49 protein-coding genes and 1 tRNA gene (1 of these 50 cut by a window edge) are annotated in these 47,619 nt (G+C 68.4%); 31 read left to right on the top strand and 19 right to left on the bottom strand.

Going from position 1 to position 47,619, the window contains the following annotated elements; translation table 11 throughout:
* Positions 1-456: 456 nt before the first annotated feature.
* The 3 genes from ACIRGA_RS24335 to ACIRGA_RS24325 are packed head-to-tail and all read right to left on the bottom strand — an operon-like array spanning position 457 to position 3,330.
* On the bottom strand, positions 457-1,335 hold the full coding sequence (locus ACIRGA_RS24335; protein ID WP_400944748.1) for a VOC family protein: 879 nt from the start codon (positions 1,333-1,335) through the stop codon (positions 457-459).
* On the bottom strand, positions 1,328-1,846 hold the full coding sequence (locus ACIRGA_RS24330) for an RNA polymerase sigma factor (RefSeq protein WP_400944746.1): 519 nt from the start codon (positions 1,844-1,846) through the stop codon (positions 1,328-1,330). The genes ACIRGA_RS24335 and ACIRGA_RS24330 overlap by 8 nt, the downstream gene beginning before the upstream one ends.
* Before the next feature lie 53 nt (positions 1,847-1,899).
* Positions 1,900-3,330 (bottom strand): MFS transporter, encoded by a 1,431-nt coding sequence (locus tag ACIRGA_RS24325; RefSeq protein WP_400944744.1) that lies wholly within the window; start codon positions 3,328-3,330, stop codon positions 1,900-1,902.
* Positions 3,331-3,438: 108 nt separating this feature from the next.
* On the opposite strand from ACIRGA_RS24325, the gene ACIRGA_RS24320 reads away from it, so the two are divergent.
* Both ACIRGA_RS24320 and ACIRGA_RS24315 read left to right on the top strand, forming a co-directional pair.
* Positions 3,439-4,272: a helix-turn-helix transcriptional regulator gene (locus tag ACIRGA_RS24320; RefSeq protein ID WP_400944742.1), complete on the top strand. Its 834-nt coding sequence runs from the start codon at positions 3,439-3,441 to the stop codon at positions 4,270-4,272.
* A gap of 63 nt (positions 4,273-4,335) precedes the next feature.
* Complete coding sequence (locus ACIRGA_RS24315; protein ID WP_400944740.1) at positions 4,336-5,193, top strand: hypothetical protein; 858 nt, start codon at positions 4,336-4,338, stop codon at positions 5,191-5,193.
* Here ACIRGA_RS24315 and ACIRGA_RS24310 read toward each other — a convergent pair.
* Together ACIRGA_RS24310 and ACIRGA_RS24305 are read right to left on the bottom strand one after the other, a co-directional pair.
* A complete protein-coding gene (locus ACIRGA_RS24310) occupies positions 5,167-5,724 on the bottom strand; it encodes a PIN domain-containing protein (RefSeq protein WP_400944738.1) in 558 nt (185 codons plus the stop codon). The two genes, ACIRGA_RS24315 and ACIRGA_RS24310, sit on opposite strands and share 27 nt — an antisense overlap.
* Before the next feature lie 2 nt (positions 5,725-5,726).
* Positions 5,727-6,212 carry a helix-turn-helix domain-containing protein gene (locus ACIRGA_RS24305; protein ID WP_400944736.1) on the bottom strand — a complete coding sequence of 162 codons (486 nt, stop codon included), beginning with the start codon at positions 6,210-6,212 and terminating at the stop codon, positions 5,727-5,729.
* 149 nt (positions 6,213-6,361) lie between these two features.
* On the opposite strand from ACIRGA_RS24305, the gene ACIRGA_RS24300 reads away from it, so the two are divergent.
* The 3 genes from ACIRGA_RS24300 (at position 6,362) to ACIRGA_RS24290 (ending at position 9,428) form a co-directional block, all read left to right on the top strand.
* The gene (locus tag ACIRGA_RS24300; protein WP_400944734.1) at positions 6,362-7,486 is read left to right on the top strand and encodes a sensor histidine kinase; all 1,125 of its coding nucleotides are present in this window, start codon (positions 6,362-6,364) and stop codon (positions 7,484-7,486) included.
* Complete coding sequence (locus tag ACIRGA_RS24295; protein ID WP_400944732.1) at positions 7,483-8,151, top strand: response regulator; 669 nt, start codon at positions 7,483-7,485, stop codon at positions 8,149-8,151. The genes ACIRGA_RS24300 and ACIRGA_RS24295 overlap by 4 nt, the downstream gene beginning before the upstream one ends.
* Positions 8,152-8,675: 524 nt before the next feature.
* Positions 8,676-9,428 (top strand): Crp/Fnr family transcriptional regulator, encoded by a 753-nt coding sequence (locus ACIRGA_RS24290; RefSeq protein WP_400944730.1) that lies wholly within the window; start codon positions 8,676-8,678, stop codon positions 9,426-9,428.
* Between the two features lie 288 nt (positions 9,429-9,716).
* Here ACIRGA_RS24290 and ACIRGA_RS24285 read toward each other — a convergent pair whose 3' ends face one another.
* From ACIRGA_RS24285 to ACIRGA_RS24260, 6 genes are all read right to left on the bottom strand, one after another.
* Positions 9,717-11,486 (bottom strand): glycosyltransferase, encoded by a 1,770-nt coding sequence (locus tag ACIRGA_RS24285; protein WP_400944728.1) that lies wholly within the window; start codon positions 11,484-11,486, stop codon positions 9,717-9,719.
* Positions 11,483-12,022: a hypothetical protein gene (locus ACIRGA_RS24280; protein WP_400944726.1), complete on the bottom strand. Its 540-nt coding sequence runs from the start codon at positions 12,020-12,022 to the stop codon at positions 11,483-11,485. Before ACIRGA_RS24280 ends, ACIRGA_RS24285 begins: the two co-directional genes overlap by 4 nt.
* A complete protein-coding gene (locus tag ACIRGA_RS24275; RefSeq protein WP_400944724.1) occupies positions 12,015-13,916 on the bottom strand; it encodes a glycosyltransferase family 4 protein in 1,902 nt (633 codons plus the stop codon). The genes ACIRGA_RS24280 and ACIRGA_RS24275 overlap by 8 nt, the downstream gene beginning before the upstream one ends.
* A complete protein-coding gene (locus ACIRGA_RS24270; protein ID WP_400944722.1) occupies positions 13,913-15,256 on the bottom strand; it encodes a methyltransferase in 1,344 nt (447 codons plus the stop codon). The genes ACIRGA_RS24275 and ACIRGA_RS24270 overlap by 4 nt, the downstream gene beginning before the upstream one ends.
* A 4-nt stretch (positions 15,257-15,260) precedes the next feature.
* Positions 15,261-16,589, bottom strand: a complete 1,329-nt coding sequence (gene fliL, locus ACIRGA_RS24265; RefSeq protein WP_400944720.1) for a flagellar basal body-associated protein FliL — start codon at positions 16,587-16,589, stop codon at positions 15,261-15,263.
* 144 nt (positions 16,590-16,733) lie between these two features.
* Positions 16,734-17,861 carry a hypothetical protein gene (locus tag ACIRGA_RS24260; protein ID WP_400944718.1) on the bottom strand — a complete coding sequence of 376 codons (1,128 nt, stop codon included), beginning with the start codon at positions 17,859-17,861 and terminating at the stop codon, positions 16,734-16,736.
* Positions 17,862-18,262: 401 nt separating this feature from the next.
* On the opposite strand from ACIRGA_RS24260, the gene ACIRGA_RS24255 reads away from it, so the two are divergent.
* The 9 genes from ACIRGA_RS24255 (at position 18,263) to ACIRGA_RS24215 (ending at position 23,425) form a co-directional block, all read left to right on the top strand.
* Positions 18,263-18,571, top strand: coding sequence for a type II toxin-antitoxin system Phd/YefM family antitoxin (locus ACIRGA_RS24255; RefSeq protein WP_400944716.1), 309 nt, complete (start codon positions 18,263-18,265; stop codon positions 18,569-18,571).
* A 4-nt stretch (positions 18,572-18,575) separates the two neighbouring features.
* Positions 18,576-19,097 carry a type II toxin-antitoxin system RelE/ParE family toxin gene (locus tag ACIRGA_RS24250; protein WP_400944714.1) on the top strand — a complete coding sequence of 174 codons (522 nt, stop codon included), beginning with the start codon at positions 18,576-18,578 and terminating at the stop codon, positions 19,095-19,097.
* Positions 19,098-19,227: 130 nt separating this feature from the next.
* Positions 19,228-19,734, top strand: coding sequence for a hypothetical protein (locus ACIRGA_RS24245; RefSeq protein WP_400944712.1), 507 nt, complete (start codon positions 19,228-19,230; stop codon positions 19,732-19,734).
* Positions 19,735-19,809: 75 nt separating this feature from the next.
* Entirely contained in the window at positions 19,810-20,418 is a 609-nt protein-coding gene (locus tag ACIRGA_RS24240) for a hypothetical protein (protein ID WP_192747403.1), read from the top strand.
* 187 nt (positions 20,419-20,605) lie between these two features.
* A complete protein-coding gene (locus ACIRGA_RS24235; RefSeq protein ID WP_400944710.1) occupies positions 20,606-21,145 on the top strand; it encodes a DUF2716 domain-containing protein in 540 nt (179 codons plus the stop codon).
* Between the two features lie 38 nt (positions 21,146-21,183).
* Positions 21,184-21,585 carry an immunity 7 family protein gene (locus ACIRGA_RS24230; RefSeq protein ID WP_400944708.1) on the top strand — a complete coding sequence of 134 codons (402 nt, stop codon included), beginning with the start codon at positions 21,184-21,186 and terminating at the stop codon, positions 21,583-21,585.
* A gap of 359 nt (positions 21,586-21,944) precedes the next feature.
* A complete protein-coding gene (locus tag ACIRGA_RS24225) occupies positions 21,945-22,397 on the top strand; it encodes a DUF4240 domain-containing protein (RefSeq protein WP_400944706.1) in 453 nt (150 codons plus the stop codon).
* Between the two features lie 174 nt (positions 22,398-22,571).
* Positions 22,572-23,051, top strand: a complete 480-nt coding sequence (locus tag ACIRGA_RS24220) for a hypothetical protein (protein WP_400944704.1) — start codon at positions 22,572-22,574, stop codon at positions 23,049-23,051.
* Between the two features lie 80 nt (positions 23,052-23,131).
* The gene (locus tag ACIRGA_RS24215; protein WP_125781774.1) at positions 23,132-23,425 is read left to right on the top strand and encodes a YiaA/YiaB family inner membrane protein; all 294 of its coding nucleotides are present in this window, start codon (positions 23,132-23,134) and stop codon (positions 23,423-23,425) included.
* Here ACIRGA_RS24215 and ACIRGA_RS24210 read toward each other — a convergent pair.
* Both ACIRGA_RS24210 and ACIRGA_RS24205 read right to left on the bottom strand, forming a co-directional pair.
* Positions 23,422-25,179, bottom strand: a complete 1,758-nt coding sequence (locus ACIRGA_RS24210; RefSeq protein WP_400944701.1) for a hypothetical protein — start codon at positions 25,177-25,179, stop codon at positions 23,422-23,424. The two genes, ACIRGA_RS24215 and ACIRGA_RS24210, sit on opposite strands and share 4 nt — an antisense overlap.
* Positions 25,180-25,482: 303 nt before the next feature.
* Positions 25,483-25,555, bottom strand: a tRNA-Gly gene (locus tag ACIRGA_RS24205).
* A gap of 197 nt (positions 25,556-25,752) precedes the next feature.
* Here ACIRGA_RS24205 and ACIRGA_RS24200 point away from each other — a divergent pair.
* The 3 genes from ACIRGA_RS24200 (at position 25,753) to ACIRGA_RS24190 (ending at position 28,749) form a co-directional block, all read left to right on the top strand.
* Positions 25,753-27,306 carry a sigma-70 family RNA polymerase sigma factor gene (locus ACIRGA_RS24200; RefSeq protein WP_400944699.1) on the top strand — a complete coding sequence of 518 codons (1,554 nt, stop codon included), beginning with the start codon at positions 25,753-25,755 and terminating at the stop codon, positions 27,304-27,306.
* Positions 27,307-27,412: 106 nt separating this feature from the next.
* Positions 27,413-27,853, top strand: coding sequence for a DUF983 domain-containing protein (locus ACIRGA_RS24195; RefSeq protein WP_400944697.1), 441 nt, complete (start codon positions 27,413-27,415; stop codon positions 27,851-27,853).
* A gap of 32 nt (positions 27,854-27,885) precedes the next feature.
* A complete protein-coding gene (locus ACIRGA_RS24190) occupies positions 27,886-28,749 on the top strand; it encodes an Fpg/Nei family DNA glycosylase (protein ID WP_400944695.1) in 864 nt (287 codons plus the stop codon).
* Here the strand turns inward: ACIRGA_RS24190 and ACIRGA_RS24185 are convergent, their stop codons facing one another.
* Entirely contained in the window at positions 28,750-29,865 is a 1,116-nt protein-coding gene (locus tag ACIRGA_RS24185; RefSeq protein ID WP_400944693.1) for a serine hydrolase domain-containing protein, read from the bottom strand. It abuts the gene before it with no gap.
* Between the two features lie 169 nt (positions 29,866-30,034).
* Between ACIRGA_RS24185 and ACIRGA_RS24180 the strand changes: the two genes are divergently transcribed.
* The 10 genes from ACIRGA_RS24180 (at position 30,035) to ACIRGA_RS24135 (ending at position 40,592) form a co-directional block, all read left to right on the top strand.
* Entirely contained in the window at positions 30,035-31,330 is a 1,296-nt protein-coding gene (locus ACIRGA_RS24180; RefSeq protein ID WP_125679199.1) for a histidine kinase, read from the top strand.
* A 19-nt stretch (positions 31,331-31,349) separates the two neighbouring features.
* Positions 31,350-32,195, top strand: a complete 846-nt coding sequence (locus ACIRGA_RS24175; RefSeq protein WP_400944691.1) for a S49 family peptidase — start codon at positions 31,350-31,352, stop codon at positions 32,193-32,195.
* Positions 32,196-32,380: 185 nt separating this feature from the next.
* The gene (locus tag ACIRGA_RS24170; RefSeq protein ID WP_400944689.1) at positions 32,381-33,781 is read left to right on the top strand and encodes a carbohydrate-binding protein; all 1,401 of its coding nucleotides are present in this window, start codon (positions 32,381-32,383) and stop codon (positions 33,779-33,781) included.
* Between the two features lie 145 nt (positions 33,782-33,926).
* Positions 33,927-34,763, top strand: coding sequence for a LytR/AlgR family response regulator transcription factor (locus tag ACIRGA_RS24165; RefSeq protein WP_400944758.1), 837 nt, complete (start codon positions 33,927-33,929; stop codon positions 34,761-34,763).
* Entirely contained in the window at positions 34,760-35,278 is a 519-nt protein-coding gene (locus ACIRGA_RS24160) for a hypothetical protein (protein WP_400944687.1), read from the top strand. Before ACIRGA_RS24165 ends, ACIRGA_RS24160 begins: the two co-directional genes overlap by 4 nt.
* A gap of 31 nt (positions 35,279-35,309) precedes the next feature.
* On the top strand, positions 35,310-37,118 hold the full coding sequence (locus tag ACIRGA_RS24155) for a cation acetate symporter (RefSeq protein ID WP_400944685.1): 1,809 nt from the start codon (positions 35,310-35,312) through the stop codon (positions 37,116-37,118).
* A gap of 141 nt (positions 37,119-37,259) precedes the next feature.
* Positions 37,260-37,604: a DUF485 domain-containing protein gene (locus tag ACIRGA_RS24150; protein WP_400944683.1), complete on the top strand. Its 345-nt coding sequence runs from the start codon at positions 37,260-37,262 to the stop codon at positions 37,602-37,604.
* Positions 37,601-39,232 (top strand): cation acetate symporter, encoded by a 1,632-nt coding sequence (locus ACIRGA_RS24145; RefSeq protein WP_400944681.1) that lies wholly within the window; start codon positions 37,601-37,603, stop codon positions 39,230-39,232. The genes ACIRGA_RS24150 and ACIRGA_RS24145 overlap by 4 nt, the downstream gene beginning before the upstream one ends.
* A gap of 47 nt (positions 39,233-39,279) precedes the next feature.
* Positions 39,280-39,630, top strand: coding sequence for a rhodanese-like domain-containing protein (locus ACIRGA_RS24140; protein WP_037315627.1), 351 nt, complete (start codon positions 39,280-39,282; stop codon positions 39,628-39,630).
* Between the two features lie 59 nt (positions 39,631-39,689).
* Positions 39,690-40,592: a DUF4328 domain-containing protein gene (locus tag ACIRGA_RS24135; protein ID WP_400944756.1), complete on the top strand. Its 903-nt coding sequence runs from the start codon at positions 39,690-39,692 to the stop codon at positions 40,590-40,592.
* A gap of 333 nt (positions 40,593-40,925) precedes the next feature.
* Here the strand turns inward: ACIRGA_RS24135 and ACIRGA_RS24130 are convergent, their stop codons facing one another.
* Together ACIRGA_RS24130 and ACIRGA_RS24125 are read right to left on the bottom strand one after the other, a co-directional pair.
* Positions 40,926-42,095, bottom strand: coding sequence for a cytochrome P450 (locus tag ACIRGA_RS24130; protein WP_400944678.1), 1,170 nt, complete (start codon positions 42,093-42,095; stop codon positions 40,926-40,928).
* 49 nt (positions 42,096-42,144) lie between these two features.
* Positions 42,145-42,357 carry a hypothetical protein gene (locus ACIRGA_RS24125; RefSeq protein WP_400944676.1) on the bottom strand — a complete coding sequence of 71 codons (213 nt, stop codon included), beginning with the start codon at positions 42,355-42,357 and terminating at the stop codon, positions 42,145-42,147.
* Between the two features lie 289 nt (positions 42,358-42,646).
* Here ACIRGA_RS24125 and ACIRGA_RS24120 point away from each other — a divergent pair, with 289 nt between their 5' ends.
* From ACIRGA_RS24120 to ACIRGA_RS24105, 4 genes are all read left to right on the top strand, one after another.
* Positions 42,647-43,528 (top strand): DUF5926 family protein, encoded by an 882-nt coding sequence (locus ACIRGA_RS24120; protein ID WP_400944674.1) that lies wholly within the window; start codon positions 42,647-42,649, stop codon positions 43,526-43,528.
* A 58-nt stretch (positions 43,529-43,586) separates the two neighbouring features.
* A complete protein-coding gene (locus tag ACIRGA_RS24115) occupies positions 43,587-43,940 on the top strand; it encodes a DUF952 domain-containing protein (protein WP_400944672.1) in 354 nt (117 codons plus the stop codon).
* 205 nt (positions 43,941-44,145) lie between these two features.
* On the top strand, positions 44,146-44,658 hold the full coding sequence (locus ACIRGA_RS24110) for a SigE family RNA polymerase sigma factor (RefSeq protein WP_400944754.1): 513 nt from the start codon (positions 44,146-44,148) through the stop codon (positions 44,656-44,658).
* Positions 44,655-45,497: a hypothetical protein gene (locus tag ACIRGA_RS24105; protein ID WP_400944670.1), complete on the top strand. Its 843-nt coding sequence runs from the start codon at positions 44,655-44,657 to the stop codon at positions 45,495-45,497. Before ACIRGA_RS24110 ends, ACIRGA_RS24105 begins: the two co-directional genes overlap by 4 nt.
* 67 nt (positions 45,498-45,564) lie before the next feature.
* Here ACIRGA_RS24105 and ACIRGA_RS24100 read toward each other — a convergent pair whose 3' ends face one another.
* From ACIRGA_RS24100 to ACIRGA_RS24090, 3 genes are all read right to left on the bottom strand, one after another.
* Positions 45,565-46,119 (bottom strand): ferritin, encoded by a 555-nt coding sequence (locus tag ACIRGA_RS24100; RefSeq protein ID WP_400944668.1) that lies wholly within the window; start codon positions 46,117-46,119, stop codon positions 45,565-45,567.
* A gap of 157 nt (positions 46,120-46,276) precedes the next feature.
* The gene (locus tag ACIRGA_RS24095) at positions 46,277-47,488 is read right to left on the bottom strand and encodes an arginine deiminase (protein ID WP_400944666.1); all 1,212 of its coding nucleotides are present in this window, start codon (positions 47,486-47,488) and stop codon (positions 46,277-46,279) included.
* Between the two features lie 13 nt (positions 47,489-47,501).
* Positions 47,502-47,619 carry the 3' end of a CPBP family intramembrane glutamic endopeptidase gene (locus ACIRGA_RS24090; RefSeq protein WP_400944664.1) on the bottom strand. 680 nt of this gene lie beyond the right edge of the window, so only the last 118 of its 798 coding nucleotides appear in the window; its start codon lies off the right edge, out of view — the gene reads right to left on this strand; it ends in the stop codon at positions 47,502-47,504.

The raw sequence follows: 47,619 nt of genomic DNA, 5'->3' as shown, positions 1-47,619 counted from the left end.
CCGCCCCCCCACTTCTTTCCGTGCTCGTCTCTTTTTTTGTGTTGTTGTTGTCGTGTTTTCGCTTGGGGTGGGTTTGGCTTGTTTTAACACCCCCCCCCCCCCCCCCCCCCCCCCCACCCCCTTGCGAAACCGCGCACATCACCTAAAACGGGCGCCACGGTCTCGCAAAGTGTCCCTTATGGACAGTCGAGAGCCGGCTGAGGCTCTTGAGTAGGCCCGCTTCACCACAACACGTTTGTCTATCTCTTGTTGACAGTGGCTCAGCTAGCAGCCATTCGACTCTTGCCGGGCAAAGTAGGGAAGGAGGCCTTCGCTACCTAGCTCCCCGGGCCTAGGTTGTCCACAATCCCTCCCACCTGTGGACAACTCGGCTCACGCCCGCCTTCCCGCCCCCATCGGCGATAGACTGGCTTCGGGGTCGCCCCCCTGGGACGGGCGGGGGGTTTGGGTAGTGACTTAAGAGCGTGGCTGTTCCCAGAGCCAGAATTCGATGCCCTGGTCGTCCACGCAGTCGGCGCTCAAGCCGTAGGGCTGCCGTTCGGTTTCGCCTGCCTGGCCGCCTTGGGCCCGGACACGGTCGAGGGCGGCGGCGAGATCGTCGACGGCGTACATGACCTTCCAGCCCACCTGCCGCCCCGGGCCACCCCAGAGTCCGCCCTGCAGGCCGGAACCTTCGACACCCCAACCGCCTTCGACCCGTCCAGGCGAGAACTGCCAGCCCAGAACGGCGCCGTAGAACGCCTTCGCGCGTTCGTCGTCCGGGACCTGGAAGGTGAAGTATCCCGCTTCGCCGTGCCGGATCGGCTTAGCGTCGGGAGCCGATCGAGGCGCCGCCTGCGCGACAAGCCACCGCTGGCCGTACGGATCCTTGATCGCCCCGCTCAGCCCGTGGCCTTCGTCCGCGACGGGACGCTCCAGTTCCCCGCCCAGTTCCACGGCCCGCGCCGCCGACGCGCGCACGTCCGCGACCTCGATCCGGATCAGCGGGCCACCCGCGGCGGCGACGACGTTCCCCAGCTCGGGGAACTCTTCCGCGAGCATCAGCACGCTGTCCCCGATGGCCAGTTCCGCGTGCCCGACGCGTCCGTCCTCCATCACGATCGGATCGGACCGCCGCCGCGCCCCGAACACCTCGACATAGAAATCGAGCGCGGCGCGGGCATCCGTCACCACGAGGTACGGCGTCAAAGAGCGGACTTCGGCATCGGTATCGAGGGTCATATCGGCTCCGTTCAGGACGGCGCGACGAAGGTTGTCGCGCAGTTCGGCGGCGAAGAGCGGGTCAGGCTCGACAGGCTGCGAGGGCGCGCGAAGCGCGTCGAACGGATCAGGCATCGCGACCCTCCTTCTCCTGATAAGCACGCCGGAACGCGGCACGGGCCCGTACGAGCAACGCCTCCGTGGCGTGCACCGTGCGCTCGAGATGGCCGGCGACCTCCGGGACCGGGAGGCCGTCGACGTAGCGAAGCGTCAACGCGGCTTGATGATGCGGACCGAGCGACGCGAGCACCTCGCGTGCCAGCAGCGCGTCCAGCCGTTCGTCCCACGGATCGGTGTACTCCTCCTCGTGGACGAGCCGCAGCCCGCGTTCCTCGCGTTCCTTGCGCCGCCAGTGATCGGCGAGCTTGTGCCGGGCGACGCCGATCAGCCACCCGGTGCTCACCGGCGGTGCGAGCTCCTTGCGACAGGCCCTCACCGCGCCGAGGAACGTCTCCGACGTCAGTTCCTCGGCGAGGGTGCGATCACCGCACCGGGACAGCAGGTACCCGTAGACCTCCGGCAACGCCGTCTCGTACAGAGACAGCAGCGCGAAGGCCGGGTCCCGATGCACCCGTGGTTCCGTCACATCCCCATCGTCGCTCGGGGAGCCACAACTCCGACGGGTGAAAGCGAACTTTCTCAGACCCGGGGATCCGGCAGCCGCCGCGCGACCGTGATCACGCCGACCGTGAGCACCGCCTGAATGCCGATGACCAGCGCGAACGCGCCCTTCATCCCGAGCGGCCCGGCACCGACGGACGCGAACAACGTCCCCAGTGTCGCCACGCCCAGCGCCATCGCGGCCTGCTGCGACGTCGTCAGCATCCCGCTGCCGACCCCGGCGATCTCCGGCGGCACCTTCGACAGCACGATCCGGAACACCGTCGTCATCGCCAGGCCTTGGCCGAGACCGCACAGCAGCATCCCCGGCGCGAAGTCGAGCACTCCCAGATCCGGCCATTCCAGCAGCACGGTGCCGATCAGCACCAGCAGCCCGAGCAGCTGCACCGAGAGACCGACGGCCACGACCCGCTGCCCGAACCGCGTCACCAGGCGGCTGCTGACCAGGCACATCGCGAAGAACGCGAGCGAAAGCGGTGCCGTCACCAGGCCGGAACCGAACGGCCCCAGGTGCAGGCCGTCCTGCAGCGTCACCGCGAACACGAACATGAACGCGCTGAACCCGATGAAGAACGGCACCCCGACCATCAGCCCTTGCCGCACACTCGGCATCCGCATCACCGACGGCGGCAGCAGCGGGACACCGCCTCGGCGTTCCATCCGGCGCTCGACGTGGACGAACGCGGCCGCGGCGAACGGGAACACCACGAGCAACGCGACCGTCCACAGTGGCCAGTGCAGTACCGGTCCTTCCGCCAGCGGGAGCAGCAGCGACACCAGCGCGATCGCCAGGAAGACCGTGCCGGGACGGTCGATGCCGATCGGGTTCCGCGAGCGGCTTTCCGGGATGAGCCGTCGCGCGACCACCAGACCGGCGATCCCGACGGGCACGTTGACCAGGAAGATCGGCCGCCAGCCGGTGCCCCACAGATCGGCGGCGACCAGCGCCCCGCCGAGGAACTGGCCGAGCACCATCGAAAGCCCCGCTGTCGCGCCGTAGAGACCCAGAGCCTTGGACCGGCGTTCACCGGTCGTCGTCGCCTGGATGATCGACAGCACCTGCGGAAGCATCAGTGCGGCTGCCGCCCCCTGCGCGGCCCGTGCCAGCACCAGCGTCAACGCCGTCGGTGCGATCCCGCAGAGCAGGGAGGTGACGGTGAACGCGGCCAGCCCGATCAGGAACAGCTTGCGGCGGCCGAAGGCGTCACCGAGCCGTCCGCCGACGACGAGCAGGACGGCGTAGGCGATCCCGTAGGCCGCGACCACCAGTTCCAAGGTGGCCGACGAGGTGCGGAGGTCCGAACCGATCGCGGGCAGGGCGATGTTGACGATGAAGAAGTCGATGAGGGGAAGTGCCGCCCCCAGCAGCACGGTGGCCAGGCCCGCCGAGGTCAGGGCCGGCCCGGCGGTGACGCGCGCGGGCGTCACCGGAACTTGCGTCGAAGTCATGAGTACCACGATCAGCCGATCGCGACCCTGGTACCAGGAGTGTGTTTATCCTGGTACCACCACTACCTGGTAACCGGCTTCGAGCTTTGCGAACCTGATGAGGTGACCATGACCGTCGATTCGCGAGTGGCCGAGGTGCGGCGGCACGAGCTGGCCGCGTTCCTGCGCAGCCGCCGCGAGCGCATCACCCCGGACCAGGTCGGCCTGCCGATCAGCGGCAGGCGCCGCACGCCGGGACTGCGCCGCGAGGAGGTCGCGCAGCTGGCCGGGGTCGGGGTCACCTGGTACACGTGGCTCGAACAGGGCCGCGACATCAACGCGTCCGAGCAGGTCCTGGACGCGATCTCCCGCACCCTGCGGCTCGACCCGCACGAGCACACGCATCTGTTCACCCTCGCCGGCGCACCCGAACCGCCGCTGGAGAAGGACTGCAAGCTCCTCAGCCAGAACGTCTACCGGATGATGAACAAGCTGGAGCCGTTCCCGGTCTGCGTGCGCAACGCGCGGTGTGACATCCTCGCCTACAACCGCGCTTACGACTGGCTGATGGGCGGCCTCGACGACATCCCGTTCGAGGAACGCAACACGCTGATCCAGTGCCTGACCAATCCGGACTGGCGCCGCAGGCTCCCGGACCTGGAGCTCAACCTGCCCCGGGTGGTCGCCGGTTTCCGCGCCGCGATGGCCGAACATCTCGCCGAGCCGGCGTGGAAGAACCTGGTCAAACGCCTGCGGCAGGAGTCCGAGCTCTTCGAACGAATGTGGAAGGAACACGACGTCTCCGGCGAACGGATCGTGCTCAAGCGGTACCTGCACCCGGACGTCGGCCTGCTGCGGTTCGAGTTCTCGTACCTGTACCTCGGGCGGCGTTCCGAGATCTCGCTGGCGACGCTGACCCCGGCGGACGACGAGACCGCGGCGAAACTCCCCAGCTCCTTCTGAAGGGGGAGGCGGACCAGGCTCGCGAGGGAGCCTTTCCACGGCGCGAAAGCCGACGCTGGGTGCATGACCGCAGCGATGGCTCCACCCAAGATCTCCAGCCTCCGCCTGATCGTCTGCTACGCGGCGATCCTCGGCACACTCCCGTATCTGACGTTGAAGGCGTCCTGGGTCACCGGGGGCGGCCTCGGCCTCCGTGATCCGTCCTTTGTGGACTCCGACCTGATGATGTTCGCGAACCTGGTCACCGGCGGGATGGACGTCGTCGCGGTGATCCTGGCGCTGGCGTTCACGTACTCCTGGGGCCGCCGGATCCCCGCGCCGCTCGTGCTGTTCCCGATCTGGATCGGCACCGGGCTGCTCGCGCCGATCGTGCTGGACCTCCCGGTGATCGTCGCCGACCTGACCACGGCGCAGCTCACCGAACTGCCGCTGGAGAACTGGGTCTGGGCCGTCGTCTACGGCGGATTCGCCTGGCAGGGGATCCTGTTGCTGACCGCGTTCGTGCTCTACGCCCGTGATCGCTGGTGGTTCGTCGTCACCGGCACCGTGAAGCCGGGGACCCTCGGTGCGGCGGGTGTGCTCGGCATCGTCGCGGCTCTCGTTTCCGCGACCGGTCACTCGATCTGGGCGTCCGGCTTCGGCGGCATCGCGGCCCGCGGCCAGGACGTCGTGATCGCGGTGCTCGCCGTCCTCGGCGCGCTCGCGCTGGCGAATGTCTCACGAGGACGGTTCTGGCCGCGGCTGGTGCTGGTGTGGACCGGCGCCGGGGCGATGGCGGGCACCGGGGTGTGGGGCCTGTTCAGCGCGCTCACCATGGGATCCGCCGATCACGCGGCGGTGCTGGCCGTGCAGGTGATCGGCGGAGTGCTGATGATGACCTCGATCCTGCGGCGGTTACCCGCGGTCGAGCAGGCGACGTGATTCCTTGCTGAAGGTGGGAACCGTTCTCTCGAATCTTTCGAGGAACTCGCTCAACGTTTCCGGTGGTCGTTCGAGGGCACTGACCTGTTCGCACAAGCAGCGAAGTGTGGCCGCCGGAGACAGATCGAGTCGATCGAGCAGAAAGTCGTCCGGATGTATGGCCTCGAGCTGGTGGGGTTTGAGGGCTGAGGCTGGGAAGTCCTTGAGATTGGCGGTCACGATCACAGCGGCGTTCGCGTGTGCGGCCGCGGCCAGTACGTGCCTGTCCTTCGGGTGGTTGGTCATGGTCGGAATCAGCCGCTCGTAGCCGGTGACCTCGGCGTCTGGGAAGGCCGAACGCATGCCGGTCAACCGTCGCTTCGCTTGCAGCGGCTCGAGTCCGAAGTGCCCGACGAGGTTCCGCTCGACCTCATCGAGTACTTCGTCCGACCACAGAACGCGGTAAGTGCCTGCCTCGGCCAGGCGTAGCAAGAGATCCGTCAACCGGATCGGGATGAGCACGCAAGCATCGAGGAAGGCGGGAAACGGCACGGCTAGCGAGTCTGGACGAACCCGTCGACGATGTCATCGCTGCCGTCCCGGCTCGCCGAAGCTGTCAGCTCATCGAGTATTCCTTGCCGTTCCGCACGAGAGCGTGCTCGGTAGTCGAGCAGGTCGCTGAGAAGGACCCGCCGGTGACGTCCCGGTTTTTCGAACGGGATCTCGCCGGACTCCAGCAGTTTGACCAGGGTGGGCCGGGAGACGTTGAGCAGGTCGGCCGCCTGTTGGGTGGTCAGGACGGCGTTCAACGGTGCGATGTTTATGGCGAAGCCCTGGGACATCGCCTTCACGACGTCCCGAAGTACGTCGTAGACCTGCTCGGGAAGTGACACCTCGCTGCCGTCCGGGCCCACCAATTTCGCCAGATGGGCCGGCGAGGCCGCGATCATGAACTCGTCGAGCCGCCGGAGCTCTCGACGGGCGTCCGGCTCGGTGGCCGAAGGCGGGAGCACGGTGTGCTGCCCGAACGTCGATGTCATGTCCACTCCTCTCGGCTACCCGGATGTCCGCTCCACGATAAACGAAAAAAACGAAAGCCGCACTCCTGCGGCGGCTACCGCACGCGGCGTAGCCGGGAAGCCGCTTTTCAACGGACGCGATCCGCCCCCGCCCCGGGTAGCTTCGTCCTGTGCTGCTGAAGGAACGGTATCCGTGGAGCCCCTGGGTGGGCCGCGTCCTGCGCGTGGTGCTGCCGCTGGGATTCGTCCTCGGCGCCACGAGCGGTGCCTCGCGCTGGCAGCCGGACGCGCCGCACCTGACCACGTCCGGCGTGCTGTGGCTGGTCGCCACCGCGGTGCCGCTGCTGATCGTGCACCGCTTCCCGATGATGATCTTCCTGCTCACTTCCGCGCTGACACTCGGCTACTACGCGTCGGACAACCCCGGCGGACCGGTGATCGTGCTGCCGACCATCGCGTTGTTCGTGCTCACGAAGATCCGCGGGCCGATCGTCGCCGGGATCACCGGCGGGTCGCTGCTGGCGGCCGCGGGGATCGCGCTGTTCGTCCGGCACGGGTTCGGCGGTTTCGACCTGCGGGCCGGGCTGGGCCTCGTGTGGGTGATCGCGGTCGTCGGGATCGGGACGGCGGTGCGCAACGGGCTGGCCGCCGCGCGGGCCCGCCGCGAGCAGGCCGACGAGCACCGCCACCGGATGGCCGAGCAGGAGCGGCTCACTATCGCCCGCGAGGTGCACGACGTCGTCGCGCACAGTCTCGCGATGATCAACGTCCAGGCCGGGGTCGCCGCGCACGTCGCCGACAGGCGCCCTGAGCAGGCGAAAGAGGCGTTGCTGAACATCAAGGAAGCGAGCGCTTCGGCGCTGAAGGACCTTCGCGCGACGTTGGCCGTGCTGCGTTCCGGGGAGGACAAGGCGCCCGCGCCGAGCCTCGCCCAGGCCGACGAGCTGTTCGAGCACGCCCGCGCCGCCGGGCTGGAGGTCCGCGTCGACGGCGAGCCGGGGGAGCTGCCCGCCCCGGTCGACGGCGCCGCGTACCGGATCCTGCAGGAATCGCTGACGAACGTGGTCCGCCACGCGAACCAGGCGCGCGGTGTCGACGTCAGGTTCGAGCGGAAAACCGGTGCGCTGACGCTGCTCGTCCGCGACGATGGCCGTGGCGCCGTCGAGCCCGCGCCTGGGCACGGGCTGCGCGGGATGTCCGAACGGGCGGCCGCGCTGGGCGGCGCGCTCACGACGTCCGTGGTGAACGGCGGCTTCCAGGTCCGCGTGGACTTGCCCATCAAGGGAGAAGAATGACGATCCGGGTGGTTCTCGCCGACGACCAGGTGCTGGTCCGCGCCGGTTTCCGGGTGTTGCTCGAGACCGAAGACGGTTTCGAGGTCTGTGCCGAGGCGGGCGACGGCGAGCAGGCCGTCGCCGCCGCCGTCGAGCACCGGCCGGACATCGTCGTGATGGACGTCCGGATGCCCGGCGTCGACGGGCTCGAAGCGACGCGGCGGATCACCGCGAACCCCGAGCTGGCCGGGGTGAAGGTCCTGGTACTGACCACTTTCGACGTTGACGAGTACGTCTACGAGGCGTTGCGCGCCGGCGCGAGCGGATTCCTGCTGAAGGACACCGATCCGGTGGAGCTGCTGCGGGCGCTGAAGGTGGTGGCCGCCGGCGAGGCGCTGCTGGCGCCGACCGTGACCCGGCGGCTGATCGCGGAGTTCGTCGACCGGCCGGAGAACCGCCGCATCGACGTGAGCGCCGTCCGCGAGATCACCGACCGTGAACGCGAGGTCCTCGGCCTGGTCGCCGGCGGCATGTCGAACGACGAGATCGCGGCGCATCTGGTGATCTCGACGGCCACCGCGCGCACGCACGTCAGCCGCATCATGACCAAGATCGGGGCGCGCGACCGGGCACAGCTGGTGGTGCTCGCCTACGAGTCGGGGCTGGTCAGCCCTCGCCGGGACTGAGGTTCCCCCAAAATGCTGAGATTGCCGAAAACCTCCGCCGGTCACGGGGAGTCGTCAAGTGCCACAGAACGTTGACACTCCGTGAATTCCTCGCCTGCCCGTCCCGGCGGCACTCCTCGCAAGGGGCGTGCATCTGCACGTGCACCTAGATCGCCTGCGCGCTTTCTTCGTCTCCACCAGGAGTCCAGCGGGGCGAACGGCGAATTCCGAGCGGTGACGAGAAATCAGACAGGCGTACGGCTAACCCTGATTTCCGGATGAGTCCAGCGGTATCGTGCGGAACTTCGTTCACGAAATCATGCACGGTGCGTGATTTTTTCGCCGGTCATCGGCTAAGGCAATGGTCACTTTCCGTCGCGAAATCGCTCCCTGGACGGGTTCTGCTCGCTCGGTGTTGCTTTGTCGCAATGGCGCTGAGCATTAGTCTCCGGCTGAACGGCAAGGGGGATTTCACCTACCCGACGTGATTCTCACCCGGCCGGGCAAGAATTCGATTCACCTTTTTCTCTCACTGGGAGTCACTATTGACGGCAAAGACACCTGACCCGCGTCTGGCGGGCAGGGACTTCCTGGCCGCGGTCACCGAACGGCAGCGCCGTCGGCTGCTCGACCTCGGCAGACATGTGGATCACGCGGCGGGTACGACCTTGCTCAACCAGGGTGATCCGGCGCCACCGGTGCTGATCCCGCGGTCCGGCTACGTGAAGGCGCTGCGCGCGGCCCAGGGCGGCTCGCCGCCGATGATCGTGGACCTGCTCGGCGCCGGTGACGTGCTCGGCGTCGAGGACTGCCTGGCCGGACGGCCGAGTCATCTCTCGTACGTCGCCACGAAACCGGTTCGCGTGCTGGAGATCCCCGGCCACGCCTTCCGCGGGCTTCTCGACGAAGATCACGAGGTGATGGCCCTGATCACCATGGACCTGGCCGTCCGGCTGCGGCTGCGGAACGTCGTGCTGGGGTTCGCGACGGCCAAGGTCCGGAGCAGGCTGACCGCGTTCCTGACCAGAGTGCAGGCGCTCTACGGGGTTCCCGGTGACGACGGCATCGTGATCGACGTGGGGCTGAACCACGCGGACATCGCCTCCGCGATCGGCGCTTCGCCCGCGTCGGTCAACGCCGAGATGGCGAAACTGAAGAACGAGGGATATCTGAGCACCGGCTACAAGACGATCCACGTGAAGAAGCGCTTGCGTGAGGACGGCCCGCCGCTCATTCCGGTCCCGGCCGCGCGGCGGCGGATTCCGCAGCTGAGGATCCCGCGGATCGCGATGGGGTGAACGGGGCTTTCCCTGCGGAAAGCCCCGTTCCTCTCCTTCATGCGCCGCGGGGTGCGCAAAATCAGGTCAGCTGCGCCTCAGCTGAAGCGCGAGCCGTATGACGAATACGACGGCCAGCGCGGCGACCAGGGCGATTTCCCAGGCCATGGCTGCTCCTTATCGGCCGGCATCCGAACTCGTCGAATGCTCTGCCCTTAAGGCGCATGACCGGGGGAGGACGTTCATCGACACGGCCCAACTCACACTTTCGGACCAACGCCACGCCCACTATCCGTCGCACGTGGAGAGCTACAAAGCGCTCTCGACCGCCGCCCACACCCGATTCGGGTCGAGATCCATCGGCCGGGAGTCCGGATCCGGTCGCAGCCGCCGCAGCAGCACCTGCTGCACCAGCGTCGCCGGCCGGTCCGCCGCGGCCACCCGCCGCCAGAACAGGTGATCCTCCAGGCCCTCGAACAGCACCTCGGTGTTCCACCCGCCGAACTCGTCGACCAGCGACCGCCGCACCAGATAGCCGCTGCCCAGATACGGCAGCGTCCGCAGGCGCCGCTCCTCCGGCGGCAGGGCGCCGACCAGGCCGTCCACCGGGTCCGCGACCGGGCAGTGCACGACGTCGGCGCCCTCCGAAACGGCCAGCAGGCGCTCCAGCAGGAACTCCGAAGCCCGCATCCCGCCGTCGAGCACCAGCAGCCACGACGCCGTCGAACGCTCCAGCAGCGAGTTCCGGGTGAGCCCGCGGCCGAGCGGGGTGTCGTGCAGCAGGACGTCGTACGGGCGCGGGCGCGGCCACGGACGCACGCCGTCCTCGCCGACCAGCACCTTCCGCGGTGTCACGCTGCCCGTGAGCAGGTCGTTCGCGAGATCGTCCGGGTCGACCTCGCCGGTCCGGCGCACGATCAGCACGTCGACATCGGCGGTGCCCGGCAGCGAAGCCGCCGCAGGCTCCCAGGTTCGCGTCGCGATCCGCCGGGCACCGGCGGCGCGCTGCGCGATCCGCGCCGACAACGCCGTCCCGCGTGCCGAAGCCGGCCCGGCGGCGGAGCGGTCGCCCGCGAACCGCGCGTCGAACGACGGGGTGTCGATCGCCAGCGCGTTCTCCGGGTTCCGCAGGCTCGTCGCCAAGGCCCGGGCCGGTGCGATGTCCGCGGCGGGCGCCGAACCCAGCGAGGACGCCAGCTCGATCAGCCGCCGCGCGGACGCCGTCATGTCCAGCGACTTCACGAAGCCGTAGGCGGCCGAACGCAGATGCCGTTCCCGTTCCGGCTCGTCGGCGAGCGCGGCGACGACCGAGCCCAGCGCCTCCGGCCGCGCGAGGACCAGATGCTCGCCGGGGACCAGCGGTTCGACGTCGACGGACGTCTCGCTGACCACCACACAGCCGTTGGTCATCGCTTCGAGCGTGCGCACCCACTCCAGGGTCTGCTTCCGCTCGCGGTGCAGGTTCAGCAGGAACCGCGACCGCGCGAGATGTTCGAATTTCGCCTTGCCCGGCAGGAAGTCGACGCGGGCGGCGGTCATCGGCTCGTGCGGCGGGGTCAGCAGCCGCGTCCGGAGGCCGGCGAGGTCCCGCGCGTACGAGCCGAGCAGCACCGAACGACGCCGTTCGGCCGTGCCGAGGTAGGTGACGTCGAGGTCGCGCGGGCTGTCGAGGTCTCCGCCCCACAGATCCCACAGCGGGCTGTAGCCGAGCTGGAAATGCTCGACGGCGATCCCGCGCCGCCGCAGTTCGGCGGTCGAATCGGTGTTGATGTCGACGGCGCCGCCCAGGATGGACAGCAGTTCGGCGTTGCGCTCGAAGGTCGCCGTCCCGGGATGCTCCACGCAGAACCCGATGGTGCGGCGGCACTGCGCGGCGGTCGGGAAGCCGTCGTCCGGGATGGTCACGAAGTATTCATGGGGGACGACGACGTACACCGTGTCGCCGCCGGTCTCGGGGTACTTGCCGACCGCGGTCGTGGCCTTGCCGCCCGCCGTGCGCACCGCGTCGGCGACCACCTCGAGGAGTTCCTCCATGAAGGCGGATCCGCCCTCGGCGGAGACGAAGCAGAGTTCGGTCACGGCCGGTCCATCTTCTTCCGCACGACGCGCAGCGGAGCCGTGACCCGCCAGCTGACGGTGCGGCGCGTGGCGTCGAGTTCCCTGGCCATCTCGGCGGCGAGCCGTTCGGCGTTGAGCAGCCGCTGCCGGTCGGCCGACGGTTCGCCGCCGGGCAGCACGTCCGCGTCGACGACGCCCGCCGACACCACGAGTTCGGCGTCGAGCAGCGCGAGCCGCAGCTTGTCCCGCTCCTCACGGCAGGTCTTCAGCTCCGCGCGCAGCGAGTCACGCTGCTGGTGGGCGAGCAGGACCTCGGCCTCCAGCGCCTGAAGACGCGCCTTCGCGACGTCGAGCTCTTCTTGCTGCGAGGCGAGCCTCTGGTTCACGGCGGCGGACTCTCCTTCGTCCGGCGCGGCCGCGGCGGCCTCGCGCAGCTCGTGCTCGGTTTCGGCCAGCTTCGCCTTCAGCCGGTCCTGCTCGGCGGTGAAAACCTGCCGCTCGGCCCGGAGCCGGGTCAGCTCGGCCTGGACACGGCCGGGAATGTCGGTGTCAGACATGAACGCCCCCACTCAGTTCGGTCAGGATTTCGGAGTACTCGCGCGCGTAGCCGGCCGGGTCGAGCCACGGCAGCAGCTTCTCGTGGGCGGCCTTGGCCATCTCACGGCGGCGCGTGGCCGACGTACCCAGCGCCCGCAGCAAAGCCGCGGTCAGCGCGTCGACGTCGTTGGTCTCGAACAGCCAGCCCGTCTCGCCGTCGACGATCATCTCCCGCGCGCCGAATACGTCGGTCGCCGCGACCGGGACGCCACAGCAGACGGCTTCGAGGATCGAGCGCGGCAGCGACTCGATGTCGGAGCTGTTCACGAAGATGTCCGCGGCCTGCAGCCAGCGCAGCGGATCCGGCTGGATCGGCACCAGGCTGACCGACTTCTCCAGCCCGGCGCGCTCGACCGATTCCTCCATCGCCAGCCCGTACGGCGACGGGTGCAGGCCGACGATGGACAGCTTCGCCTCGGGGTGGATCTTGTGGATCCGCTCCATCGCCGAGATCAGCGGCGCCTGCCCCTTGCGGGATTCCGCGATGCCGATGTTGACCAGCACGATGTCGTCCGGCGAGTAGCCGAGCATGGTGCGCGCCTGGTGCCGCGTCTCCGACCGTGTCCGGCCGCCGAACTTGTGCATCGGCGTGCCGTAGCGGACCGTCCGGCAGCGTTCCGGCTTGCTGTACGGCAGGAACATCTCGCGGGTCGCGTCCGCGACGAACAGCAGCCTGTCGACCTCGGCGAGGGTGCTTTCCCAGCGCCGCCAAACCGCGGCGGGCGGTTTCACCGGTCCCCAGTTCTGGTAGGCGAACGCGGGCAGCGAGAAGCTCTCGTGGATCACCCACGCCGTCGGCATCCCGGCGCGCTTCGCCGCGTCTGCGCCGACGAAGCCGCCGAGAGTGTTGACGAGCGCGACGCCTGCTCCGGAACACTTCGCGAAGCGCGCCAGCTCGGCGACGTGTCCTTCGTACGCAGGCACCGTCTGATTCCGGTAGTGCGTCGTGACGTGCACGGGGATGCCGAGTTCGTGGCAGTCCGCGCGCAGCGGGCCATCGGTCTCACTCACCAGGCTGACCTGCCAGCCGTGGTCGGTCACCATCCGGCTCAGCAGTTCCTGCAGCCACAGCTGACCGCCGCCGACGCCGAGGCTGTGCGTGAACACCAGCACGTGCTTCGGATCGGTCGGGATGTTCACCCGCGCCATCGCGCGGGCCGTGTCGCCCGCCAGCTCGTCGGCGAGTTCGGCGTCGTCCACGTCCGCGACGGGGTTGCGAAGCGTGAAGGTGCGCTTCGCCGACACGACCTCGCCGACGCCTTCGGTGCGGTACCGGACGCGAAGCGACAGCGTCCGCTCTTCGCCGTACGGGAGGTCGACAGGCACCCATGCCTCGAAGCCGCTCACCGCGGCGTCGTCGAAACCGGGGAACTCCTTGGGCACGTCCTTGCGCGGCAGCCGGGTGCGCGCACTGACCGTGCCGCCGCCCTCGACCATGACCTCGATCAGGCTCGGCGCACGGCCCTGTAGCAACGCCCAACCCGTCACGTAGACGACGTGTCCTTCGGTGACCTTGCCCTGCTTCGGCGCCTCGATTTCGCCCAGCCACAACGGTTCTTCACCCGGCAGCGTTCCGACGTGGACGGTCGCCTGGTTCAGCACGCGCTCGTCCGGACCGGTGACGACGATGTCCTGGACACCCGCGGGGACCCAGGACCCCGGGACCGCGCGCCAGCCGAAGGTGCCTTCGGGCGCGCCCGGGCACGGCTCGGGGAACAGGTTCGCCTCGACGTCCGCGATGGTCACGGACATCTCGCCGATCCGGCTGATCCCGGTCGTCCAGCCCCGGAGTTCGAACAGGTGCCCGACCGGCCGGTCCGGGGTCAGAATGCCGGCGGTATGCAGGCTCGTCATCGCTTCGCTACCTCGTCTTCGTTCGCCGCCACACCGGCGTCGACCTTGGATGAACGGTACTCGTGGACGGTTCTCGCGAGGCGCGTTCGCCAGATTTCCGCGATCGCCGCGCGTATCTCGTCCGTGCCGTGCGCCGTACCGCACGAGCCGATCGTCGAGAAGGCGACCTCACGCGCCACCGCACCGTCCACAAAGGAGGGATGGAGCCCGATCAGCACGCCGAGCCAGCCCGCCAGCTCGCGCATCGAGCCGCCGTCCGCCGCCGCGGACCAGCCCGCGCCGGTGAGCTTGTCGGCCAGCACCAGCACGCCGCGTTCGATCACCTCGGGCACCCCGGCGCCCGCGTGCCGCCACTCGAGGTCGATCGGGCGCAGCGTCGCACCGTCGACGAGGACGTTGTGCGGCACCAGATCCCACAGCGCCTCGACCCCGCGCGCGGCCTCCGCGCGGACGAGATCCCGCCAGCCGGTGAGCAGCTCCGCGACCCGCTCCGGCTCGTCGAGCAGGACTTCGACCATCGTCGGGGCGTCGTACACCTTGTCCGTGCAGGGCCCGACCGAGATCCCGGCCACCGGCGGCGACGGCACCAGCGGCACACGGCGGACTTCGGCACCGTCCCCGGTGCGCACGACGTCGGCGCGCGTACACGCGAACGCGGCGCGCTCGGCGGTGTTGAAGTAGGTCGCGAGGCGGAACGCGGGCCACAACGTGGCGGCGCCGGGACCGCAGAGCAGGGCGAGACCGTTCGCGGGACCACCGGCGATCGCCGCGGACAGCCGGGGCAGTTCGGTGTCGATCCGAGCGCTCCGGACCGCGCGGGCGACCTCGTGCCCGGGGGAACAGAGCAGCTCACGCCCGACTTCGAGGCCCGCCGCCGCGAGCGTCCCGGCGACACCGCGAGAAGACGTCAGCACCACGACGGCGCCCATCGGCGACAGCCGTTCGCGAACCGAGTCCAGCAGGCTTCGCGTCGCGTACGGCTGCTGAACGACGACGAGGTCGTAGCCGTCGGCGGGCGGGCGGTCGTGCACCGAGACCGTGCCGAGGTCACGGGTGCGGAACCGCACCGCGGCGGCGCGGACCGGGTCGGCCTCGACGGCGTGCACCGTCGCCGAGACCTCGCCCAGATACCTGGTCAGACCCCCGAAACCGGCACCGATCTCCAGGACCCGCGCCGCCTTCGGCAGCACGAGCGCCCGCAGGACGTTCGCGGCGCCGTGGTCGAGCGGGACGCGCTCGGCGGCGTCCCACCCGGCGAAGTGCAGCTCGTCGGACAGCGAACCGGTGTCCTCGGCCAGGGAGAGCAGGGTGGTGAGCAGCCGTGCCGTCTCCGCGGTCATCACCTCAGCTGGTGACGGCGTAGTTTTCCAGCGTCTTCTTCACCGCACGCTGGTACGTGCCGCTCAACGCCTTCTCGCCGTCTTCCCCGCCGAGCGGGTTCTGCAGGATGTCGACGCGGACGATGTTGTTGCCGCTGATCCACGTGCCCCGGTAGGTGCCCTTGTCGCCGTCGATCTTCTTCTGGAAGTTCAGCTTCGGCGGCATACCCGGGAGCGGCTCGGTGATCTGCACGAACCCGTTGCTCGTCTGGTACTGGCGCAGCTGCTTGACCAGGTCACCGGCCGCGCCGGGGCTGGTCAGCGGGATGACCGTGATCGAGATCTTCGCCGGCTGCGGGCCGGTCTCGTCCGGCTGCTTCTGCGAGCCGCGGTACGCGACCTGCTTCACGCCGGCGGCGATGACCAGATCCGCCTCGGCCTTCTCCATGCCGGTGATCTCGGCGAGCTGGGCCGCCGGGATCGCGCCGCTCTTCGCGTCCTCTTCGCCGGACTGCTCCGGGATCTTTTCGAAAAGCAGCTCTTCGGGCGTCTTCGGCTTGGTCGACGACGGCGGGGGAGGCTGCGGCTGGGACGACTGCGGCGCGGCTGTCGGGTCCGGCGGGGTGTCGCCGCCGCCCTTGAACGCGAAGTACCCGCCGACACCCAGACCGGCGAGGACCAGGACGGCGACGATCGCGATGATCGCGATCTTGCCGCCCTTGCCCTTGGGCTTGTCCTCGAACAGCTCGGGGCCCTGCTTGACCCATTCCGTGCTGCCGACCGGCGAGATCGGCGGGAAGTCCGAGCCACCCCACGGCGGGCTGGCGTCGTTGTCGGTCCAGCCCTGCTGCTGCGGCTGTTGCTGCTGGTAGCCCTGGTGTTGCTGCTGCTGCGGGAAGCCGCCCGCGGGCGAGGCCTGTCCCTGCTGGGGGAAGCCACCGGCCGGGGACGCCTGGCCCTGCTGCGGGAAACCGCCCGGCGGCGACGCCACGGGCGGCACCACCTGGGTGCGGTTCGGGTCGGCCTGCTGTTGCTGCCAGTTCGGGACGACCTGGGTGCGCTCGGCCTCACCGCTCTGCGGCTGGTTCACCGGCGCGATGATCTGCGTCGAGTCGGCGCTGGGCTGGCCGGACTGCTGCGGCGCCTGCTGCTGCGGAGCGGGCGGCGGCTGCTGCGGCTGGAACGGCTGCTGCGGCGCCTGACCGGGCTGCTGGACCTGTTGCTGGGCCGGGTCGCCGTACGCGACCGCCGAGGACAGCACCTGGTCACGGCGGAGCCGGTAATCGTCGGCGGAGAGCCGTCCAGATGCGAGCTCTTCGTCCAGATTGCGCAGCTCTTCCTGCCAGGACACCACCGGCCCCCTTATCCGAATTTCCGGCGGGAGGAACACTCCCGGCCGTCGCGATACCACCACTGCGGTGACCTCGCACATTCTGCACTGCCCGGCGTCGGCGCGCCCTCGCGGGTCGAATCGTGATCTCCCCGCGACCTGCGCTTCTCAGCTCGCCGGGAGAACGGTGTCCAACGAGGTCAGCGTCTGCTCCAGACGGGTGTCGAGCGCCTGCGGGTCGCCGCCGAGCGGCTGCGAGACCCAGGTCGTCACGGCCATCGTCCCGGAGACGTAACCGATCCCGCTGAGCTGGCCGTTCTTGTTGGCGCCGACCAGGGCGAGCCGATCCCCGACGCGCTGCTCGCGCAGCCCGGCGTTGATCGAGTTCTCCCGGAAGTACTTGACGATCGCGGCCGCGTCCTTCGCGTCGTTCGCCGGGATCACCAGGACGAGGTAACTGTTCGTACCCTCGTTCGAACCCTTGTAGGTGACGGACGCGACGTTCTTCGACGCGAGGTAGTCGCCGGCGGCCTTCGAGTAGAAGTTGAGCTCGACGCCCTTCGCGACCGACATCGTCGAGTTGTCCTTCGACGGTGTGCCCGGTAGCGCGGGCAGCCGGTCTTCCAACGGCGTCTGGGCACTGTCGGGCCGGCCTGACTGCCCGGCGTCGCCCGGCGGCTGGGCCATGCTCGGCTGTTCGGCGACGTTGGAGGGCTGCGACGAGCCCAGCCACAGCGTTCCGCCGATGATCAACGCCAGCACGACCAGCACACCGGCCCCGATGAACAGCCAGGTCGGCTTGCGTTTGCCGACGACCGCGTAATCCTCCGTGGGCGCGTAGTGGCGCGGGCTGGGCTCGGGAGCCAGCGACGGAAGCGGCTGGTTCGGTTGGGGGGCCGTCGGCCTGGCCTTGGCAGGCGGCGGCTCGGCACGCAGATAGACCGTCGGATTGATGTCGGCGGGTGAAGGCGCGGTGGTCTTGTGGTCCGCGATCCGCGGGATGGCCTTCTTTTCGGGCTGCCCGCCGGTCGCCGGTGGCGTGTACACGGGCTGGGTCTGTTGGTACGGCTGGGGTTGCTGGACCGTGACCGTCGGCGGCTCGACCGGGCGGGCGGCGGGATTGGTGCTGTGCCACGTCCCGCCCGGGCGCCGCAGCGGTGAGGGGACCGGCGACGGCATCGTCCCGCCGGAGGCCTCCGCCAGGAGCTCGTCGCGCTTCCTGCGGTGTTCGGCGTGCCCGATGCGACCCGCGGCCAGCTCGACGTCCAGCTGTCGAAGCTCGTCTTGCCAGCTCATTTAGCCCCCTGCCGCCGGGTGTGGGCAGCCAGTGTTGCATGCACCCTTATGGGTGGTTGATGTGGTCTTTCCTCATTCTTGCGTCCACTCACGACCTGGTCCAGCACTGATCTCGCGGATGCGTCCGCGGCTTGCCGAGGCACGCGACCGACGAGGGGGAGTGAGCGATGGCTGAGCAGACCGACTGGCGGAGGCTTCGCGAAAGGCGGATGGCCGAGCCAGGCGCCGCCGACGCGTACGAGGCCGCGAAGCTGGCTCCTTACGCTCGGTACCGAGGTGAGAATGACGTAATCCGCTGTCGCACTGGTCGAGGCGGGCGGGACGGTTCCGACCAGTCCGGTACCGGAACAGGCTGGCACCTGAATACACATAATCTGTGCAGTTTTCTGTATAGTTCAGTCATGACGGTCTTGAAGGACGCACATCAGCTGACGGTCACCGAGGCGACCAAACGGGGGGTTGCCGGACTGGTCGCCGACGCCGAACGGGGTGACGCGCTGGTGGTCACGCGTCATCGCCGGCCGGTCGCTGCCGTGGTGGGTATCGACCGACTGGCTGAGATCGATGAGGCCGCCGCGGATCTTCGAGATCTGGCACTCGTCCTTGCCCGGTCGGTCGCCGACAAGGGGCGTCGGACCTCGCTGGACGAGGTCATGGCCGCGTTCGGTCACACCCGGGAATCGCTCGCCGACATCGAGGACGACGAGTAGTTCGATGGTCGAAGTCGTTTTCACCGACGCCGCCATCGACGATCTCCGTCGGCTTGGGCCGGACGTCGTCCCCAAAGTCCTCAAAAAGATCATGATCCTCCTCGATGACCCGGAGGCAGGCCACCCGTTGGGAGGAAAGCTCACGGGTTTCCGCAAGTTGGTCGTCGGCCGCAACCACTGGCGGATCGTGTATCGCTTGGACGAGAACGGTTCGGTGGAGATCTGTGAGATTTGGTGTGTTGGGGCTCGATCCGACGCTGAGGTCTATGCGGAGGCGACCTCGCGCGTGGCGGCCTCGGCTGAGGAAAGTTCTGAGCTTCGGCGTCTTGCGGAGGTTATCGCCAAGCTCGGCCGGTTGGCCGGTGCCGTGACCGTCAAGGCTGAGCCACAAGGCGAACCGGTGCCTGACTGGCTCGCGAATCGTCTCGTTCACACGGCGGGTGTGCCGCCCGAAAAGGTCGCTGCGCTCGACCTTGAGCAAGCAGTGGATCTCTGGACCGCGTTCACCATCAAGCCTCAGCCTTGAGCAAAGGCGCGGTGGCAATGGCCTCGACGTCCGAATCACTCCGCGGCTCTCCACGGTGTGATGCTCTTTCGGCTGGTCAGGCGCAACTGACCACTTCCAGCGGTACGGTGGTGGACGTGGGAAGTACCGGGTGACGGAAATCGACGCGTGTCGTGGCGCGTTGCGCGAGCTGGCCATCGGCAGGCTCGCCGGACGTGACGTCCGCACCTCCCATCTGGTCGAGGCCGGTCTGGACGCGATCGTCGCGGGACTGGACACCCCGTCCCTCGCCTTGCTGGCCGGGCTGGGGCCTTCCGTCGAAGACGTCGTCGACAAGGTGTTCGCCCAGGTCGTCGAAGAGCTCGGGATCGAATTGCCCGCCGATCCGACGGCCGCCCGCTGGCTGCTGATCCACGGCTGGCTCACCGCGATGGTCGATGGCCGCCTCTCGCCCGCGGCCGGCGGCGCGCTGGTCAGCGAGGTCGGCGAGCTGCTCGGGTCCCCGCCGTCGTTGCGCGGGATCACGCGCTGGTCGGCGATGCTCGAGAACTGGATCCCCACCGACCTCACCCCGAGGGACGTCTGCGAGGTCCCGATCCTCGAAGAATCGGCCGAGCTGCTCGAAGGACCTTGGCCTCCTTCGCCACGTCACCCGTAAAGCCCCGTTTTCTGTCGTACATGTGTTCTAAAATGGTCGTTGTACAGCAGGAACAGCGGCGAAAGGCGGACACGGATGGCCTACATCACCCTGCCCACGTTCGTGGGGTACAGCACGAGCTCGGGTCCTTCGCGTTCCTCGTTCGTCCGGCGCTGGCGCCGTCAGTACGAGGACCCGGCCCGGGGCGGGTTCAACTTCTACCTCCGCGCCGCGAACGCGATCCGTGCCGGGCGGATCTCCGGGCGGGATCGCGAGGTACTGCGGGCGCTGGTCGAGAACGCGGACGAGCGCACGCGGCCGCACTACACCGAAATCGCCAACGGCTGGCTGCGCTACGTCGGCCGGCGTGACCTGCGGCTGGCCGAGGTCGGCCGGTCGCGATGGCGGCTCGGTTCGCTCGAAGTGGGCATCAATCCGCATCTCGGCTTGCGCAAGGGCGACGGCCCCGTCTACGTGACCTGGCTCTACTTCAAGGAGGAGCCGTTGAGCCGGGACGCGGCGCAGATGGTGCTGTGGCTGCTCGAACAGACCATGGACGAGTTGCGGCCGGGCGGACGTCCGCTGGTGATCGACGTCCGGCGTTCGAAGGAGTTCGCGTTGTCGCCGCGGGATCGCGACAAGGTGCGGCCGTGGGTGCGGAGTGAGGCTTCGGCCTTCATGAGTCTTTGGGAGGCGGCCGCGTGAGCGAACGACGGCGAGCCCGCGTTCGGCGGGCTCGCCGTTCACGCACCGTCATTCTCACGGTTCCGGCGGCGGCGCAAGACACCTGATCAGGTGACAGTTTCGCGGAGTATGCCCACGAGCTGGACAACTCGGGCCCCGAACACGAAGCTTTCCCAGTCTTAATCGGCCGAACCACCGAGGGTCGCTCGTGAACAACGCTTGGGAAGCCATCTCCAGGGTCGCAGATGAGCCCGCCTGGTACTGGGTCTACGACAAGCTCGCGTTCTGGCCGAGCACCTACGCGCACGCCTGGCCCGGTTTCCGTGAACCCGCTCCGTCCGTCGCGTGGGATCTCGCGCCCGGCGGCCTCGACCGCTCGTCGGCTGAATTCCGGGTCGGCCCGTACGCCGTCGAGCAGAACGACGTCGCCCGCGTCGCCCTCTCGGCGCTGAAGGACTGCGTCGCCGAGGACGAGTGGGTCTGGGTGCTGCACTGGCAGCACCAGTCGTACCGCTTCTACCCGCATCGGCACGCCGCGCTCGACCCGTGGCCGGTCCCGGTGTTCCCGCGCACGGATTACCACATGTTCCTGGCGAACGACTTCCGCTTCGGCACGCTCGGGCATCCCTGGGAACGGACCCTGTGCGTCTACGGCGAGAAGCTCGTGCCCGCCTTCGAGAAGCACGGCGAACAGGTCTTCAAGAACGCGCTGCGGCGGAATGGGGCACCGGCCGCGATGGCGGGCTGACCACCGTCCGGCGGGCGGACCTGCCTAAACTCAGGCGGGTGTTCGAATACCACGGGTGGGTGACCATCCAAGCGAGCCCTTCCGGTGATGACGACGCGGCGCTGCTCGAGCGCATCGTCGAGCGGGTGCACCGCGCCGTCCGCGACTTCGGCGACGCCGACCTGCTCGACCTCCGCTGGGCCGCCGGGGCGCCGGTGCTGCACCTGGGCGGCATGGACAAACACGGCACCGCGATCGCGCCCGAGCTGGTGGACCTGTTCACCCGCGTCGGCGACCTCGCGCCCGGCTCCTACGGTCTCCTGCACGTCTGGGACGACCAGGATCCCGAGCACGACAACGAGTTCAAGGTGTACCGGATGGCCCGCGGACTGGTCACCGAACGCGGTGACGAGCACCTGTCCCCGGTCGCGCCGACCGTGATGGACGGCTACGAGATCTGAGACGTCTGCCAGCGCTTTTCGTGCGTGATCGAATTAGGCTGTTCGGCTTCTTCCCCCACCCGTCCGAATAGGACAAAGTTCATCTGGGCGCGGGTGACACATCCCCGCGGAACGAGGGGGAATCGCCGTGAGATCGTCGTGCCTGAGATCGCGTCTCGGTGTCGTCAGCGTCGTGTTGGCCGTGGCCCACGTTTGCGGCTCCGACGGTGACCTCTTCATTGCCGAGCATCTTCGGATGAAGGAATTGAGCGACAGAGGGTTGCTCTGTCGAATAAAATAGCCTCGCCGGGTAAGAAACCGTTGACAGAAGGACGCAAGTCCGAGCAACTTAAGCTCTGGTAGTGGTAAAGGTGTTGTCTATGCCTGATTTCTGGAGCGTTATCGGAGTGAGTTCGGTGCGCGACGCCGGTGATGTTGAGGCTGCCTTGGAGCGAATTTCCTCACGGCTCAATGCGATGACTATCGACGCGTTGGTGAGATTCGCCGAGCTTCTACAAGGGGCTCTGTTTCAGATTGATCGGAGAGAGCTCGCGGAAATTCCAGTCTATTTTTCCGGATTGGAATTCGAGCAGACAAGCGACCATTTCCAGTATGCTCGCTGTGCGTGCATACTGGCAGGTGAGAAGGTCTATGGCGAAGTTCTCAAGAATGGGTCCGGATTCGAATTGTTCGTCGCGCCGGATGTACAGGGCGCCGAAGGCTTGCTCTACCTTGCGTCGGAAATGTATGAGAGAAAGGCTGGTGAGCCGCTGAATTCTCAGAGCTTCTTGCCGGTCGATTCGATGTCGAACGTTCAGGGATGGAGTGACTGATCCCGGGCTGGGGCGGGCCTGGGCCATGTCCCGGCCATCCGATCCAGACGACGATCCGATCTGGTGTGAAACTCGGTCGCCGGCAGAGCGCTCTAGCTCATCAATGTGACGGCGGGTAAGGGGTGCGTCGGTTCGAAAGTGGGCGATAAGGTTTCCTGGTGGGAACATTTCGACGTGGTTGAGGCGGAACGTATGACCGGCGGTAGTTCTTATGGGAGTCGTCCGGAATACCTTCCGGACTTCATGAATGACCCTCGTGACGATGACGGCCGGCAGGTGATGAAGCTTGATCTCGCCGAGAACCGCGCACTGGCGGCAGCGACGCTGAGCGGATTTCCGGCTGCTACCGGCGACGTGATCGACTTCGAGTCCACTCCGTTCGAAGACCGTCTCTGGTGGGACGACGAGGAGCACTGGACGAGGATGGCGGCGGAGTTGCTCTCCTTGTACGCGCAGCAGGGCGAGCGGATCGCTGTCATCTGGGGCAACTATCTGATGCCGACCGTGACCATGCCTGTGGATGTTGCGGTGCGGCATGCGCGGGACATTCTGGACGCCGGGCCGCACTTCTGGATCCACCCGATTGGCGGTTCGGTGCTCATCGAATGCCTGATGGATGGGCAGGTGATGGTCGTGACGATTCCGTCAAGCTGAAGGCTCCTGGCCTGAATCGCAACATGTCTTGAGTAGCCGTACTCAAGACACCGAGGGTCGTCGGCGCGACCGTGGTACGCATGACGAAAACCTCCGCAGCGCCGCCCACCACCGTCGCGTTCTTCGTCCAGGCAGCCCTCTCGTTCGGCCTGGCGTTGCTCGCGGTCGTCGTCGGCATTTGGTATCTGCCGGTCGACGGCTGGGTCCGCGGCTTCCTCGCCCTCGGCATGCTCTTCCTGACCACTTCGGCGTTCACTCTCGCCAAGTGCATCCGTGACCGGCAGGACGAGAACACCGTCGTGAGCAGAGTCGATCAAGCTCGCGTCGACAAGCTGCTGGCTGAGCACGACCCCTTCAAAACGCCCGCGCTCTAGCCTTTCCCGGCGTCCTTGATCGTGGTGATGCGGTGGTAGGTGCCGTCGCGGTAGGCGAGGACGACCGGGTCCTTGACCTCTGGCGCCGCGACGGCCTGCCAGCCGGAGCGGCCGGTGCCGTTCATGAATTGCGAGATGTCGTCGCGGGGAAGACCGACCGTGCCGCCGCCGACGACCTTGCCCGCGCCATCCGTGATGAGGATGCACTGGGCCTGCTGTCCGCCGATGAGCGCCCAGCCGTTGATCTGTTTGTCGCCGGTGACGGGCGCGGTGTCGACGGCGCCGGCGGTGTCCTTGGTGCCGTAGCCGGGGCCCTTGAGTTCGACGGCCTTGCCGAGGTCGACGGTCGTTCCGAGTTCCGGTCCGCCCGCACCACAGCCCAGGGTGAAGTCGGGGGTGAAGGGGTAGATGCCCATCGACCGTTCCTGTTCGAGGAAGTCGGGGTAGGCGTACATCTTGCTGATCACGCTGCCCGCGTTTACCTGCATCGCGACGCCGAGGACAGGCTGGTACGCGTACCGGTAGCGGGTCGCGCCCGCGGCGGTGTTCCCGATCGCGTAGACGCACAGCGCCATGACCAGTGCCAAGGGGATCGCCTTGAGCCGCACCGCCCGGGGGCCGCGGGTCACGAGCAGGACGAGTACCGCGCAGACGCCGAGGAGCCCGATCCCGACGTAGCGGGACGACATGCCTTCGGTGGCGTTGTAGCCGCCTCGGCTGACGCCGATCATCGCGCCGTTCAGCGTCACTTGGGCGGCGAGGCCGAACCAGCCCGCGACGGCGGCGACCGGTGCTGGACCGTCGAAGGTGTTGGTGAAGTTCTCGGTCTTGGCCGCGAACCGCTGCTTCACGGCTGTCGCGGCGAGGACACCGAAGAGGCCGACGGTCAGCGCGCCCGCGAGGAACGCGAGATCCGGGGATTTGGTGGCCCAGGACTGGCCGATGGTGCTGGTCATCGCGCCGAGGTAGGTGTCGGCGCCGACGACGTTCGGCTTCTGGTAGCTCGGCGGCCACGGTGCCACGCGCCAGAGGATGAAGACGACGAGGCCGAGGCCGAGCGGTAGCGCGGCCTTGATCCGGCTTTCGCCGCGGAGCCAGAGGACGAGCGCGAGGACGATCCACACCGGGAACGCCACACCGTGGCCGAGGCTCCCCATGAAGGCGAAGAGGAAGGCCGGGATGAGCTTGCCGTGGTGCGCGAAGGCGATCGCGATGACGGCGGGGGCGAGCCCGAGGAGCCACTGGACGCCCATCATGCCGTCGCCGAAGTACTCGACCGTGCCCGCGGAGAACACCAGTCCGGAGAGTCCGGCGACAACGCCGGCCCGGCGCAGACCGGTGAGGGTGCGGGGCAGCATGCTCCACAGCGCGGCGAACATGCCGGCGGCGAGAACGATGCTGAGGAAGCCGAGTGGCGGCTGGGTTCCGGCGAACAGTTTCGCGTCGAGCCAGAAGACGAGGCCGACCAGCACGATCGGGTGTTCGTGGTAGAGGTGGAACAGCTGGGCGACGTCGAGTTCGCCGTTCTTGTCGGCGACCAGTCCGAGGACGACCCAGTAATCCGCGTGATTGATCTTCGGGGCCCGGACGACCTCGCTGATCGACAGCAGGATCGGTACGGCGGTCAGGGCCCAGAGCGCCCAGTAGGGAAGCCGTTCGAGCAGGCTTCGCTTCGCGGGCGTGCCAGGCTCAGGCGTCTTCCGCTCGGCTTCCATGGTCGCGACGGTGCCGCTGTCGCGCGCGCTCTCACTCATCCGTGTTCCCCCACCTCGAAGATCCGGTCCACAAAGTACCGAACGCCCAGGTGACGGCCTCAGCCAGCGGGTCGACATATGCGTGAATCCGAATTACTACGGTCGTGTGACTCTGCTCACCGAACCTGTAGCACTTAGTAACCGAAAAGACCAACCTCGGAAGAAAGGAGATCGACGTGCCCCACAAGCGACTCGCCAACGCGAGATACAAGCAACGTGGGGGTCCGGGGGCTCGGGCCTCCGGGAATGATGGTGAGCAAGCCATGGTCCAGGCGTTCCCTGGACACACTGCGCCCACTTGCGAGCGGATGACGGGATTCGAACCCGCGACCCTCACCTTGGCAAGGTGATGCGCTACCAGCTGCGCTACATCCGCATGTCTTGCTCTGCTTCAGCACTCGTTTGAAGCAGTGGAACAACCATACACCGACCGTCTGTAGCGGTTTCGACCCACCCCTACAGGTGCTTCGGTGTCACACCTGGCGTACAAGGGGTGACGACGGCTGCATACCTCCGTATGGTGTCCCCATTCGACCGAATGGTGAGTCCTTCGGGGAGGAGGTGCCTGGCCGGATGACCGAGCAGGGCACGGTGCCGCTTCAGGCGGCCTCGGAATCCGACGAGCAGGCATTGCTCCAGCGTCTCCGTGACGGGGAGGACGCTGCCTTCGGGGAGCTTTTCGAACTTCACGCCGCCGCCGTGCGGCGTTTGGCCCGCAGTCTGGCCGCCGACCGGTCGGAGGCGGAGGACATCACCGCCGAGACCTTCTTCCGGGTGCTTCAGGCGTTGCGCCGGGGCGCCGGGCCGCGTGACTACGTCCGGGCGTATCTGCTGACGGTGGCTCGCCGGGTCTCGTGGGAGTGGCACGGCGCGCGCCGTGACGTCCCCGTGAGCGACGACGAACTGAGCTTCCGGGCCGGGGCTGGGGCGGACACGAACGCCCGCACGGCCGAACATTCGCTGATCACGACCGCTTTCACGAGTTTGCCGGAGCGCTGGCGTTCGGTGTTGTGGCAGACCGAGGTCGAAGGCGAGCAGCCGTCGATGGTCGCGCCGCATTTCGGGTTGAGCGCGAACGCGACGGCGGCGCTGGCCCGGCGGGCGCGGCAGGGGCTGCGGGCGGCGTATCTGCAGGCGCATCTGTCGGTGAACCGCGGGCCCGATTCGTGCCGTGCGGTGGTGGAGAAGCTGGGCGGGTTCACCGCGGGCAGCGTGACCGGGGCCGAGGCCCGCCGCATCAAGACCCACCTGATCGCGTGCCAGTCCTGCCGGGCCACCCACGACGAGCTGCGTGACGTCTGTTCCTCGCTGCGGGCGCACGCCGGCGTGGTGGCGCTGCTGGTGCCCGCGGCCGCGGGGGCCCACGCGAGCGGGGCGTTGTCCGGGCTCGCCGCGTCGGTCAAGGGACTTCTGCTCGGCTCGAAGGTGAAGGTCGGCCTGGCGGTGGCGTCGACGGCCGCCGCCGGTGCGGTCGGGATCGTCGCCGGTCCGGCCGTGTTCGGCACCGACGTCACCCACACCGTCGGCCTGTCCGGGGGCGGGATGCCGGAGCTGGCGCTGCTGCCGGCGCAGGTCGCGCCCCCCGCCCACGACCAGCCGGTGGAGATCCCGCCGCAGCGGATCGCCGAGGACCGGCTGAGCGGCAAGGGCGCCCAGCCCGCCGTGACCGGACGAGGCCCCGGCGCCGAGCTCGGGGTGTCCGACATGCCGAGCCTGCCGGGGGTGGGCACGCCGCGGAAGGAGCTCGGCGGCGGTGAGGTCGTGCGGCCTCCGGCCGGGCAGACTCCGTCGCGGGAGGAGACCGCGCCGCGGAACGAGGTCCCGGACACGGGCACCGGTACGAACCAGACCACCTCGAAGCGGGACGACATCCCGCCCGAAGAATCGTTCAGGCCCACCGAGGAGTCGCTGAGCCCGACCACGACGACTTCCCGGGACACGACGGAGTCGACACCGCGCTCGGAGTCGGACACGCCGGAGTCGACGACTGACCCGGAAGGGTCTACTTCATCGGAGACCGGCACGCCCGACAGCACGACCGGTGACCCGTCGGAAGACGAGCCGAGCCCGGTCGAGCCGACTTCCCACTATCCGGAACCGGGTGTCGACTACCCGACGTGCCCATAACGCCCGAGCGGGCATATCGCCCGTCGAACTCTCGCGAATCCGGCTCCCGTCACGGTACGGTGGAGCTCGCTCACGACGAGCGAGCGGCCGCGCGGGAGGCGACTGAATGAACCGGCTGGTGCACGGCGACGACGGCCGTGACTGGGTGGTCCGAGCCCAGATGGAATGGCGTGCTCCCGCGACAGCGGACGATTTCGAGCACGATGTGGCGGGCAGCTACGGCCCGGGTATCGCGATGATCGTCGTGACGGCGCTGCTCGCGATCGTGCTCATCATGTGGACCCCCGCCGACGTGATGATCCCGTCGTGGGTGCCGCTGGCGCTCTTGCTGATCGCGTTGTTCTTCCCGCTGCGGTGGATTCTGCGCCGTCCGTGGACCGTGGTCGCGGAGACCGAGGGCGATCTGGCGGGCGACCGGCCGTCGGAGCGCTGGGTGGGCACCATCCGCGGCATGTTCACCGTGCGCGGCGAGGTCTCGAAGATCACCAAGACCATCCAGAAGCACTCGCTGCCGGATTTCGACGGTCCGCTGCACCCGGTGGAGTAGTCGCGGCGGCCTGAACGCGCGAGACTGGGGCCATGCCCGAGTTACCCGAGGTCGAAGCGCTCGCCCACCATCTGCGTGAACACGCGGTGGGCAAGACGGTCTTCCGCGTCGACGTGTCGTCCCTCAGTGTGCTGAAGACGGCGACACCGCCGTGGACCGAGCTGCACGGCCGCGAGGTCACCGGGGCCGGCCGCTTCGGCAAGCATCTCGATCTGGTCGCCGGGGATCTCCATCTGGTCGTCCACCTGGCGAGGGCGGGCTGGCTTCGCTGGTCCGACGCGTTGTCGCCGGCGCCGCTCAAACCCGGCAAGGGGCCGATCTCGCTGCGCGTCCACCTCGACGCGGCAGCCGGGCCGGGCTTCGATCTCACCGAGGCCGGGACGAAGAAGGGGCTGGCGGTCTGGATCGTGCGTGATCCGGAGAAGGAGGTCGCCAGTATCGCGCGGCTCGGGCCGGACGCGCTTTCGCTGGACCGCACGCAGCTCGAGAAGCTGTTCGCCGGGCGCACCGAACGGCTGAAGACGGCGCTGACCGATCAGTCGCTGATCGCCGGGATCGGCAACGCCTACTCCGACGAGATCATGCACATGGCGAAGCTTTCCCCATACGCGACAACCGGAAAGCTGTCCGAGGGGGCGCTCGACGGGCTCGCGGAGGCGATCCGCGAGGTGCTGACCAGCGCCGTGACGCGTTCGGTCGGCCAGTCCGCGGCCCGGCTCAAGGGCGAGAAGCGGTCCGGGTTGCGGGTGCACGCGCGCACCGGGCTGCCGTGTCCGGTCTGCGGCGACACGATCCGCGAGATCTCGTTCGCGGACAAGTCGTTCCAGTACTGCCCGACCTGCCAGACCGGCGGCAAACCCCTCGCGGACCGGCGGATGTCGCGGCTGCTGAAGTGATCAGCAGAGGGCGGCCATCACCGCGGGCATTGGCGGCTTCGGCACGCGCTGCCCGCCGTGCGCTTCCGCGGCGAGGTCGTACACGTTCAGCGCGAGGACCAGCTGTTTCGAGCCGTCCGCGTTGCTCATCGAAACGCTGTAGAACCCAGGCCCCGCACCGGTGTTGCCCCAGACCGTCTTCGTGCCACCGGCGCACGGAAGATCGAGCGTCTCGATCCCCGCCCCGTAGGCGCCGCCTCGGTCGTTCGGCACCAGCCGCTTGAGCTCGGCCTGTTGCGCGGGCGCCAAAAGCCGTCCTGCCAGCAACGCGCGGTGGAACGTCGCGAGATCGTCGACGGTCGACACCATCGCGCCCGCGGTCCAGTCGTACGACGGGCTGAACACGGTCATGTCCTGCCCGCTCATGTCGTATCCGTGCAGATGCGGGCCTCGCAGGAACGGCGACCACAGCGGGAAATACGTGCGGCCGAGGTCGAGCGGATCGAGGATCCGCCGCTGGATCTCCGCGCGGACGTCGTTGCCGGTGATCTTCTCGATCACCTTGCCCAGCACCAGATATCCGGTGTTCGAATACTCCACGCCGGTGCCCGGCGGGAACGAGGGCCGGTCGGCGAGCGACCGCCGGATCACCTCCGACGGCGTGATGACGTGCGCCCGGTCCCCCTGGACGAGGTACGGGTCGAAGAAATGCGGATCGAGGGGGTCGTGCACGCCGGACGTGTGGTTCAGCAGCATGCGCAGCGTGATCTTCCCCGGTTCGTAGCCCGGTCCTCGTACGACACCGGGCAGCCGTCGCTCCACCGGATCGTCGAGCGACAGCTTCCCTTCGCCCGCCAGCCGCAGTACCACCGTGGCGACGAACGCCTTGGTGTTGCTGGCGATCCGGAACCGGTGGTGCGGCCCCGCGGCTTCGCGCGTGGCCTGGTTCGCGTACCCGGCGCCGAAGCGCGAGACCGCCTCACCGTTCCGGACCTGGACGACCGCTCCCGGAAAACCCCCTTCGCCGACCAAATCGCCGACGGCCGCGCGCACCGGATCCGCGGCGGCGGCCGCCGTCCCGCTCCCCAGCAGGATCCCCGTCAGCACCCCCGCCGCGAGTTTCCCCGATCCGCGCATTGTGTTCCTCCCCCGGAAGCGATTGCCTGCGCACAGTCTTTCCCGCGCGACGGGGAGTGACCATGGGGACAACGCCCGGCTCTTGGGTAGGGTCGGCCCCACCCTCAGTTGTCACAACTCAACGGAAAGTGGGGAGCAGGCCTTGCACCCGGTTGGTCGAGCGCAGAGCATGGACGCCGTGTCCGGGCTCGAAATCGCGCAGATCATCCCTTGGGGTGTGGCGCTGTTGCTCGCGATCCTCGTGGTCGTCCTGCTGATCAAGCTGCGGCGTCCCGCGAGCATCGTGGAGAACGCGGTGCTGCAGGCCGTCCACCGGATGTCGAAGGCGACACCGGATCTCCGCGAGGGGCTCGACGAGCAGGTCGCCGACAAGATCACCAGCCAGCTGCTGGAGATGCTCGACTGCGTCGCCGTCGGCATCACCGACAGCGAAGGCACGCTGCTGTCCTGGGACGGCGAGGCCAACGACCACTACGTCGACCTCGTCGACGCCATCGGCAACGCGATCCGCAAGCACCGCCGCGAGGTCGTCGCGCACGACAAGATGCCGTGCAACCACCGCGGCACCTGCCGGATGCGGACGGCGGTGATCGTGCCGCTGATCGTCGAGGGCGAGACGGAGGCCGCGCTGCTGGTCGTCGGGCGCACCCGCGGGCGGCTGGTGCAGATGGCCGACGCGGTCGCGCAGTTCGTCTGCACCCAGTTCGAGCTGGCGCGCCTGGACGAATCGAAGAACCAGCTCCAGCAGGCGGAGATCAAGGCGCTGCGCGCGCAGATCTCGCCGCACTTCGTCTACAACGCGCTCAACACCATCTCGTCGCTGATCCGGACGGATCCGGAGGAAGCGCGAGAGCTGCTTCAGGACTTCGCGGACTTCACGCGCTACTCGTTCCGGACGTCGGGCATGTTCACCTCACTCGCCGAAGAACTGCGCAACATCGACCGGTACTTGACCATCGAAAACGCCCGCTTCGGCGGACGGCTCGAAGTGCGGATGAAGATCGCGCCCGAGGTGCTTTCGGTGGTGGTCCCGTTCCTGATCATCCAGCCGCTGGTGGAGAACGCCGTCAAGCACGGGCTCGCGTCGAAGCCGTCCGGCGGCTGCGTCACGGTGATCGCCGAGGACTACGGCGCCGAAGCGCTGATCAGCGTCGAGGACGACGGCATCGGTATGGAGCCCGCGAAGCTCGCGGACCTTCGCAGCCAGCACCGCACGGGCGCGCACGTCGGCCTCGGCAACATCAACCAGCGGATGCAGCAGGTGTTCGGCCGCGACTACGCGCTCATGGTCGAGACGGCGCCCGGCGCCGGCATGAAGGTGACCTTGCGGGTGCCGAAGTTCATGCCCGGGGTGCGGCCGAATCTGCCGGATTTCTCGGCCGACAGCGCGACCGTCCCGCCGCAGGGCGGCCCGAACGAATCCAGCGGGGTGAGCGGTTCGCGCAGCGGCGTGCTGCCGTCGTGAACGTCGGTAACCTGGCGGTATGAGCGTTGCGGACAAGCTGACCTCCCGTCTCCCGATGATCGGCGATCGGGGTGAACGCAAGGACGTCGTCGCCGTGGTCAAGCTGCACGGGGTGATCACGCCGACCCCGTCACCCCTGGCCAGGGGGTCGATCAACCTCGCCGCCGTCGAATCGGCGCTGACCCGCGCGTTCGGGCACGAGCGGCTGAAGGCCGTCGCGCTGCAGATCAACTCACCGGGTGGCGCGCCGACGCAGTCGGGTCTGGTCGCGGAGCGGATCCGCCAGCTCGCCGACGAGAAGAAGGTGCCGGTGATCGCCTTCGCGGAGGACGTCGCCGCGTCCGGTGGCTACTGGCTGGCCTGCGCGGCCGACGAGATCTACGCGCACCGGACGTCGATGGTCGGCTCCATCGGCGTGATCAGCGGCGGCTTCGGGTTCACCGGCCTGCTGGAGCGGTTCGGCATCGAGCGGCGGCTGCACACCGCGGGGGCGAACAAATCCCGGCTCGACCCGTTCAGCCCGGAGAAGCCGGAAGACGTCGAGTGGCTGAAGAAGATGCACGGCCAGCTCCACGAACTGTTCGTCGACTGGGTCACCGAACGCCGGGGCGATCGGCTTTCCGGCTCCGAGGACCTGTTCACCGGCGACGTCTGGCTGGGCGCCCGCGCGGTCGAGCTCGGCCTGATCGACGGCGTCGGCAGCCTCCGCCAGGTGATCACCGAGCGGTATCCGGACGCCGAGATCGCGATCGCCGAACCGAAGAAACCGCTGCTGGCGCGGCTCGGCATCGGTGCCCCCGCCGCGGCGAGCGCATTGCTCGACGCCGTGCAGTCCAAGGCCGCCTGGAGCCGCTTCGGCCTCTGAACCCGTGCAATGAACGGTCCGCTCCTCGCGAATTTCGCAAGGAACGGACCGTTCTCTGCGTTCGGGGGCGGCAGGGATTCACCCGAACGGTGGTAGGCGTAAGTGGTTCAGACCAGGTCTCATATCGGACATACCGCTTTGTTGTGAACGGCAACAAACCTCGACAGCGTTGACGAGGAGGTCCGATGTCCGTTAATTCTCCCCGAACGAGCCGCTGGAAGATCGCGCTCGCCGCGACGGCAGGCGCGGCGTTGATCACGGTTCCCCTCACCCTGCCCGCGTCCGCCGCCGTACCGCCGCCACCGGCCGGCTGGACCACCGTGTTCACCGACGACTTCACCGGCGCCGCGGGGTCGCTCCCGTCGAGCGCGAACTGGATCGTCGACACCGGCCACGCGTACCCCGGCGGCCCGGCCAACTGGGGCACCGGCGAGATCCAGAACTACACGGCGAACCCCGCCAACCTGTCCCAGGACGGTTCCGGGAACCTGCGGATCACGCCGTTGCGCGACGGGGCGGGCAACTGGACCTCGGCGCGGATCGAAACGCAGCGCACGAACTTCAAACCGCCCGCGGGCGGCGCACTGCGGATCGAAGGCCGCATCCAGATGCCGAACGTCACCGGCGCCGCGGCGCTCGGCTACTGGCCCGCGTTCTGGGCGCTGGGCTCGCCGTATCGCGGCAACTACTGGAATTGGCCCGCTGTCGGCGAGTTCGACATCATGGAGAACGTCAACGGGATCAACACGGTCTGGGGCGTGCTGCATTGCGGCGTCAACCCCGGCGGCCCGTGCAACGAGACCACCGGACTGGTCGGCAGCCGTACGTGTCCCGGCGCGAGCTGTCAGAGCGCGTTCCACACCTACACCTTCGAATGGGACACGAGCGTCAGCCCCAACGTGTTCCGCTGGCTGGTGGACGGACAGCAGTTCCATTCGGTCGCCCAGAACCAGGTCGACGCCACCACGTGGGCCAACATGACGAACCACGCGGGCTACTTCGTGCTGCTGAACGTCGCCATCGGCGGCGCGTTCCCGAACAACAACTCCGGCACCACGACCCCTGGGCCCGGGATCGTGCCGGGGCATCCGATGCTCGTCGACTACGTCACCGTCCTGACCCGCGGCGGCGGCACGACAACACCTCCGACGACCACTACGGGTAGTCCCGGCGGCGGCAGCGCGTACAGCACGATCCAGGCGGAGTCGTACGGCCAGGCGGCCGGAATCGCCAAGCAGGCCACCTCGGATTCCGGTGGCGGGCAGAGCATCGGCCCGGCGGGCAACGGTGACTGGGCGTTGTACCCGGGCGTCGACTTCGGGACACAGACGGGCAGGCAGTTCCAGGCGCGCGTCGCGTCCGGAGCGGCGGGCGGCGTCAGCGGACTCGTCGAAGTCCGGCTCGACAGCCGGTCCAACCCGCCCGTCGGCAGCTTCGCCGTCGCGAACACCGGCGGCTGGCAGAGCTGGCGCACCGTCCCGGCGAATATCAGCGGTGTCACCGGGAAACACGACGTCTACCTGACCTTCACCAGCGGCCAGCCCGCCGATTTCGTGAGCGTCAACTGGTTCACCTTCACTCCGTGAAGGGATAGATGTGGCACGGCGAGGCGGTTCGTGTCACCGGAAAAGATGACGGCACCGGCCACCCCGGGCGCGGGGGTTGCCGGTGCCGTCCTTTTCGTTCGACTTTCGGGCCGCGGGCTGGACAAGGAACCCGGCAATGGGCAGGATGCGTCTCACTGTGAGTGCTCACGATGACACCCGGAAGCTCATTGTCCTGGCGGTGGACGATGAGCCCAAAGGGCTAGACGAACTCGTCCACTGTCTCCGGAACAGCCCGCACGTCGCCCTGGTCTATCCGGCCATCGACGCTTCGGAGGCGCTGCGCCTGCTGTCCGCGGACGATCCGAGGCTGGCCGATCGCAAGGCCCGCGGCCTGCCGATCGTGGACGCGGTGTTCGCCGACATCGACATGCCCGGCCTGTCCGGGATGGAGATGTCCCGCGTGTTCGCCGCGCTGCGCCCGTCGCCCGCGCTGGTCTTCGTGACGGGGCACGCGGAAGAGGCGGTCAACGCCTTCGACCTCGGCGCGCTCGACTACGTGCTCAAGCCGTACCAGCAGGATCGTCTCGACCGCGCGATCACCCGCGTGATCGACAAACTCGCCGCCAACGCCGCGCCGCAGTTCGGCCCGGAAGGCGGGCTGGGGCAGGTCAAGAACGACGACGAGGTCATCCCCGTCGAGCTCGCCGGCACGACGAAGCTCATCCCGCGATCTTCGGTCCGCTGGGTCGAGGCACAGGGCGACTACGCCCGGTTGTTCACCAACGACGGCAGCCATCTGGTCCGCATCCCGCTCGCGCAGCTCGAGGAACGCTGGGAGAAGGCGGGTTTCGTCCGCATCCACCGGTCGTTCCTGGTCTCGCTGCCGCTGATCACCGAGCTGCGCATGGGCCAGGGCGGCTACCAGGTCGTGATCGGTAACGAGGAGAAGGTGCTGCCGGTGAGCCGCCGTCACACGCGCGCGCTCAAGGACAGGCTGGTCGGCGCCAACCGGTCGTCGTGACCGACGACTACTACCGCCGCGTCAACGGCGTCCGCGAGCCGGACCCGACGCTGGGCAAGCGGAGGAAACCGGCGCCACCCGAGGGCGCCGCCGTCGAGCCCGTGCCGGGCGCGCCGTCCGGCCCGAAACACGAGCAGGCCAAACCCGAACATCACGCGAAACCCAAGCGGCAGCGGGTGATCCTCGCCGATCCGCGGCAGGCCACCAGCACCCTGCGGGCCAGGGTCGAACTCGAAGAACAGACCAGCTGGGGCAAGCTCCTGATCAAGGATCTGGTGAAGATCCAGCTTCGGACGGCCTCTCTGCTCGCGCTGCTGGTGATGGTCACGCTGTGTTCGCTTCCGGTGCTCTTCTATCTGATCCCGTCATTCGGACGAGTGGTAGTCGTGGGCATTCCGTTGCCCTGGTTGATCCTCGGCGTGGCACCTTTCCCGTTCCTGTTCGGCATCGGCCTCTGGTACAACCGGCTCGCCGAACGTCATGAACGCGACTTCGTCGACATGATCGAAAACTGATTGCGGAGCTGCACATGCGAGGATCCACACCGTGCAGCTGAATTCGTGGGCCATCGCCGGCATCGTGCTGGTGGCGGTCCTGACCTTCTATCTGGGACACCGCTCCTCGAGGTCGGCCGTCAGCACGCACGATTTCCTCGTCGCGCGGCGCACCGTGCGTTCCCGGCGCAACGCCGCCGCCATCTCCGGTGAGTACCTGTCCGCCGCGTCGTTCATGGGCGTCGCCGGCATCGTGCTCAAGGACGGCGCCGACGCGCTGTGGTTCCCGATCGGTTTCACCGCGGGCTATCTCGCGCTGATGCTGTTCGTCGCCGCGCCGCTGCGGCGGTCCGGCGCGTACACGCTGCCGGACTTCGTCGAGATGCGGCTGGGTTCGACGATGCTGCGCCGGGTCTCGACGGCGTTCGTGGTATTCATCGGGATCCTCTACATGGTCCCGCAGCTGCAGGGCGCGGGCCTGACGCTGGCGACCATCCTGCCCGTGCCGGCGTGGGCGGGCGCGATCCTGGTGACCTGTGTGGTCGGGTTCAACGTGATCGCGGGCGGGATGCGCGCGATCACCGTCGTCCAGGCCTTCCAGTACTGGCTGAAACTGTTCGCCATCGCGGTGCCGACGTTCATCCTGTGCATCGTGTTCCTCGGCGCCGGAGCGCCCGGCAGCGCCCGCCCGCTGGGGCAGCCCGCGCCGCCGACCTTCCTCGAGAACACCACGGTTTCGGTGCAGGCCGACGTCACGCTGAAGGTCACCTCGGTGACCGTGCTCGAGGCCTACGGTCAGGTGGAAGGCGCGCGTGCCAACGGTTTCGCGGTGTGGGCGCCGGAGGCCGGGCACAAGGTCGCCAAGGGCACCACGCTGAAGTTCACCGCGGGCACGCCGGTCCCGGTGGTCAGCGACGCGCCCGCGTCCAACGGCGACTGGCTCCGCCCGGGTTCGGGCAGTCTCACCGATCTGCTGCAGGTCTATTCGCTGATCCTCGCGACCTTCCTCGGCACCATGGGCCTGCCGCATGTCCTGGTCCGCTTCTACACCAACCCCGACGGCAAGGCCGCGCGCCGCACGACGGTGCACGTCCTGCTGCTGCTCGGCCTGTTCTACCTGTTCCCGACGCTGCTGGGCGCGCTGTCGCGGATGTACGTCCCGGAACTGCTGGTGACCGGGAAGACCGACGCCGCCGTCCTGCTGCTGCCGTCCGCGGTCCTCCCAGGACTCTGGGGGCAGATCCTGGGCGCGGTGACCGCGGCGGGCGCCTTCGCGGCGTTCCTGTCGAGCTCCTCCGGGCTGCTGGTGAGTGTCGCCGGAGTCGTGTCCACCGACGTCCTGCCCGGCCGTGTCCGCGATTTCCGGGTGGCGACGGCGATCGTGGCGCTGATCCCGTTCGCGCTGGCGGTTTTGCTGCCGTCGGAGGACCTGTCGCTTTCGGTCGGGATGTCGTTCGCGCTGGCCGCGTCGACGTTCAGCCCGTTGCTGCTGCTCGGGGTCTGGTGGCGCAAGCTCAGCTGGCCGGGCGCGCTGGCCGGGATGCTCGTCGGCGGCGGCCTGGTGCTGACCGCGCTGGTGGTCAACGTCGTCAGCAAGTACACCGGCGGCTGGGCGCCGTGGTTCTCGAACCAGCCCGCGCTGATCACCGTCCCGGCCGCGTTCCTGACCACCTACGTGGTGAGCCGCGCGACCGGATACGGGCGGCCGGACGACGTCCACGGCGTGATGCTGCGGCTGCACGCGCCCGATCCGCTCGGCTTCATGCGGGATCGTGCGGTCGCCCGGTTCGGGCAGGCCGACGAGGACACCGCGAAGGCACAGAAAGCCCGGGCCGCCGGCAAAGGTCGCCACCGGAAGTAAAAGTCACTCTTTCGAGTCGCGAGCATCTACGCAGAGTCGTACCGTTCACTCAAATGGATCGCTCCTCTGGTGCCCGATGAGGGGCATGATCTTTCGTGACAACGAAGTCACCGAATGGTCGCGGCAGGTGGGAGGACCGACGTGAGCGAGACCGATCAAGACCTCGGGTCCGAACCGGAATCCGACTGGGAAAAGGTCCAGTCGAGTCCGGAATTCACCGAGCTGCGCCGACGGCTCCGGGTATTCGTTTTCCCGGTGTCGGCGCTGTTCCTCCTCTGGTATCTGCTCTACGTGCTCCTCGCCGACTACGCGACCGCGTTCATGAGCACCAAACTCTTCGGCAACATCACCGTCGGCCTGGTCTTCGGCCTGCTGCAGTTCGTGTCCACCTTCGTGATCACCGGCCTTTATGTCCGGTACGCGAACCGGAAGCTCGATCCGCTCGCCGACAAGATCCGGCACGAGGTCGAAGGGGCCGAACGGTGAAAACGCTGGCAGCGGGCGTCCAAGGCAGCAATCCGGCGCTCAACATCACCATTTTCGCGGTGTTCGTCGCGATCACGCTGGTGATCGTTTTCCGGGCGAGCCGGAATACGAAGACCGCGTCCGACTACTACGCCGCGGGACGCGCGTTCACCGGTCCGCAGAACGGGATCGCGATCTCGGGCGACTATCTTTCCGCGGCGTCGTTCCTGGGTATCGCCGGTGCGATCGCGATCAACGGTTACGACGGTTTCCTCTACTCGATCGGGTTCCTCGTCGCGTGGCTGGTGGCGTTGCTGCTGGTCGCGGAACTGTTGCGCAACACCGGCAAGTTCACCATGGGCGACGTGCTGGCGTTCCGGATGAAGCAGCGCCCGGTCCGCGCGGCGGCCGCGATCTCCACGCTCGCCGTGTCGTTCTTCTACCTGCTCGCGCAGATGGCGGGGGCGGGCGGCCTGGTGAACCTGCTGCTCGGCATCGAGGGGAACCTCGGCCAGGACCTGGTGATCGCCGTCGTCGGCGTGATCATGATCCTGTACGTGCTGATCGGCGGGATGAAGGGCACCACCTGGGTCCAGATCATCAAGGCCGTCCTGCTCATCGCGGGCGCGTTCGCGATGACGCTGTGGGTGCTCGGGAAGTACGGCTTCAACCTCTCCAACCTGTTCCAGGCCGCCGTCGACAAGGGCGGCAAGGCAGGCGAAGCGCTGCTCGGGCCGGGCAAGCAGTACGGGAAGACCGGTACGACGAAGCTCGACTTCCTGTCGCTGGGCATCGCGCTGGTGCTCGGCACCGCGGGCCTGCCGCACGTGCTCATGCGCTTCTACACCGTGCCGACCGCGAAGGACGCGCGCCGTTCGGTGGTGTGGGCGATCGCGCTGATCGGCATCTTCTACCTGTTCACGCTGGTGCTCGGCTACGGTGCCGGCGCGCTCGTCGGCCCGGACGTGATCGCGAAGGCGCCGGGCACGACCAACTCGGCGGCACCGCTGCTGGCACTCGAACTGGGCGGCCCGATCCTGCTCGGGTTCATCGCGGCGGTGGCGTTCGCGACGATCCTCGCGGTGGTCGCGGGGCTGACGATCACCGCCTCGGCGTCGTTCGCGCACGACGTCTACGCCAACGTGATCAAGAAGGGCAAGACCGACGCCGACAGCGAGGTCCGCGTCGCGCGGATCACCGCGCTGGTGATCGGGGCGGTCGCGATCGTCGGCGGGATCCTCGCGAAGAACCAGAACGTGGCGTTCCTGGTGGCGCTCGCGTTCGCGGTGGCGGCGTCGGCGAACCTGCCGACGATCCTCTACTCGCTGTTCTGGAAGCGGTTCAACACCCAGGGCGCGCTGTGGAGCATCTACGGCGGCCTCGCGGTCTGCGTGCTGCTGATCGTGTTCTCGCCGGCGGTGTCGGGTAAGCCCATCGATCCGAAGACCGGCAAGAGCGCCTCGATGATCCAGGGCGTCGACTTCCACTGGTTCCCGCTGGACAACCCCGGCATCGTCTCGATCCCCGTGGCGTTCTTCCTCGGCTGGCTCGGCACCGTGCTGTCCAAGGACCACAACCAGAAGAAGTACGCCGAGATGGAGGTCCGCTCGCTCACTGGCGCCGGGGCGGAAAAAGCCGTCAAGCATTGAGTTGTTCTTCACGCGCGCGCAACGGGACGGGATGCGAGGATGGCAGGGTGGTGAGCCCTGCTGACATCCCGACCGTCGCCGTCCGTGATCTGCCGAAGGACGGTGTCGCGCTGCTCGACGTCCGCGAGGACGACGAGTGGGCCGCCGGGCACGCCCCCGGCGCCAAGCACATCCCGATGGGTGAGCTGCCCGCGCGCGTCGGTGAACTCGACGATCTGCCCGACGACCAGCCGGTCTACGTGATCTGCCGCAGCGGTGGCCGGTCCGCGCGCGCCGCCGCGTGGCTCAACGCGAGCGGCTGGGACGCGGTGAACGTCGCCGGCGGGATGGGCTCCTGGCAGCAGGAGGGGCGCCCGATGGTCGGCGACCATCCCGGCGTCGAGCCCGAAGTGCTGTAACCGTGCAGCCAGGCCACTACCCGCCGCGAGCGCCACTGCCGCCGGTGCGTCCCGCGCCGATGCGGCAGCCGGTGCGTCATCGTGTCCGCTGGGTCGCTTCGCCGCCGCCCGGCGCCTGGCCGCGGCGGCGTGAACCCGTGGCCGAGCGCTACTCCGGCCCGCCGTCCTACCCGGTCCCGCCGAGGTGGGGCTTCCCGAACCTGGTCTGGCGCCGTCCGACCGCCGTACCGGGGACCGCGTCCGGCGAGGTCACCGCGGGGGAGCGGCTGCGGGTGATCACGCGCAGCCTCCTGCCGGTGCTGTGGACCTTCGCCGGCCTCGCCGTCGTCGCGTCGGCCGCGGAGATCTGGCGCTACGTCCTGCTCGTGCAGAGCCGCGACTCCGCGCTGTCGACGTCCGTGGTCTCGGTCTCCGACAGCTTCGTGATCACCGCCGGCCTGCTCACGACGATCCTTTCGCTGCTGCCGTCGGGGCTCACCGTGTGGTGGCTGCTCGTGGCCAGGCACGCCGCCGCGGACGTCACCGGCGAGGCGCCGCCGAGGCGGCAACGGCAGGTGCTGGCGTTCGTGCTGGTGCCGGTGGTGAACCTGCTCATGGTGCTGCCGGTGGTCGCCGAACTCGAACACGCCGTCCTGCGCCGCACGCGGGAAACCCGGCCGAAGCCGTCGCGGCTCGTGCTGGTCTGGTGGGGCGTCTGGGTGCTCAACTGGCTACTGCTCACGCTCGTCATCGTCTGGCGGTTCCGTGACGGCGTCCAGGCGCTGGCCGACGGGGTCGTGCTGGTCGCGCTGACCGATCTGGCCGCGGCCGGGCTGGCGGTGGTGACGGCGCTGCTCGTGAAGCGGATGTCCGGGCTGCTCGCTCCCGTTGCGGAGAAGCGCCTTCGGCTGCTTCGGGTGCTGAAGGTGGATGGGGTTCCGGACCCGGAACGGCGCGAACGCCCGGCCTCTTCGGTGCGCTGACCTGCGGGTCTGCTTGACTGTCCATAAGGGACTCAAGGCGAGGCAGTGGTGCCCGATTTGGGTAACTTGCGCGGTCTTGCGCGGGGGTCGTGAGTGATAAAGAGGGTTAGAACCCTACTTGCCACTCACGACCGCCCTCGCAAACCGCACATACAGGCATAAATAAGACCTTTGGTCGCCGAAAGATGTCCCTTGTGGACAGTCTTAGGGGTCTCCAGGTTCATGCCCCAGGCCTGACCTGCGGAAAGAGAGCAAGGGACCTTTGCTACCGCTGCGGCGTGGTGGGCCAGGCGGCCGCAACGCCGCGCTCCACGAGGTCGTCGTCGAGTATCCCTAGCCCGTGGTGACCCGGAGCGAGCGCAGGCCGCGGATCACGAACTCCGGCCGTCGTTCCGGAGTCTCGGCAAGCTTCAACCCCGGCAGCTTCGAGGCCAGGAAGCTCAGCGCGGCCGCGATCTCCACCCGCGCGAGCGGCGCGCCGACGCAGTAGTGGATGCCCATGCCGAAGCCGAGGTGCGCGTTCGGCGTGCGGCCGATGTCGAGGGTGTCGGGCCGGTCGAACACCTTCGGGTCTCGCGCGGCGGCGCCGAGGAGCGCGCCGATCTTCTCGCCCTCGGCCACGCGGAACCCGGCGATCTCGACGTCGGCGGTCGCCGTCCGCTCGAAGAGCTGAAGCGGTGCGTCGAAGCGGATCAGCTCCTCGACGCACGGGTCCAGGAGATCCGGGGAGGCCACCAGCCGCTCCCACTGGTCGCGGTGGGTCAGCAGCGCGTTGACGCCGTTCCCGATGACGTTCACCGTCGCCTCGTGCCCGGCCATCAGGAGCAGGACCGCGGTCGCGACCAGTTCGTCCTCGGTGAGTTCACTGCGCAGGAGGTCGCTGACGATGTCGTCGCCGGGGGAGGCCGCGCGCTGCTTCGCGACGTCACGCAGGTACTCGACGAACTCCGCGGAGGCGGCTTCGGCGGCGTCGCGCTTCTCTTCGGCGAGTCCGTACTCGTACATCTTCACGATGTCGTTCGAAAGGGTGACCATGCGCGGGCCGTCCTCGATCGGGACGCCCAGGAGTTCCGCGATGACCGCGACCGGCAGCGGCTGCGCGAGGTGCGCCAGCAGATCGGCCGAGCCGGTTTCGGCGATCTCGGCGGCGAGGCGGGCGACCATGCCGTCCGCGAGTTCGGCCACCATCGGCCGCAGCCGCTGGACGTGCCCGCGCCCGAACGCGCCCGCGATCACCCGCCGCAGCCGCGTGTGGGCGGGCGGCTCGTTCTCCAGCAGCGAGTTGCGGTGCAGCAGGTTGAACGACGCGAACCGCTCCACCGGCAGCGCGTCCTGCCAGATCCGGCCGAGCCCGCGATGCCGCAGGACGGCGGCCGACGCCGCGTGCGACACCGCCACGGCGATGCCGAGGCCATCGTGACGGTGGACTTCGCCGCGTTCGCGGAGCTCGGCGAAGTACGGATACGGATTCGCGAGGAAGGCCGGGTCGGCGAGGTCGAACACTCGCCGACTGTAACCCGCGCCGGGGTGGCCGCCCCGGCGCGGCAGGGAGCTACAGATGCAGCCAAAGCCCCAGGTGCAGGTGCAGCCCGTGGTGGTGATGCCCGTGGTGCGGGCCGCCGCACAACAGCAGGCAATGCCGGGCCTGATCGGCTCTGTCGGTCTGCGGCGCGGCCGAAGCCGTGCCCGCCGCGGGCCCGGCCAGCATCAGGCCGAGTGCCACGGGAACCGCGGCCAACGCGGCCCGGCGCTTCGAGGTGCTCATCTGTGATCCCTTCTCCGCACTACGGCACCGGATGGCGCCGTGATCGAGTATTCGGTGCGGTGAGGGGAAAACGGCAGGCTGATCACCCGCGATTAGATCGTCCGGATGATGACAACCGTTTTCAGTCACGTTCGCGTGGTACCCGGATGGCCGCTGAAACCCGCCGATCCGGTCGATCCGGTGGCCGTCGGGGTGTCGTCCGCGCGGTCTTCGTCACCAACCCCGGGGGCCTTACCGGGCGCGTGCCTTCCCGCGATAGCGTTCCGAACCGAGCTTTGAGGAGGCTGACGTGGGCAAGGGTTCGCGCAAGAAGGGTCCCAAGACGACCTCGGACCGCAAGCCGAAGGTGCGCGACGTCTTCGTCGGCCAGCCCTTCGAGGGGCTCGCGGCGGAGACCGAACTGATCGCGCTGCGCGAGTTCGTCCCGTCGGCGACGGCGGCGCTCACGCTGGGTTCCGGCGAGAAGGTCACCCTCGGCACGGTGTTGCCGATGGCGGCGGCCGCGTTCGTCCGGTCCGACGGTGAGCGCTACATCGGGATGCAGGTGCAGACGCGGTCCTCGGACATCAGCCGCGACCTCGGCCGGGCGCTCCAGTGGGTGCTGGAGGCCAAGGAGGGTGACGTGCTGTCCGTGCCGGACACCACCACGCCGCCTGCCGCCGACGAGAAGGCCCGCCTGCAGGACCTGCTCGACACGAACGCCGAACTCGACGTCACGCTCTACAACGACTTCGCCTGGTGGCTGCCCGAAGACGCCGACGCGAGCGGAGACGTCGCGCTGTCCCTCGAGCGCGCGAACGCGGCGATCATGCCGACCGAACGCCTCGGCGCGGGCGCGTACTGGGTGCTCGCCGGCGAGAAGGCGCACCTGCGCTGGGTCCGCCCCGAGCCGGAGAATCTGCTGCTGCAAGCGCTTGCGCGGCTGTCCGCGGCCGGCGAGCTCGGCCTCGGCGAGGGGTCCCGTTACGCCGGTTCGTTCCGCGCGCACGGGCTGCTCGTCCCGGTGTGGGATCTCGACCCCGAGGCCCACGCCCGCGAGTGGGCCGACGCGAAGGACCAGCTCGGCACCCGCCTCGAGGCCGCGCTGAAGTCGCTCGACACCGAGCCGCTCAACGCCGCCGAGCGCCGCTCGCGCGACGGCCTGATCGGCCGCCAGCTCACCATCCGCTGACCCTTCCCGCGCGTTTCGTCCTCCGCGTTTAGAGGACGAAATGCGCGAGGATGGGTGCGTGATCCTCCATATCTGCCCCGAGGCCGACTGGGCCGCGGTGCCCGAAGGCGGCGTCTACACCGCCGCGTCGCTCGAATCCGACGGCTTCATCCACTGCTCGGACCCGGGGACGGCGCATATCCCGGCCAACGCCGTGTTCCCCGGCCGCACCGATCTGGTGCTGCTGGAGATCGATCCGGCGCTCGTCGGCGCGCCCGTCGTCTGGGAGGACGGGAACCCGCCGCATCCGGCCGGTCTCCAGTTCCCGCACGTGTACGGGCCGATACCCCGTAACGCCGTGGTGGCCGTCCACGAATTCCCTGTTCAGGGGGACGGTTCGTTCAGAATTCCCGAGACGGTGTCGAGACGTTGAGACAGGCAACTCCTCACCCGACCGGGCGTCTCCCGAAAGAGTTCGCGGCAAGAGACAACCTGTGGGGGCGGTCATGCGTTTCGGGAGAGGTGGGCCAGGCGGGCCTGGCCGGGTGAACCCGGGAGGAGGCGATACGGTGACCGCTGCCGCGACGGTCATGCCGGGCACGGACGTCTGGGAGGCCGGCGAGAGCCGGAGGAGTGACGTGCCGGGTGAGCTCACCGACTTCGGCGACTTCGTGCGGGCCGGCCTGCCGGGGTTGCTGAGGTACGGGCACGCCCTCACCGGGAACCCGCACGACGCCGCCGACCTGGTCCAGACCGTGCTGGAGAAGATCGGTTCACGCTGGTCGTACGTCCAGCACAAGACCGGCGACCCGATGGCCTACATCCGCCGTTCGATGGCCAACGCGCATATCAGCCGCTGGCGCCGGACCAAACGCGAGAGCCTCGTCGCCGACCTGCCGGACGTCCAGCCGTACAGCCCGGCCGATCCGTTCGAGCACGAGCCGCTGTGGCAGGCGTTACGCGCGTTGCCGCCGAGGCAACGGGCGGTGATGGTCCTGCGTTACTACGAAGGGCTCTCCGAAGCGGAGATCGCGGATTCGCTCGGGGTCAGCCAGGGCACCGTCAAAAGCCAGGCGAGCAAGGCGATCGCGTCGCTGCGGACGAAGCTCGCGTTGTTCGAGCCCAAGGACGAAGGGAGGGAAGCGGGATGAACATGTCCGAAGAGGACGTGCAGCGCCAGCTGCGTGACCTGTTCTCTGATGAGCGGCTGGGCGCGGGGTCCACGCTGAATCCCGAGACGATCGTCGCGGGCGCCCGCCGTCGCCGTCGCCGCCGTCAGCTGATGCAGACGACGAGCGGGATGGCCGCCGCGGTGGTCATGCTGGGCGGCGGGCTCGCCGTCTTCACGATCCACGACAAGGACAACGGCGCGGCCTTCCCCGGCGGCGACCAGCTCACCATGGGGGCGGCGTCGTCGAGCCTGGCGCAGCCGGGGCCGGGAAGTTCGGCGCCGCCGTCGTCCTCGCCGGTGGCGCCGCCGAATCAGACGACCGTGCCGCCGCACTCGACGATCTCCGATGGGCCGGCCAAGCCGTCGAAGAGCACCTCGGCCACGAAGCCGCCCCCACAGGGCAAGGTGACCTCTGGCGCGCTGCTGACCTCCGCCGGCTTCGGCAAGCTACGGCTCGGGATGAGCGAGTCCGAGGCGGAAGCCACCGCCGGGCCGCTGCGGGCGAAAGAGGTCCGTGGCGCCTGCACCTACGGCTACGCGGAGGGGGCCGCAGTCCCGGGGCCGACGTCGGTGTCGCTGACCGAGAGCGACGGGATCACCGTCATCAACCCGGCGGGCACGGTGCACACCCCGGAGGGGATCGGCGTCGGCTCGACCGAGGAGGACATCCTCGCCGCCTATCCCGGCAGTACCAAGGACGGCAGCGCTTACGTCGCGCCGGTCAGCGCGGTGAGCGCGTACCGGATCTTCGTGTCCAACGACGGTGCGGCCGTCAGCATCCTGCTGACCAGCATCAACCAGGACTGTCAGTTCAGCTGAGGCGAACGAAGAAAACCCGGGCCGCTCCAAGAGGAGGGCCCGGGTTTTCCCGTGGTGGGAGCGTTGGTCAGAGTGCGCCGCCCGCGACCGGGGGCATGCCCGGGTCGGCGCCGCCGCCGTCCCCGATGGACTCGCGGTGCAGGTGGTTCTCCACCTCGAACAGGTTGCCGTTCGCGCGCTTGACGATGTTGAGCAGGGTGGACATCTGGGAGATCTCCTCGACCTGCTCCTTGAGGAACCACTGAGTGAACTGCTCGCCGATGTAGTCCTCTTCGGCGCGGGCGGCCTTGGCCAGCTGCTGGATGTCGGTCGCGACGTCCTTCTCCTGCTGCAGCGCGAGCTCGATGAGCTCACGGACGTCGGAGAAGTCGTTGCGCACCTCGCCGGTGCCGGGGATCTCCACGTGGTGGTCGGTGTCCAGCATGTACTGGACCAGCGCCATCGCGTGGTTCCGCTCTTCGACGGACTGCTTGTAGAAGTGCTTCGCGAGCTGCGGCAGGTCCTCGGCGTCGAACCAGACCGCCAGCGCGATGTACTGCTGGGAGGCGTTGAACTCGTTGTGGATCTGCGCCTGCAGCAGTTCGTAGAACTTCGAGCGCGGTTGTTTCTTGGTGAGGGCCATGTGTTCGACGATACGTCATGTCCCTATTCGATTTCCACTTTTCTCTGGTGATGTACCCCCTATTAGGTTATCATTACCGACAATAGCCCCGCCTCAATAAAGTAAGCCTTCCCTAATCAAATGAAATCAATTAGGGAAGGCTTACTTTATTTCCGGTTCAGATGCTTTCGCGCCGGATCGGGCACGACATGCAGCGCGGGCCGCCGCGGCCGGAGCCCAGCTCGGAGCCCGTGATGGCCAGGACTTCGATACCGGCTTCCGCCAGGCGCGCGTTGGTTTCCACATTACGTTCGTATCCGACGACCACGCCCGGCGCGAGGGCGAGGGTGTTGTTCCCGTCGTCCCATTGCTCGCGTTCCGCGGTGACCGGATCGAGCCCGGTGTCGATGACGCGAAGCCGTTCGATTTCCATTGCTTCGGCGGCCGCGGTGAGGAATGGGGCCGGGCCTTCCACCTTCACCGAACCGTCGTCGGTCGGGCGCATCGTGAACGCGGTCAGCGAATCACGGGAAAGCGGATACATGACGACGGCGTCGGCCGCGACCATCGTGCAGACGGTGTCCAGATGCATGGTCGCGCGGGTCTGCTGGATCGGGACGGCGAGCACGGTGTGCGCGATCCCGTCGGCGAACACCGACCGCGCCAGCGACTCCGCGCCCGCCGCGGTCGTCCGCTCGCCGACGCCGATGGCGAGAACGCCCGGCGAGAGCAGCATGACGTCACCGCCCTCGATCGGCGCAGAGTGCGCGCCGTACGCGCGGGCGGCGTGGCGGAACCAGGGGTGGTAGGCGTAGATGAGGTCCAGCACCGCGGTCTCGCGGACGCGGGCGGGCATGGTGAGCGAGGAGACCGCGACCCGGTCGCCGATCCAGGCCGACGAGTCACGGGTGAACAGCAGGTTCGGCAGCGGATCGACGGCGAAGTCGTTCGGGTGGTTCATCAGCCGGACCAGTGAGGCGCCTTCGGCGGCCGGCAGTTCCTCGAAGGTCATGCCCGCCATCAGGACCTCGGCCAGCGTCGCCGGGGCGGCGCTCGACAGATGGGACCGGAGCGAATCGGCCAGGTCGGGTCCGAGTCGCCGCTCGTCGACGGCCGCGTGCACGCCCGCCGCGTGGGCGCGGGTGTCCGAGAGCGCCGTGCGCAGCGCGTCGGCCAGCAGCAGCACCTCGACACCGCGGCCGCGCAGCACCTCGGCGAACGCGTCGTGCTCCTCCTGCGCGCGGTCCACCCAGGGGATGGAATCGAACAGGAGCTGGTCGTTGTTGCGAGGCGTGAGCCTTTTGAGCTCGTTGCCGGGCCTGTGCAGCAGCACCGCACGCAGGGGGCCGACTTCGCTGTCAACTCGGGGTGGAGTCGTCTCGTCAATCACCGGTTCACACTAGCTAGGGAAGCCAGGAAACTCGCCCTTTGAGCAGCGCGTATCCGACGAAGGAAACGAAATCCAGCGCGGTGTGCGCGGCGATCAGCGGCCACAGCCGGTTCGTCTTCTGCCACAGCCTG

This window comes from Amycolatopsis sp. NPDC102389 (assembly GCF_044765885.1).
Classification (GTDB): Bacteria; Actinomycetota; Actinomycetes; order Mycobacteriales; family Pseudonocardiaceae; genus Amycolatopsis.
The sequence above is the reverse complement of the archived record's forward strand: the minus strand, read 5'-3'. Positions and strand labels throughout refer to the sequence as shown.

Bases quoted from the DNA above. Each gene is read 5' to 3' on its own strand.
- ACIRGA_RS24335 (WP_400944748.1), bottom strand. From the start codon at position 1,335: ATGCCTGATCCGTTCGACGCGCTTCGCGCGCCCTCGCAGCCTGTCGAG.
- ACIRGA_RS24325 (WP_400944744.1), bottom strand. From the start codon at position 3,330: ATGACTTCGACGCAAGTTCCGGTGACGCCCGCGCGCGTCACCGCCGGG.
- ACIRGA_RS24320 (WP_400944742.1), top strand. From the start codon at position 3,439: ATGACCGTCGATTCGCGAGTGGCCGAGGTGCGGCGGCACGAGCTGGCC.
- ACIRGA_RS24315 (WP_400944740.1), top strand. From the start codon at position 4,336: ATGACCGCAGCGATGGCTCCACCCAAGATCTCCAGCCTCCGCCTGATC.
- ACIRGA_RS24305 (WP_400944736.1), bottom strand. From the start codon at position 6,212: ATGACATCGACGTTCGGGCAGCACACCGTGCTCCCGCCTTCGGCCACC.
- ACIRGA_RS24295 (WP_400944732.1), top strand. From the start codon at position 7,483: ATGACGATCCGGGTGGTTCTCGCCGACGACCAGGTGCTGGTCCGCGCC.
- ACIRGA_RS24280 (WP_400944726.1), bottom strand. From the start codon at position 12,022: ATGTCTGACACCGACATTCCCGGCCGTGTCCAGGCCGAGCTGACCCGG.
- ACIRGA_RS24275 (WP_400944724.1), bottom strand. From the start codon at position 13,916: ATGACGAGCCTGCATACCGCCGGCATTCTGACCCCGGACCGGCCGGTC.
- ACIRGA_RS24270 (WP_400944722.1), bottom strand. From the start codon at position 15,256: ATGACCGCGGAGACGGCACGGCTGCTCACCACCCTGCTCTCCCTGGCC.
- ACIRGA_RS24260 (WP_400944718.1), bottom strand. From the start codon at position 17,861: ATGAGCTGGCAAGACGAGCTTCGACAGCTGGACGTCGAGCTGGCCGCG.
- ACIRGA_RS24255 (WP_400944716.1), top strand. From the start codon at position 18,263: ATGACGGTCTTGAAGGACGCACATCAGCTGACGGTCACCGAGGCGACC.
- ACIRGA_RS24250 (WP_400944714.1), top strand. From the start codon at position 18,576: ATGGTCGAAGTCGTTTTCACCGACGCCGCCATCGACGATCTCCGTCGG.
- ACIRGA_RS24240 (WP_192747403.1), top strand. From the start codon at position 19,810: ATGGCCTACATCACCCTGCCCACGTTCGTGGGGTACAGCACGAGCTCG.
- ACIRGA_RS24225 (WP_400944706.1), top strand. From the start codon at position 21,945: ATGCCTGATTTCTGGAGCGTTATCGGAGTGAGTTCGGTGCGCGACGCC.
- ACIRGA_RS24215 (WP_125781774.1), top strand. From the start codon at position 23,132: ATGACGAAAACCTCCGCAGCGCCGCCCACCACCGTCGCGTTCTTCGTC.
- ACIRGA_RS24210 (WP_400944701.1), bottom strand. From the start codon at position 25,179: ATGAGTGAGAGCGCGCGCGACAGCGGCACCGTCGCGACCATGGAAGCC.
- ACIRGA_RS24200 (WP_400944699.1), top strand. From the start codon at position 25,753: ATGACCGAGCAGGGCACGGTGCCGCTTCAGGCGGCCTCGGAATCCGAC.
- ACIRGA_RS24195 (WP_400944697.1), top strand. From the start codon at position 27,413: ATGAACCGGCTGGTGCACGGCGACGACGGCCGTGACTGGGTGGTCCGA.
- ACIRGA_RS24190 (WP_400944695.1), top strand. From the start codon at position 27,886: ATGCCCGAGTTACCCGAGGTCGAAGCGCTCGCCCACCATCTGCGTGAA.
- ACIRGA_RS24185 (WP_400944693.1), bottom strand. From the start codon at position 29,865: ATGCGCGGATCGGGGAAACTCGCGGCGGGGGTGCTGACGGGGATCCTG.
- ACIRGA_RS24180 (WP_125679199.1), top strand. From the start codon at position 30,035: ATGGACGCCGTGTCCGGGCTCGAAATCGCGCAGATCATCCCTTGGGGT.
- ACIRGA_RS24175 (WP_400944691.1), top strand. From the start codon at position 31,350: ATGAGCGTTGCGGACAAGCTGACCTCCCGTCTCCCGATGATCGGCGAT.
- ACIRGA_RS24170 (WP_400944689.1), top strand. From the start codon at position 32,381: ATGTCCGTTAATTCTCCCCGAACGAGCCGCTGGAAGATCGCGCTCGCC.
- ACIRGA_RS24165 (WP_400944758.1), top strand. From the start codon at position 33,927: ATGCGTCTCACTGTGAGTGCTCACGATGACACCCGGAAGCTCATTGTC.
- ACIRGA_RS24135 (WP_400944756.1), top strand. From the start codon at position 39,690: ATGCGGCAGCCGGTGCGTCATCGTGTCCGCTGGGTCGCTTCGCCGCCG.
- ACIRGA_RS24125 (WP_400944676.1), bottom strand. From the start codon at position 42,357: ATGAGCACCTCGAAGCGCCGGGCCGCGTTGGCCGCGGTTCCCGTGGCA.
- ACIRGA_RS24105 (WP_400944670.1), top strand. From the start codon at position 44,655: ATGAACATGTCCGAAGAGGACGTGCAGCGCCAGCTGCGTGACCTGTTC.
- ACIRGA_RS24100 (WP_400944668.1), bottom strand. From the start codon at position 46,119: ATGGCCCTCACCAAGAAACAACCGCGCTCGAAGTTCTACGAACTGCTG.